This is a genomic window from Nostoc sp. DedQUE04, assembly GCF_034530995.1.
GTDB lineage: Bacteria > Cyanobacteriota > Cyanobacteriia > Cyanobacteriales > Nostocaceae > Nostoc.
This window is the reverse complement of the sequence record NZ_JAVRCA010000069.1, coordinates 1-47,249: the sequence shown is the minus strand read 5'-3', so window position 1 is coordinate 47,249 and position 47,249 is coordinate 1. Positions and strand designations below refer to the sequence as shown.

General features: G+C 40.8%; 39 protein-coding genes and 3 pseudogenes. 12 read left to right on the top strand and 30 right to left on the bottom strand.

What is annotated here, in order from left to right:
* Positions 1–83: 83 nt before the first annotated feature.
* Both RM049_RS32165 and RM049_RS32160 read left to right on the top strand, forming a co-directional pair.
* Positions 84–2,963, top strand: a complete 2,880-nt coding sequence (locus RM049_RS32165) for a GAF domain-containing protein (RefSeq protein ID WP_322707074.1) — start codon at positions 84–86, stop codon at positions 2,961–2,963.
* A gap of 41 nt (positions 2,964–3,004) precedes the next feature.
* Positions 3,005–3,976: a CHAT domain-containing protein gene (locus RM049_RS32160; RefSeq protein ID WP_322707073.1), complete on the top strand. Its 972-nt coding sequence runs from the start codon at positions 3,005–3,007 to the stop codon at positions 3,974–3,976.
* Positions 3,977–4,068: 92 nt separating this feature from the next.
* Here RM049_RS32160 and RM049_RS32155 read toward each other — a convergent pair.
* The 6 genes and pseudogenes from RM049_RS32155 to RM049_RS32130 form a co-directional block, all read right to left on the bottom strand.
* A pseudogene (locus RM049_RS32155) lies at positions 4,069–4,293 on the bottom strand (DUF1392 family protein); the annotation flags it as partial.
* A 29-nt stretch (positions 4,294–4,322) separates the two neighbouring features.
* Complete coding sequence (locus RM049_RS32150; protein WP_322707072.1) at positions 4,323–5,633, bottom strand: IS701 family transposase; 1,311 nt, start codon at positions 5,631–5,633, stop codon at positions 4,323–4,325.
* Positions 5,634–5,700: 67 nt separating this feature from the next.
* A complete protein-coding gene (locus RM049_RS32145; protein WP_322707071.1) occupies positions 5,701–6,876 on the bottom strand; it encodes a DNA cytosine methyltransferase in 1,176 nt (391 codons plus the stop codon).
* Positions 6,873–7,268, bottom strand: a complete 396-nt coding sequence (locus RM049_RS32140; protein WP_322707070.1) for an ASCH domain-containing protein — start codon at positions 7,266–7,268, stop codon at positions 6,873–6,875. The genes RM049_RS32145 and RM049_RS32140 overlap by 4 nt, the downstream gene beginning before the upstream one ends.
* 68 nt (positions 7,269–7,336) lie before the next feature.
* Positions 7,337–8,686: a replicative DNA helicase gene (locus tag RM049_RS32135; protein WP_322707068.1), complete on the bottom strand. Its 1,350-nt coding sequence runs from the start codon at positions 8,684–8,686 to the stop codon at positions 7,337–7,339.
* Positions 8,687–8,688: 2 nt separating this feature from the next.
* Positions 8,689–10,221: a hypothetical protein gene (locus RM049_RS32130; RefSeq protein ID WP_322707067.1), complete on the bottom strand. Its 1,533-nt coding sequence runs from the start codon at positions 10,219–10,221 to the stop codon at positions 8,689–8,691.
* 73 nt (positions 10,222–10,294) lie between these two features.
* On the opposite strand from RM049_RS32130, the gene RM049_RS32125 reads away from it, so the two are divergent.
* The gene (locus RM049_RS32125) at positions 10,295–11,251 is read left to right on the top strand and encodes a cytosolic protein (protein ID WP_322707066.1); all 957 of its coding nucleotides are present in this window, start codon (positions 10,295–10,297) and stop codon (positions 11,249–11,251) included.
* Between the two features lie 205 nt (positions 11,252–11,456).
* On the opposite strand, the gene RM049_RS32120 is transcribed toward RM049_RS32125, so the two are convergent.
* The 11 genes from RM049_RS32120 to RM049_RS32070 all read right to left on the bottom strand — a co-directional run bounded on the left by RM049_RS32120 (position 11,457) and on the right by RM049_RS32070 (position 17,173).
* A complete protein-coding gene (locus tag RM049_RS32120; protein WP_322707065.1) occupies positions 11,457–12,056 on the bottom strand; it encodes an alpha-ketoglutarate-dependent dioxygenase AlkB in 600 nt (199 codons plus the stop codon).
* Positions 12,057–12,061: 5 nt separating this feature from the next.
* Positions 12,062–12,742, bottom strand: coding sequence for a hypothetical protein (locus tag RM049_RS32115; protein ID WP_322707064.1), 681 nt, complete (start codon positions 12,740–12,742; stop codon positions 12,062–12,064).
* Entirely contained in the window at positions 12,739–12,942 is a 204-nt protein-coding gene (locus RM049_RS32110) for a hypothetical protein (RefSeq protein ID WP_152592652.1), read from the bottom strand. The genes RM049_RS32115 and RM049_RS32110 overlap by 4 nt, the downstream gene beginning before the upstream one ends.
* Before the next feature lie 67 nt (positions 12,943–13,009).
* Positions 13,010–13,675 (bottom strand): hypothetical protein, encoded by a 666-nt coding sequence (locus RM049_RS32105; RefSeq protein WP_322707063.1) that lies wholly within the window; start codon positions 13,673–13,675, stop codon positions 13,010–13,012.
* Complete coding sequence (locus RM049_RS32100; RefSeq protein WP_322707062.1) at positions 13,665–14,009, bottom strand: hypothetical protein; 345 nt, start codon at positions 14,007–14,009, stop codon at positions 13,665–13,667. Before RM049_RS32100 ends, RM049_RS32105 begins: the two co-directional genes overlap by 11 nt.
* Before the next feature lie 2 nt (positions 14,010–14,011).
* The gene (locus RM049_RS32095; protein WP_322707060.1) at positions 14,012–14,377 is read right to left on the bottom strand and encodes a hypothetical protein; all 366 of its coding nucleotides are present in this window, start codon (positions 14,375–14,377) and stop codon (positions 14,012–14,014) included.
* A gap of 9 nt (positions 14,378–14,386) precedes the next feature.
* On the bottom strand, positions 14,387–15,193 hold the full coding sequence (locus RM049_RS32090; RefSeq protein ID WP_322707059.1) for a KilA-N domain-containing protein: 807 nt from the start codon (positions 15,191–15,193) through the stop codon (positions 14,387–14,389).
* Between the two features lie 40 nt (positions 15,194–15,233).
* The gene (locus RM049_RS32085; RefSeq protein WP_322707058.1) at positions 15,234–15,692 is read right to left on the bottom strand and encodes a DUF1392 domain-containing protein; all 459 of its coding nucleotides are present in this window, start codon (positions 15,690–15,692) and stop codon (positions 15,234–15,236) included.
* A 41-nt stretch (positions 15,693–15,733) separates the two neighbouring features.
* Entirely contained in the window at positions 15,734–15,934 is a 201-nt protein-coding gene (locus tag RM049_RS32080) for a hypothetical protein (protein ID WP_322707057.1), read from the bottom strand.
* The gene (locus RM049_RS32075; protein WP_322707056.1) at positions 15,927–16,253 is read right to left on the bottom strand and encodes a hypothetical protein; all 327 of its coding nucleotides are present in this window, start codon (positions 16,251–16,253) and stop codon (positions 15,927–15,929) included. Before RM049_RS32075 ends, RM049_RS32080 begins: the two co-directional genes overlap by 8 nt.
* 143 nt (positions 16,254–16,396) lie before the next feature.
* Positions 16,397–17,173 carry a hypothetical protein gene (locus RM049_RS32070; protein ID WP_322707055.1) on the bottom strand — a complete coding sequence of 259 codons (777 nt, stop codon included), beginning with the start codon at positions 17,171–17,173 and terminating at the stop codon, positions 16,397–16,399.
* A gap of 214 nt (positions 17,174–17,387) precedes the next feature.
* Here RM049_RS32070 and RM049_RS32065 point away from each other — a divergent pair, with 214 nt between their 5' ends.
* The gene (locus tag RM049_RS32065) at positions 17,388–17,744 is read left to right on the top strand and encodes a helix-turn-helix domain-containing protein (protein ID WP_179075856.1); all 357 of its coding nucleotides are present in this window, start codon (positions 17,388–17,390) and stop codon (positions 17,742–17,744) included.
* 168 nt (positions 17,745–17,912) lie between these two features.
* A complete protein-coding gene (locus RM049_RS32060; protein ID WP_322707054.1) occupies positions 17,913–18,917 on the top strand; it encodes a hypothetical protein in 1,005 nt (334 codons plus the stop codon).
* Between the two features lie 141 nt (positions 18,918–19,058).
* Here RM049_RS32060 and RM049_RS39440 read toward each other — a convergent pair.
* A pseudogene (locus RM049_RS39440) lies at positions 19,059–19,208 on the bottom strand (DUF1643 domain-containing protein); the annotation flags it as partial.
* 149 nt (positions 19,209–19,357) lie between these two features.
* Between RM049_RS39440 and RM049_RS32055 the strand changes: the two are divergent.
* The 3 genes from RM049_RS32055 (at position 19,358) to RM049_RS32045 (ending at position 24,535) form a co-directional block, all read left to right on the top strand.
* Positions 19,358–22,090 carry an NHLP bacteriocin export ABC transporter permease/ATPase subunit gene (locus RM049_RS32055; protein WP_322707053.1) on the top strand — a complete coding sequence of 911 codons (2,733 nt, stop codon included), beginning with the start codon at positions 19,358–19,360 and terminating at the stop codon, positions 22,088–22,090.
* Positions 22,091–22,179: 89 nt separating this feature from the next.
* Positions 22,180–23,112: a UPF0489 family protein gene (locus RM049_RS32050; RefSeq protein WP_322707052.1), complete on the top strand. Its 933-nt coding sequence runs from the start codon at positions 22,180–22,182 to the stop codon at positions 23,110–23,112.
* Positions 23,113–23,119: 7 nt separating this feature from the next.
* A complete protein-coding gene (locus RM049_RS32045; protein ID WP_322707051.1) occupies positions 23,120–24,535 on the top strand; it encodes a SagB family peptide dehydrogenase in 1,416 nt (471 codons plus the stop codon).
* Positions 24,536–24,645: 110 nt separating this feature from the next.
* Here RM049_RS32045 and RM049_RS32040 read toward each other — a convergent pair whose 3' ends face one another.
* From RM049_RS32040 to RM049_RS31995, 10 genes and pseudogenes are all read right to left on the bottom strand, one after another.
* Entirely contained in the window at positions 24,646–26,880 is a 2,235-nt protein-coding gene (locus RM049_RS32040; RefSeq protein WP_322707050.1) for a TOMM precursor leader peptide-binding protein, read from the bottom strand.
* Positions 26,881–27,213: 333 nt separating this feature from the next.
* On the bottom strand, positions 27,214–27,501 hold the full coding sequence (locus RM049_RS32035) for a Nif11 family protein (protein ID WP_322707049.1): 288 nt from the start codon (positions 27,499–27,501) through the stop codon (positions 27,214–27,216).
* 71 nt (positions 27,502–27,572) lie between these two features.
* Positions 27,573–28,289, bottom strand: coding sequence for a hypothetical protein (locus tag RM049_RS32030; RefSeq protein ID WP_322707048.1), 717 nt, complete (start codon positions 28,287–28,289; stop codon positions 27,573–27,575).
* Positions 28,286–28,663 (bottom strand): hypothetical protein, encoded by a 378-nt coding sequence (locus RM049_RS32025; RefSeq protein ID WP_322707047.1) that lies wholly within the window; start codon positions 28,661–28,663, stop codon positions 28,286–28,288. Before RM049_RS32025 ends, RM049_RS32030 begins: the two co-directional genes overlap by 4 nt.
* A gap of 109 nt (positions 28,664–28,772) precedes the next feature.
* Complete coding sequence (locus RM049_RS32020) at positions 28,773–28,994, bottom strand: hypothetical protein (protein ID WP_322707046.1); 222 nt, start codon at positions 28,992–28,994, stop codon at positions 28,773–28,775.
* Positions 28,991–29,269 carry a Nif11 family protein gene (locus RM049_RS32015; protein WP_322707045.1) on the bottom strand — a complete coding sequence of 93 codons (279 nt, stop codon included), beginning with the start codon at positions 29,267–29,269 and terminating at the stop codon, positions 28,991–28,993. Before RM049_RS32015 ends, RM049_RS32020 begins: the two co-directional genes overlap by 4 nt.
* A 105-nt stretch (positions 29,270–29,374) precedes the next feature.
* Entirely contained in the window at positions 29,375–31,612 is a 2,238-nt protein-coding gene (locus tag RM049_RS32010) for an NHLP family bacteriocin export ABC transporter peptidase/permease/ATPase subunit (RefSeq protein WP_322707044.1), read from the bottom strand.
* Positions 31,613–31,642: 30 nt separating this feature from the next.
* Positions 31,643–33,094 carry an NHLP bacteriocin system secretion protein gene (locus tag RM049_RS32005; RefSeq protein WP_322707043.1) on the bottom strand — a complete coding sequence of 484 codons (1,452 nt, stop codon included), beginning with the start codon at positions 33,092–33,094 and terminating at the stop codon, positions 31,643–31,645.
* Between the two features lie 14 nt (positions 33,095–33,108).
* Positions 33,109–34,134, bottom strand: a complete 1,026-nt coding sequence (locus tag RM049_RS32000; RefSeq protein WP_322707042.1) for a cyclic nucleotide-binding domain-containing protein — start codon at positions 34,132–34,134, stop codon at positions 33,109–33,111.
* Positions 34,135–34,499: 365 nt separating this feature from the next.
* Positions 34,500–35,231: pseudogene (locus RM049_RS31995) on the bottom strand (transposase); the annotation flags it as partial.
* A 17-nt stretch (positions 35,232–35,248) separates the two neighbouring features.
* Here RM049_RS31995 and tnpC point away from each other — a divergent pair.
* Positions 35,249–36,721 carry an IS66 family transposase gene (gene tnpC / locus RM049_RS31990; RefSeq protein WP_322707041.1) on the top strand — a complete coding sequence of 491 codons (1,473 nt, stop codon included), beginning with the start codon at positions 35,249–35,251 and terminating at the stop codon, positions 36,719–36,721.
* Positions 36,722–37,041: 320 nt separating this feature from the next.
* On the opposite strand, the gene RM049_RS31985 is transcribed toward tnpC, so the two are convergent.
* Entirely contained in the window at positions 37,042–37,533 is a 492-nt protein-coding gene (locus tag RM049_RS31985) for a thermonuclease family protein (RefSeq protein WP_322707040.1), read from the bottom strand.
* 541 nt (positions 37,534–38,074) lie between these two features.
* Positions 38,075–38,425, bottom strand: a complete 351-nt coding sequence (locus RM049_RS31980; RefSeq protein ID WP_322707039.1) for a hypothetical protein — start codon at positions 38,423–38,425, stop codon at positions 38,075–38,077.
* Positions 38,426–38,845: 420 nt separating this feature from the next.
* On the opposite strand from RM049_RS31980, the gene RM049_RS31975 reads away from it, so the two are divergent.
* From RM049_RS31975 to RM049_RS31965, 3 genes are all read left to right on the top strand, one after another.
* Positions 38,846–43,852 (top strand): RecQ family ATP-dependent DNA helicase, encoded by a 5,007-nt coding sequence (locus tag RM049_RS31975; RefSeq protein WP_322707038.1) that lies wholly within the window; start codon positions 38,846–38,848, stop codon positions 43,850–43,852.
* 105 nt (positions 43,853–43,957) lie between these two features.
* Entirely contained in the window at positions 43,958–46,504 is a 2,547-nt protein-coding gene (locus RM049_RS31970) for a DEAD/DEAH box helicase (RefSeq protein WP_322707037.1), read from the top strand.
* The gene (locus RM049_RS31965) at positions 46,452–47,108 is read left to right on the top strand and encodes a WD40 repeat domain-containing protein (protein ID WP_322707036.1); all 657 of its coding nucleotides are present in this window, start codon (positions 46,452–46,454) and stop codon (positions 47,106–47,108) included. Before RM049_RS31970 ends, RM049_RS31965 begins: the two co-directional genes overlap by 53 nt.
* Positions 47,109–47,249: the final 141 nt, after the last annotated feature.

Below are 47,249 nucleotides of genomic sequence, written 5' to 3'. Positions count from 1 at the left end.
CCCCTCTTATTCAGAAAGTAGATTATCACATTTTGGTATTAGTGGGATAGGTTTTAGTAATTCATCACTCACAGGAAATGTGTATGCACAATTCTCAACATTTACCAGAAGATTTCAAAGCATTTGAACAGCAAATTCTCCAAGCTGAAAATCAAATAGCTAAAGCTACAACTGAACTCTTTCACTTAGAATTGATTCTCGATCGCATTTGCCATGAAATTCAAGATTCACTGGGCTTTGATTTTGTCAATATATCTCTAGTCATGCCTGCATCAAACACTATTGAAGCAGTACATGGAATTGGCATTGGTAAAAATTGGGTGAATCGAGCCAGACATTACCTTGAGGACGATCCAGAATTACGAGATATTCAAGCAGATATAGTTAAAGAATGCCACACTGAAATTATCTCGGGACAAAATGAAAGATTTGATAGTTGGATATTTGAAACATTCGACCATCATAATCTTGTCCGTATTTTTACGCCGATTATTCTGATTCGAGATGAAAGCGGCAAAACTCTAGAGAATTGGTTTGAAAAGTATGATTGGGAAGAGAATTTCGTTCCCAATCAAGTTGGGATCGAAAAGCAACATACTATTATTAGCATGAAGTCGGCACCAGGTTATGCTCCGCCTAAAGTAATTGGCTCTGTAGAAGCAGGTTATGAGAATTGTGACACCAAAATTACCCATCAACAAGCGATCGCTTTAGCTAAGCTTGTTGCTCGCAGAGCGTTAGATATTCGTAAAGCACGTCTGCGTTACGTATTAGAAACTGTTGCTGAAAATGCTAGGCACATTTTAAAAGCTGACTTCACTACACTACACTTTTTGTGGGAACCACAGAAAAACCATTATATTTACGAAGTTTGTGCAGGCTGTATTGACCATTTACTGCTCAAAGACTTTCCACCGCGCAACCCAAGTTTAAATGGGTTAGGATGGCAAGCTATTATTGAGGGTAAACCTAAATTTTTACCGGATTTACCAAAAGCAAACGAAAATTCACAGCCAAGCTCTTTTAACCCAATAGCTCTTAAAGAAGGTTCTAGAACTTATGCAGCTTTTCCGTTATTACTAAATGGTAGCAACGCAAGTATACAGGAAATAACTGCCCTCGATCGAGATGGTGGTAATCATCATCAACATAAAACTAGCCAAGGGCAACTAGAGCCTATTTGTGTAGGAGTTTTATACGTACACTTTCAGCGCGAACATCAATTTAGTCAAGGAGAGTTGCAATGGGGAGAACTGTTCGCTAGTCATGCAGTTGATGCCATTTGGCACGCAATCACCTATCAACAGATGCATGATAAAGCGCGTCAATTAGCCACTATTCATTCAGTTGCTCAATCACTCAGTCGGATACCAGAAAATGCTGATTTATTAGGACATATTGCCTGGAACACTTTAAATGTCCTTGCAGCTGATGTAGTGACTATTTATGCATATATTCAGACTGAAGATCATTTTTTACCTGAAGTTAGTTATGCAGGCCGTCTGAAAGAAGAGAAAAAAATGAAAGATACAAAGCTTGATAAGCAAGATGTACCATTTTTACTGATTGGGCATGGAGAAAATATTTATGCTTCAATAATCTCAAATGAACCTATTTTTCAAGATTCAGCTTTTAGTCAACGAGAAAAAATTCAGTCCGTAGCTGGAGTTTTACTCAGGGTAGAGCGAGACATCGTTGGAGTCATGTTCATTAATTATCGGCGGACTCATGATTTTTCGGGCGAAGAGAAACAAATTATTAATACTTTAGCTTCCTCCGCCGCAACTGCTATTAAAAATCAAAGATGGTTACAGACATTAAGCAGTATTGACCGCAAGATTATTACTACATTAGAAGAAAATGAACTGTTGAAATTGATTGTACAGCAATCAGTACAAATAACTGGAGCAGAATTAGGAACCATTCGGTTGTTAGAGCCTGTTAATAAATTACTAGTCACGAAGGTTAGCTATCCTGAAAGCATACCAACTAGTCAAGCTCCAAAATACGGCACTCTAGACAAAGGAATTACAGGTTGGGTTGCAACTCATCGTCAGCCAGCATTAGTGAATGATGTTCAGTCCGATATCCGCTATCAACCCTGCTTTACTAATGTACGTTCAGAATTATGTGTTCCTTTGTTAGATAAGGATCGTGGTATAATTGGCGTACTTAATGTAGAAGGGCGTAAACCAAAAGAATTTGACCAAGGGGATTTACGCAGGTTAGAAGTTTTAGCCGATCTCGCAGTTATTGCGATTCAAAATGCAGAAACTAAGGAACAACTTGTCAAAACAGAAGCAATAGCTACGTTAGGTGAATTAGCAGGCCCATTAGTTCATAAGATAAATAATTATGTTGGTGCTATTCGTGTATGGGCCCAGGATATCTTTGATGAAAATGATGATTGTGCTTGCAGCAAGGCATTAGAAATTATATCTTTAGCAAATAAGGTTTTAGAAGATGCTGAATGTTTGAAGATTTGGCTGCAAGAACAACGTCAACCTATTAATCTCAAACAAGCAATAATTAAAGCACTAAATCGGATGCACATAAGTTCAAATTTCAAGCAAAATTTGAACATTTCCGCTAGCTTACCTGAAGTATTTGCAGGTAAACAGCAATTGATATATGTCTTCGATAATCTGATCCAAAATGCTGTAGATGCCATCTTAATGAAAAGTGAAATAAAAGGTGAGTTATCAATTGAGGCTATAACTGACGAGGAAGGTTTTGTGAAAATCATTGTTACTGATTCTGGTGTAGGCATTGCACAAGAAAATTTAGAAAAGATTTTCCAGCCTGATTACTCAACAAAGGATGCTAGAAGAGGCATGGGTTTTGGATTATGGTGGACAAGATTTTATGTTGAGCGATTAGGAGGAAAAATATTAGTGGATAGTAGCTTTGATACAGGAACAAAGTTCTCAGTGATATTGCCAATCTACAAATCAGGTATGTAAGTTTGTAAAAGCAAGTATAGTTACCACATGAAAAAATTTAGATGAGAGATTTAAAAGTGCTTCTAGTTGAAGATCACTCAGAATGGCAGAGTATTCTTCAAGAAAAAATTCGTCGTGCTCTGCAAGATACTAATCACTTAGAGGTTAGAGTTTTGAGAACTTTTGATGAGGCTTATAAATCCCTTAACGAAAACCAATGGGATTTATTAATTACTGATATTGGTCTGGGAGATTCATTTGTATCGTCACAAAAATTGGGAATTCAATTAATCGAATTAGCTAGCGAACGACAGATACCAGCAATAGCAGTGAGCGGAACACCTCATCTAACTACTCAAAATTCTGCTGATTTAGTTACAGAGAATGGAGCCATTTTTTTTAGTAAGCAAAATTTCGATAGTAAAAAGTTTGTTGCTAAAATTCAGTCTCTTGTGCGTAATAAGGAGGATTTTAAGATGAAGATAATCTTAATTCTGGCATCAAGTCCAGTTAATGAAGCAAGGCTTCGTTTAGACAAAGAGGTACATGAAATTGATGAAGGTTTACGTCGTTCTCAGAGGTGTCATCAATTTAGATTAGACCAAAGATGGGCTGTCCGGGCTGATGATTTGCGTCGAGCTTTGCTAGATATCGAGCCACAAATTGTCCATTTTTGTGGACACGGGACTGGTGAAGACGGACTGTTGATCCAAGATGAAGATGGCAATTCAAAGCTTGTAAGTACAGAAGCTTTAAAAATATTATTTGAATTGTGTGCTAGTCATGTTGAATGTGTTCTGCTCAACGCTTGTTATTCTGAGGTACAGGCAAATGCTATTGTTGGACATATTAATTATGTAATTGGTATGAGTAAAGCTATTGGTGATAAAGCTGCAATTAAGTTTGCTACAGGATTTTATGATGCCATTGGGGCAGGTAAATCAGTTGAAACTGCTTATAAGTTTGGTTGTAATGCGATTCAATTAGAAAATATTCCAGAACACTTAACTCCTAGACTGAAAAAGAGACAATAGTTTAATAATGCCCGATCAGCGAAATTAGAATCTCCTAAACTTAGATTGTGGTTGGATGGATAGATAATACCTTGTAAAGAGCGATCGCTTGATTATTGCCCCACAAAGTATTTTTGTAAGTCAAGCAGGTACAGAATCACCAAACAAACCCTTGTAAGCTTCAGCAGCTTCATTGCTAAAACTACCAGCTTGAGTATGGCGAAGCAACGATTGAAAGCTTTGGCAGATTTAACATAGACTCGCTCTAACAAACTGACCAGTAGAGGCGGGATTTGTTGGCCCCAAGGTGGAGAAATGTACGAGCACTGTTCTAAGTTTTGGACAAGATTAGCCCTCTTGTGTCACTTTAGGCGGAGGAAAAATAGAAATCAGGGTGAGTTAGGAATATAAAAATTGGTGAGGTTAGCCTATAAACGATAGCTTGAAGCTTAGAAAAGCCTAGAGACAGTTGAGGAACATGAAAAACTGTTAACCAAGGATATATGAGGTTAAATAAGATAAAAGGTTGAATAACTAAGCGCAGATTATTCAAAATACTCTTCCAACCTTTACCATTATTCCACCAGGGGTGAGAAGCAAAAGTTGATTGAGAATCTGGGAGTGAAGAACGTAGGGATTCTGAATGAAGGCTAACCAAGAGGTAAGCACTGCATACAATCTCCCACCATCGCTCAATATCTTCATAGCGAGTAAAGCGATAATCTGCCCAGCCTAATTCATTCTTACTCTGCTTTAAGCCATATTCTACCCATGTTCTTAAACCATAGAAATTTCCAACTTCCCTTGGGGTAATGTCTGGGTATTTACTCATTACATACCAAGTAGAGTTTCCAGGTAATGTATCTGTGTCTGTGGTAATTTGCCAATATCTATGTTCTCCACGTTTTCCGTGAATTATTTCACGAGTAAATCGATTTTCACTGCTCAAGTCAGAAAAGACTCGTTTGAATCGATGCCACTTTAAATATTGGATGTGTTGTCTTGGAAGTAGCTCTACAGAATGATTTGAGCGAATTGCTACTAAATAATTTAACTCTAGTTCATCTAATACTGAGATAAAATTTGCGCCACTTTCACCATATAGACTATCAGCTAATACCAAGTTAAATTTGAAACCCATCAATTGTAGTTTTCGTATTAGCATTGCCCCAATTTGAGGCTTGGTAAGATACTTATCTCCGGGCTTTAATTTTTCACGAGGTTTGTAGACTTCAAATAGTAGTGGAAATGTCATTCCGCAAAATACACCATAAGCTGTGACTGCCACAATGCCATTCTCTACTTTTCCTAAATTGCCTATATACTGGCGTTTGACATAATCTGTGGTATTACCTTTCTTTTTATCTCCTGTTTCATCAATAATTAAAATGATTGGTCTTCCTTTTACTACCTCTAAAATTAGTTGCAATCGCAAAGCTCTTAACTGTTCTACTGACCATGATGACGTAGTTAAGAAATGATGTAGTCCTTGATAATTATCTAACCCGACAATTTTTGCTATTTCAGGTAGACTTTTCCGTTTTAAATCAGAAATACATCCTATATGTAGATATTTGAAAGCTTCAAAATTCCTAACATCTGAAAACAGGTTTTTATACCACAAGCAATATTCATCCACAAACTTGACGGTTTTTATGGGTGAACGAGGCTCTACCATGCTCTGTGTCTTCGTTCTAGGTTTTGTACATTATTATACTACCGCGATAGTGACACAAGAGGGTTAGTCACACAATCACTCCTAATAATTTGCTCTGTGCAGATATAAATAGTTGTGTTGCGAAATTGGGAGGGACAGAATAGCCGATGATTGACCCCGCCGTAGCAGTCTCCTTTGGGAACTCATACCAAGGCGGAAAACCTTGCAAAATGGCTGCACCTTCAATAGACAAGGATTTAACTATCCCATCCGGCAACCAAATATCAGCGAACTTACTACGGTTGCAGCCTTTGTGATCTGTGAAGTGCGATCGCAATATCGTATTACAAGGTAAATGTCCGGGTTTGCATTTGGACTCTGTACGTCTTCCCACTCTTTCTATTAGCAGTGGTGTTGGCGCTGGTGCATTCTCGGCTAAAAATTTCTCCAAAGCTTGCCGTTGTTTGGGCAACAGGTGTGAATCAGCCATTGTAGGGATGAGATGGGCGATCGCCTCGTACCAACCACAAGGTTTACTCTTCGTGGGTAGGGCAACCCGAAACCCCCGACTTGCAATCAGGACTAACCGCCGCCGCGCCTGGGGTAGCCCAAAGTCAGCCATGTTGACCACGCTGTAATCAACTGAGTACCCCTCTTGCTCCAAAGCATTCAGGATAATGGCAAAACTCTGACTGTTCTGATAGCGTGGGACATTTTCGAGCGTAAATACCCGTGGCTGCAACTGTCGGATGGCTTCAGCCACTGCGATCGCAGCCGTCATATCATCAGCCGTTTCAATGCCCTTACCCGCTTTCGCTGTGTGGGCTTGGCTAAAGTTGGCGCACACCGGGGAGGCATGGAGATAGTCGGGGTAACGGGGAAACCCTATGAATTCTGACTGTGCTACTTCTTGAACTGTTAGCTGAACGACTCTACAACCATACTCGCTAAAGTTGCGGTGATGAGTAAGAGCGATCACCCGACTCAATTCTGGTTTGGAGGGGTCGAACTCGACTGCGATGACTGGACGAATTCCGGCTTCGACCATCCCCGCTTCAATGCCGCCGCCACCCGCGAAAAGTACTACAGCGATCGGTGCATCATCTGGCAGAACTGGTTTTATTTTTGTGTTATCAAAATTTTTGCAGACATCTACTTTTGGTGATGACTTTTTGGATTTCGCTTTTTTGATAAAGGCGATGATATTCTCTCGTGTTGCCCTCTTTTGTTGCAGTGTCCGAATTATGGGGGCTGTTTTAGTCATGCAGCCACCTCCATGACCAAATCATCCGGCACTTCAAAAATTCCCAGTTGCCCAATGTAAGGAATTGGTGTGATTTCTCGCGGGTTCTCTAACTGCCAGTGGTATTGCTCAGGCATCCCCCAGCCAGACGCAACTTGTGAGAATCGGCAATCAACTATTGTGACAATGCCGATGACTTGACCGCGACGTAGAGAGATTAACTCTGGGATTACTACCCCCATGCTTTGACAAAATTCTTTTGCTAGCTGATACTCTTTCTTGGTACAGGTCTTGGCAGCGTGAATCTGTCGCCGCGATAATGAATAATGAATGGGCCAGCCACGGTTTTCAATATCTTTGAGAGCATAAATAATTGCCCATGCCCAAGGCTGACGAACGGATATCGCTTTCATGGTGTTTTAAAACTCCAGTAATTGAATGTATGCCTCTTTCTTACGCGATCGCTGGATCTGGCTGGAAATTACCTCGCCAAGTTCAAAAATTTCGAGGTCGATAAATCGCACAACATGGTCGCAGTGCCGAGCTTACCGTAAAGGCGGTTTTTCTCAACAATCAACTCGATAGTGCGATCGCTTGGGTCTTTTGTGTAAACAGCATCGCGGTAAAGCATAATCAATTGGTCGCAAACCTCAAAGATTTCGCCAGAATTACGCAACAGATGGCGATTGGGGCGTTTGTCAGCCGTTGTTTGATTCCCCCGATTGATTTGACAGCCTAAGAAAACAGGGATTTTGTGAGACTTTGCAATGTCCCGAATCTGGCGAGTAATCTTGCCGACTTCAAAGGCCATGTTCCCACCGGACTCCAGAGGAATCTGCTGCAAGTAATCAATAAACACAGCACCAATAGAACCACCAAATTCGGCAATAGCACGGCGCACAGCAGAAGCAATCATTGTGGTTGTAGGGGAAGAATGCTCATAGACTTTCCAAGGCAGTTCCACCATCTGTCCTATACCTTGTGCTATTTGCTCCCAATAGCATTGAGTATTGGTTTGAATCATAGAAGCATCTACGCCTGTGATTCGTGCCAGCATTCGGGCATTGAGTTGATTCTTATCCATTTCTGGAGTAACGTACAGAACTGGTTTTCCAAGTTTGGTCATGATTTCGTAAGCGTGAGAAATCATGAAGTGAGTTTTCCCCATGTGGGATTCAGCAGCCACTACAACTAAGCTGCTAGGATAAATGCCACCGGTGATATTTTCGAGGTCGTACCAACCAACTTTGTCGCCTGCCATATTCCCCATCTCCAGCTTTTGAAAAAGTTCAATGCCCATATCTTGTGCTGAGAAAACCTTGCAGCGTTCATCGCTTTGATTTTGGGTTACAGTAAAAACTTTCGCCTCAGCTTGACCAAGGACAAGTGGTAGTTCAGTTTGCGTCTCGTAACCGAGTTGGACAATTTCATTGCCCACTTTGATTAACTGCCGCCGTCGATATTTCTCCATCACTAGATCAGCCAAAGCATCAATGTTGACGGCGGACACAGTGCGGTCTACCAAAGTTGCTAGCTTATTCCTGCCACCAATGCGATTGAGCAAATTGTGGTCAGCCAACCATGCGGTGACGCTTAGTAAATCTGTCGGTTGAAACAGAGCATGAAGCGTTGTCGCAGCTTGATAAATGTATGAGTGGGCGCTGATGTAAAAGGCTTCCACTACTAAGCGATCGCTGACTCTGGTTATTGCTTCTGGGTCAAGCATAATCCCGCCCAAAATCGCTTCTTCAGCTTCGATATTTTGTGGAGGCAAGTTGTCAAGTGACCTGTCAGGGTGAAAAGAAACTACGTTGTCTTGATTAGGGTGCATAATTAGGCTCTTAGTGCTAATTTTAACTGCGCTTCAACTTCGCACAAATTCATGGAAGATGGTCTGGTGTTGCTCGGAACTTTTGGGGTGTTCACTGCGGCTTGAAGTTTTGCCTTTAGCTCCAGCATTTGTTGGCTGTGCTGATACCCATTAGATGGAACCCGAATGGATTGCTCTTGCTGACGGCGCTTATGGTCTTGTGCCAAAGCATCTTCGAGCGTGATGCTAGTGGTGTTGCTTGGTCTTTTTGCCGTCGCAGTATGCAGTTGGGGTAGGGGTTGTTTCTGTGTTTGCAATGCTTGGTGATAACGCTGCATCAGGTTCGTCCATCCCCCTTTGGTTTTTTCCCAGGTGTTCATGACTGCGATCGCATGAGTAATTTCGAGTTGTGCCGACCGTTTCGACTTAGTGGCTAACTCAGCAGCCAGGAAGTCCACGACTATCGGGTTGAAGTTTTGGTACAGGTTATTCAGCTTTCGTTCTCCACTGTGCCAAGGTAGAACCCAGCGATTCCACTTGATTTTTTCTCTGACAACCAGTGGTACAAAATCATCAGCAAAAGCAGTCGGGTCTGTGATCCACGCATCAATCAGTTCTTTCACGTTCTGGGCTGTCTTGTAGGGACAGGTTAGTTGCGGCTTATTTGATTGTTCGGATTTCTCGAACGACCCCGCCGCAATAGTTGATCCTCTTGAGGGGTTATCGGTTTGTTGCTCATACTCGGAATTTTTTGACAACGAAGTGGGGTGTTGTGGGGTTGATTCTTCTGGAGTTGGTTCTTCTAAACTTGGTTTTTCTGGAGTTGGTTTTTCAAGTTCAATTTCTTCCGTTGTTAAATCAAGTTCTTCTTTTTCACACACACTCTCTTGGGTGGGGGGCGCGGGTGGCGGCGTTGCCAGGGGCGCATTGTGTGTAATCTCTGAAGTAATCTTTGAAGTATTCTTTGTATATATAGATAGATTGTCCGAAGAAGGCATTACAGTATGTCGAAGTAAGGCATTATAGCCTGTACTATCGGGGCATTCTGTACTGGATGATTGGGGCAATATATATTGCTCTATTTGGTCATTACATATTGCACTATTGGTGCTGTCTATATTGTCCGAATTGGGCATTATGCTGGGTTTTTGATCAGCGTCATCCTGAGATTTTTTTGCTCTGCGAGTCCAAGATGAAGTAATTTTCGCAATTGGTAGCTCAAGATTGTTCATAAAAGCTGACCAACGTTGATTTAAAGTATCTTTATCCAACCAAAACTCTAAGCGTCTGGGACATCCGGTATATTTTTCTTGGAGTAATCCTCTGGCTTTAAGAAATTTTCGAGCTGTTTCTTGTTGTTTTCGAGTCAGTCCAGTTTCTTTCTCAATCTCGGCTTGAGTTTTATAAATCCAACCTTCAGGATTTTTTTGTTTACCCAGCCAGTAATACATTTGGCATAAAAACAAATTTGGTAAAACGCCACCAGTGACCTCAACTAGTTTTGGATAATAAGCAACAGAGTTGCCAAGGTCTATCAAAAAATCTGTTAATTTCATAAAACCCTCAGAATAAACTTACTAAAGTAATCTTTTTGTTGTAGAACACCCTTAAACTTTGAGATTTTCGACCATGAGTAATAAAGCACCCCAAACTGAATACGACTCTCCGTGGAAGCAAATACTACAGTTGTATTTTCAAGACTTTATGTTGTTCTTTTTTCCCCAAGCGCACAGTGAAATTGATTGGAGTAGAGGCTTTGAGTTTCTTGATCAAGAATTCCAACAGGTAGTCCGTGATGCCGAGCTAGGAAAGCGACTGGTAGATAAATTGGTGAAAATTTACCGCACTGGGGGCGAAGAATCTTGGCTGTTGATTCACGTAGAAGTGCAAAGCCAAGAAGAAACCGATTTTCCCAGACGTATGTTTGTTTACAACTATCGAATTTTCGACCGTTACAATCGTTCTGTTGCATCCTTGGCGGTACTGGGAGATGAAAACTTAAACTGGCGACCAAATCAATTTGGTTATGAATTGTTTGGCTGTACGGTTGATTTTCAGTTTCCTGTAATCAAGTTGCTAGACTATCAACAAAGGTGGAGAGAGCTAGAAGCCAGCAGTAATCCATTCGCTACAGTGGTAATGGCTCACTTGGTGGCAATGCAGACCAAGAGTGATAGGTTACAACGTAAGCAGCAGAAGCTGGCTTTAGTGCGTCGGTTGTTCGAGCAAGGGGTTGAGCGCGATGCTATTGTAAACTTGTTAGCTTTTATTGACTGGATGCTAACGCTACCATTGGATTTAGAACGAGAGTTTAAAACAGAAGTAGAACAATTGGAGGCACAAGTGCGTATGCAGTACATGACATCATTTGAGCGAATTGCCCGAATAGAAGAATTGTTAAAAGGCATAGCTTTAGGATTAAAACTCAAATTTGGAACATCTGGACAAAACTTATTATCTGAAATTGAGCTTCTTGAAGATGTTAATTTACTTAGCTCAATCTTGTCAGCAATAGAAACAGCGAATAGTGTTGACGAATTGCGCTCTTTATATGAGCCAAAAATTGATAATCAAGTAGAGAATTAAAGTTCTGCTTTGTATGTAATTTTCCAGGTTCAATTAGCATTATTTAGCTTTAATAATTTGACTGACTTGCTTATTACATCTATTTTTTAAGATGTAACTTGTCTAAAAATCTTCACAAGTAATCACTTAAACAATTGCCTCGGCGGTTGCTGATTAATAAGATTTGAGATTTGAAACACACGATAAAGCTTAAGAATTACGGTACTCATCTCTTGCCCCCTACGTGTGGGCGAAATGTGAGATTAATTCGCGTGTTAACCACTTTGTTTGTTTTGGGAACCTGATGCAGATGTGTTGATTGACAGCCTGGAAGCATCACCAGCAGACTCCCATGCTCCAGCCAAAAGTCAGTCGGCTTACCCCCGATGGGCTTGATTTGGAATTTCCTCACTGAACCCAGGCTGACAGAGGCGATCGCTGGGTTAAATCCCATCGAAGCCTCACTATCGTTGTGCCAGCCGATACTGTCTTGTCCACTCCTGTACTGATTACCGATAACGATGCGGAAGCTGTAACCAGTAGTTGCAGTGATTCTGTCGCGTAACTTAGCCAGAGCGTCTGTCCAAGGTAGTGGTTTGAGTAGTACGCTTTTAGAGTAGAGGTAATCACACCCTTCGTCACCATAAATGCACTCCAGACGCGGAACGGGCATCGTTTTACCCAACATCCTGATTTGGTTTTGCTGCCATTGCAATTCTTGACAATGTTGGTAGAGTTCGTCGGCTTCTTCCTTGTTCAGAAATTCTGGATAATAGTTGACTGGTAAAGTAGGAGCAGATTCGGGAAATAAAGTTAGCTGTTGCATAATTCTCATGAGGCGATTGCCCGAACAATTTCTTCTGCCCATTCTTGTGAAATAGCCTGTTCTGGATTTTTGTAAAACCCAGCGATCGCCGACTTGGGACGAATAATAATTTGCTGCTCTGTTGCGCGTTTGTCCCACACAAAGCACGAGATGGTGATATTATCTGTCGCCCAACGACTACCCCGTTTATCCTTACGAAAACAGAAGCGCGGCATGATGATTACAAGTGACGGCGGGTGCTGCTGTAAGAAATCCGCCCGATCATCACAGGGTTCGAGAAAGCTTGTTAATAGGAATGCGGCAACACCTACACGCGCTTTCTGGTAGGCATTCTTGATGATGGGTGCAGCGAATTCTGAGTATGGGGGATTGGTACAAATCCAATCGCAATCGGGAAATTTAGTCCATGAATCGGATAGTGTTGCATCCATTTGGTAATCAGCCGCTTTATGTAGATCAATATCGTTCGTCCACATTTGCTTGGTGTAGGGCCACACTCTGAGTAAAGAAGCGATCGCTCCATGCCCCACACACGGCTCACCAATCACACCAGACAATCTGACATGACGCAATAACTCAGTAGTAAACCACGATGGAGACTCGTAAAAGTTCAGTGGATGTCTACTAACAGTTTCTATAGATGCACTTGTATCTGGTTGTAATGTCAGGAGTTGTACAACAGTCATAAATTCTCTCCAACTTGTTTGACAACTTGAGCGCTGATTGATTCAAAATCCACTTGAAAAATGTTCATCTCAGTCAGCATCTCGCCACTGTTATAGCGGTCTACAATATGCTGCCTAATGCCTGATTCTGAAAGCCCATCGGGGATATTAATGTGAGCTTCGCTAATAATCTTTTCGGTGACTCTAACAATGACTCTCATGTTGGTTATGCCAAATATGAAAAAATGTTTAACGTGGCGATTGCTACTTGTTTAATAGCGATTGCTTTTATCTCCAAGGTGTAAAATTATTCCACTGAAACCAGCTTGAGCCAGAATCAGAGTATGCAGTGGTGCGATGGATTGCTAGCGGATTACCCCAGCAGCAGCAGGCATTGATAGCAAATGTAGGTTTATCTAAAAGTGTTCCGTCTTTTAATTCAATCTGGTAAACTTCATCCTCAGCCCAAAGTTCTAGCCATTCCCGGCTAATGTATTCGGCGTAAAACTGACTCCATCGACATGAAAACCAGCGCGATTCTGTTTCGCGGTTGTAACGCCACAGTTTAAACACCATATTCCAGTGCGCGAGGAAGTCGAGCGCCACCGGCTTGGACTGCATCAATATCTCTTTATCACCAGGAAGGAGCATCAACTCCTCACATAGTCGGGGAAGCTCCACAGTCATGCCGCCGTACTCAACGCTGTACCACTCGATTCCGCTAATACCCTGGCTTAATTGTTCTGCCCAAATTGCTTGTCTTTTATCGGCTGTGTCTTTTGATCTAGTGAGAAACATATCGAAACGCAATACTGTTTCTACTGGTGAAAGTCCGCCTTGAATTGCGTGGTTTTGTAATGCTAAGTCACATGCCGACTCCCAACCAATTGTGTTGATTTGGTCAATCTGTTGGGCAAGTGCGGCGGCTCTTGGGTCATGAAATTTAGCCATCATTTTTCACCTCTGCAATACCTGCTTCTAATGCTTCTTCTGGGGTGGTATAACTGCCACTTAGATATGGGTCTTCCGAAAACTCTTCAAAGCTACAAACTCCACCACCGTAGGTTAGAGAAAAAGAATAACGTTCTGGGTCAGTACGACAGTACCAAACTGTCACATTATGTTTACCCTTCATTGCTCCTCGGCTCATGTAAACGCTAGTTTCAAGAATCGGTCTTTTCGGTTGTTTATCTTCCCAAGAGTGATGACAGCAATCGCAATAAACTACTAAATCATCAAGAGCTTTTCTATAAATTTCTTTACTTTTGCACTTGGGGCAGTTATTCATAGTTACGTAACCTCAAAGTCTTTTATAAATTGAGGTGCAATTGCTTTTTGCAGGTTAATCATAACGACCAATCTTTCTATGTCAGCTACATTCACGCCATCCCCAAAAACTGTTTGTCTGCCTGAGTAAGTTCCATGTAGCATGAAGTATGAAAGGTATCGTCTGCCTCGTTGATTTCCCAAGTTGTCAACAGCATCCCTAATTAAATCGACTGCACACAGATCCAAGATTGTTTTGTACTGCCAATTTACTAAAGACTCAACACCTAACCATTCGGCAACAGTAGCCGAGAGGAAGTAGCCATAACCTTGATAAAACCTGTAGGCAAGGCTAATCTCTTTACCAATTTCATCAATAATTTCTTCCACTGTTTCACCTCAGTTGCGTTCATTAAACAATTGTGTAATGCTTGGCAACCACCGTAGCTGAAAGACAGTCTGATTTGAACCTTTGGCGATCGCTGAAACCATCCGCCCCCATTGCTTACCTGAGTCAGTCGGACGATATGGGATTTTCTTGTCATCTGTTCTGTACTGTAAACCTGCGTGAACTAGCCAATTGTTTACAGCTACCGCACTCATCCCAACTTTCTCGCCAATATCTGTAGGCTTGAGGTATGCGTCATCACTGACGTTAGTAATTGCGATCACACTCTTTAACTCGTCGGCTGCTGGTTTAAGTGCGGGATTAACTCTGGTGGCGGCGTTAACTGCAAGTTGAGCGGTGAGGGATTTCTCTAACCCAGCGAATTCACCCACCAACAGAGCTAACTGTGCAGCTTCATGGGATGGGACTAATGCTTTTGGTGGTTCTTGCTCTTGTACTGGCTCGACTTGGCTTGTGAGCATTACTTTCATTAAGGTTCTGTTGGCCCAAATGCGGAACTCTACAGATACCCACCGAGCTAAATCAATGGCGATTTCTGGATGAATCCAAGTGCCTTGAGAGTTAGCGCGTCCAGAGATTTCGATTACAAGTGACGATATGGGGATTCCCATATCGTGGCTAAGAGCCTGCAAATACTCGGTTGTAGACTTTAGCCTGATGTAATCAGCCAATAATTTCTTATTAGCTTTCGCCATCTGGGTTGCATTCACATAGCCCTTTGGGATACTGTATTTACCTATTTCTCCATCTTGGGGCATTTGCTGAATCTCTGAGTCGCGCCATGAGTGTGTCAACATAGTTTATTACCAGAAGTGTTGAACAAAATAGTTAATTAATTCAGGCATTCACGCGCACCAAACTTTTTTCACCAACCAACGAAAAGCGATTAAGTATAGTTGGTGTTTCAGTCAATGTTGGCGATAGCAATTCGACAAGGTAAAACCAAAACTTATCTACAAGTACAACCCCCAGAATCAGCCGTTGTTTTGTGTCATCCCCATAAGAACACAGGATTACTTTCTGCCCCAAAACGAAAGCAGGTTTTTGCACAGTGAGGGTTTCTAACTGCCTAGTCCCAATGATTTGATGTTCTGTAGCGTGGACAATTTCATCACCACACATGACTGTATAAAGCCAACACTCATATTTCCATTGCACACCAGAGCAATAGCCGAATGTTCTTGTGGTTTTCAGGTAAACTCTTTCTAATAAATTGACATCAACCGTTGGAATTGTTTTGCCCCAAGGTGGGGAAATATACCAACTATTTTTCAGGGTATTAACGTAGTCAATCATGCTTTCTCCTCGTTGATTTTAATTTCAATAAGGTCAACAACCTAAAAATCCTCGGCAATTTCCAACAAAAAGCCGCGTCCCGTGTTCTGTACTTGCACCAGTTCTTTATCCAGCAGGGTTTGAATGACTGAATCGGAGAATTGGAATTGCAAAGGGTGCAATGGAACACAGCCACCGCAAAGCTGAAGTAAACGCAGCAAGTGCTTGGCTCTAGCCTCAAAGTTATCTGTAGACTTAGCCATTGGTGCTACCTCTAGTGATGACTACCAACTGTTGTTGCAGAATCGCTATTTGACTTTGATAAAACTCAATCTCTGCGGTTATTTGCGTGAACAATTCCTGTGGAGATAACGGTTGGATTTGATTCTCTTGCAAGTACGATATTTCGTCAGAATTCTTGTTAGGCATCAGCACATAACGCCAACCATCATCAAATTGTTCAGCCAATTCTGTACCAAATGGGTAGTAGTAAAGTCCTAGAATCGTGCCTTGTTCTGTACGCTGTTCCAAAGTAAAGCGAGGGTATGCCCAGTGTTGGGGGATTGAGATTGTCGGTTTCATAGATGGATAGGTGAATGAAGGGAATGTGTTTTAGGGAAAAGGGGAAGGTGGGGCCCCCACGAAGTGGGGATAAGGGGGAAAGGAATGAAGAAATTTACCTTTTCCCCTTTCCCTTTAACCTTTTCCCAGGCGAAGCCCAAGACTTACGCTGTGACTAACTCTGCTCTCTCCAGCAGCCGTTGCAATTTATCGCCAGTTAGCTGTTCTAAGGGTTGGTCTAAAAAATATTCATCAAAAATGGATTTACCATCAGTAGACACATCCACCATCGACAGCGATCGCACAGCATCAAGCACCGAGTTAGAATACTGCTGCTGGAGTGAATAACGCCTTTTCACCCACCAGTTGCTGTTAGTGCATCCGACTTGCCCCAGTTTCACGCCCTTGTTGTTGTAAATGCCATCATCGAGAATTTCAAAACCATACTTCTGGCACTCGTTGAAGATATGCGCCATGATTTGGTTTTCGGAGGTGCATAGGGTTTCTGTTTGGGCGGGTTCGTTGAGTGTAGTGTCCTGATGATGCCAAGTAATGAAGCGATAGCATCTAGCCCATGTATTAGCGCGGAATTTTTCTACACCTTCTACCACTACTACCCAAGGTTGGGTTAGGTCATCATCATGGGTAATGCTGGCTATCAGTTCGTCGCCGCAGTAAATTTCGTGATCGTAGAAGGATATTTCTCTTGTTGTCAGTTCTTCAGGGGCTACGGCTTGGGCTTGGTTGGCGATGTAGTCGTTGAGTTCGGATTGGGCAACTTTGTGAGTTTGGGCGGATTGGTGGGTGATGATTGCGTTTACCCAGGTATCAGTCGCTCTTCTGTCGCCAGTGGGTGTTACGCCGCGTTCGGCAGCGATTCTTTTGAGACGGGGGAGATTATAGCGGGAAAGGTCTTGCTGAGTGTATTTGGGATATGTCATGATATAGATTCCTTGAATGTAAGGACAAAGGGCAATCGCGCTAAGTTTTTCCAGGACTAGTGATTGCCCTCTGTTATTTATATATTACCCACTATTAGTTGGTAATACAACAGATGGTAAGATAAGAGTTGGTTATACGATAAACATTTACAATAAATACTATTAATAGATAGACTTCTGAGAGTGGGTTAGTCTATTTATATGAATTCAAATTATGGCTGTGGAAGTAAGACTTAAAGAAATTAGAAACGCCAGAGGGTTTTCGCAAAACGAACTAGCAAGACGACTAGAGATGTCATTGACTAATGTTCAAAAAATTGAATATGGACAAGCTAAGTCAATACCTTTAGATACGCTGGATAAGTTGTGCAAAATTTTACAATGCGAAGTTGGTGAGTTACTAGTTCGTGTACCGGACGATGATGAGGAAAACTCACAACTACCCATAAGTACAATTACTCCAGCCACGGAGCAAAATAGTCCTGTAGATGAGTCTAAATCTCAAAGCAGCAAGAAAGCAAAAAAATCTGTTGGTGGTGTAGTGTTGCCATTTGAAAAAAGGTCAGCATGAAAACTAAATAGAAATTTATTTAAAAAATAATTGTCAATCCGTTAGCTACTGTACAGTTCATTGACTAGGACAAAGTAACTGCTGGTTCAACAGAGGTGATGTTAGCTAATACAGTTACATAATGGCAGAACTCAATTCCTGCTTAAACACTGGCAAATTAAAGGTGGAATGATGAACAAACCACCTCGTAGACGCAAAAAAGCCACCTCTGGCGCATCTGCCGATTCAGCTTCAGCAGCTAACTCTGCAAAGGAGGATATCTCCCAGCAAGAAGACCCAGGTTCAGCAACAATCACCGTTACTGCTGTTGAAATTCCAGAGTTGACGGAGGATGAACAGCGCGATCGCCTACATTTAGAGCGGCGTGTGGAAAAAGCAGTTTTTGAAGCTGGCAAGGCGTTGATGGAGTTACGTGATCGTCGGCTTTATCGTTCAACACACGGCACTTTTGAAGAGTATTGTAAGGATAGGTTCGGATTTCAACGCCGTCATCCTTATAGATTAATCGAAGCTTCGGCTGTGTTTGATAACCTGATGAAAATGTGTCCCAATGGGACACAAACTGAAAGTGAATCGGGTGACGGTGAAATGTGTCCCATTGGGACACAAACTGAAAATGAGCAAATGTGTCCCATTGGGACACAAATTCTACCCACAAGCGAACGTCAAGTAAGACCCTTGGTGACTTTGGAGGCGGAGGTACAGAGAAATGTATGGCAGCAGGCAGTGGAACAAGCTGGTAATAAAGTTCCATCTGCTAGGATTGTCAGCGATGTAGTGCAGCGAATCATGGAACGCACCCAAGTACCGAACACCTACCAATTAGGGGAGGTGTGCCAAATACTTGCAAAGGATAACCCCGAACTCAGAGGCAAGGGTGGCTGTTGGGGCATAATCAACAATGTGGGCCAATTCAGTTGCACCATCAAAACCTGGGATGGAGAGTATACAGTTGGGTTGCAGCACCTGAAGTCGTACAACTACTTGCCTGCCGAGTGTGAGCAGATGCGGGTGATTTGCGATCGCATCAGTAGATTACGGGAAAACGAGAACTTGGAAGAGGCAGCCCATGCTGTGCTGAAGCATCTGGGAGAACTGAAGCGACCGTATTTGACTGCTGTGGAGGAGAAGTTGTTGGGTTTGATAGAGAGAGAATATAGACTTCTAGATTAGCCTAATCTAGAAACTGAACTAGAAAAGAGTTGGTTGAGTATTACTACTTAGCCAGAAGGGATGACGTGGATGACCAGCTTTCGTTCGACCTAGACAGTAGAGAGACTGCTTGCGAGAAAATAGATTAGGCACTGCTCGATCTCAATTGAGAAAACTGCCATGTATATCCCATACTAAAATTACCAACTTGGCACGCTCTGTAGCTGTTAGAAGGTGGAAGTTATTATTTAAACCTATAGGATCGCTGGCTTCAAACATCTCACAGGGTTTTGTAGGACGGTAAGCAAATCGATTAGTTGTTCTACCCTCATATACTCCTGTTGTGTTAGGACTAAGGGTATATCATCAACTCGTTCGTTTATAATTACGGGTTCAAATGCCATAATCTCGAACTTATACCCACTTAGTTCCTTTTGGAATATCTCTTTCGGTATACTTTTTTGGCTAACTCAGAAAAAAATGGGCGAACCTGGAGTAATAATTTGAACTATAGCAATTCTGAAACTATTGTTAAAGGCAATAATCCTCTAAAGTTGGCTCGTTCTGATACTGCATGGTTGATATTATCAGGGACAATGGCTTTGTTTGCTGTCGGAACAGCAAACGGTATAGAGCAAGGAGCGCGTCGTTACTTATTCGATATCAATCCAGCAGATGTTATATTCGGAATTCCTGTAAATTTAGAAGGGAATTCTTACTCGTTGATTGCTATTGGTTACGAAGAAACTCACTTGCAAGCAGTAGATCTAACAAACTGCGGACAATACAGCCTAGAGGGGAATGAAAGTTTATCTCCAATTCCCTCTAGCCTGCGTCAATGGAGCAATCGCTTAGTTGCAGTTTTTGACGATACTGATATTGTTTTGGATGGAATTAAGCCAGAAGAAATTAGTGGCACAGCTGCAACCTTAGAACGCTTGCAGCAATTTCACAGTGATTTTTTGCGCTGTTTGCACGAACTAGAACAGCAAGAAGAAAAAACCCGTTTTCAGCAGTTTAACGCCCGTTCGCAACTTAATCAACAAGCTAGCGAACGGGCGTTAGGGGAATTGACGAGTATTTTTCGCCCTCAAGAAGCAGAATTTTTGCAAGAAGGAACAGAATTATTAATTGCTGTGGGTGCGGTAGGTCGGACGTTGGGAATTGAAATTCGTCCGCCCGCTAGATCGGAAGATCCCAAGCGGGTAAAAGATCCCCTAGAAGCGATCGCTCGCGCTTCGCGGATTCGCACAAGGCGGGTTATTTTAAGCGGTAAGTGGTGGGAGTCTGATAGCGGCCCGTTGTTAGCATACACCGCCCAAGGCGATCGCCCAGTGGCTTTATTACCTGTAGGAAGCGATCGCTATGAAGTTTTTAGTCCTCACGAACGCCGTCGCATCCCTGTCAATATTGACACAGCAAGGTTAATTTCTCCAATTGCTTATATGTTTTATCGCCCGTTTCCCGAACGGGTACTAAAAACAGTAGATATTATCAAGTTTGCTTTGCGCGGACGCGATCGAGAAATTTTGACCGTGCTAGTGTTAGGGGTTATTTCTGCTTTGCTAGGAATGCTTACCCCCCAAGCAACAGGGATTTTGATTGATAAAGCAATTCCGGATGCCAATCGGGGAATTTTATTACAAATTGGTTTGGGTTTATTAGCAGTTAGTTTTGGAAATGCAGTTTTTAATTTAGTTCAAAATATTGCGATCGCTCGAATTGAAACTGTACTAGAGGTGCAAAACCAAGCCGCAGTTTGGGATCGGTTATTAAAATTACGAGTATCTTTCTTTCGTAAATATTCGACTGGCGACTTGCAATCTCGCGTTTCGGCGATCGCCCAAATTCACAAACTTCTCAGCAGTAACATTATCGGCACAATATTTTCTAGCTTTTTTGCGCTGCTGAATTTGGGATTGTTATTTGTTTATAGCAGTCAATTAGCATTGGTAGCTTTAGCGATCGCCTTGATTAACTTCTTAGCCACAACAATTTCTAGCATTTTTTCCCGCAGAATTATTAAGCCGATGCAAGAGTTACAAGGTGAGATTTTCGGGCTAACAGTAGAACTTCTCAACGGCGTATCTAAATTGCGGGTAGCGGCCGCAGAAGAACGGGCATTTGCTTACTGGTCAAAAGGATTTAGCCAGCAACTAAAATTGATGCTCAAAAGTACAGCGATCGCCGATACAGTAACAGTTATCAATCAGATTCTACCAACTATTAGTTCGATTCTAATTTTTTCCTTGACTGTCGGGATTATCATGCATCAGTTAGAAGGAGGTGCAAAATTTTCGACTGGTACTTTTTTAGCATTTAATAGTGCTTTTGGGATATTTATTGGCGGTGCAACTAAATTGAGCAATGCGATTGTTAGCGTGTCAGAAGTTGCCGTACTTTGGGAACGCGCTCAACCGATTTTAACAGAATTGCCAGAAGTGGATTTAAATAAAAGCGATCCTGGTCGATTAGAAGGCGGTGTCAAATTCGCTCGCGTTAATTTTCGCTATCGAGAAGACGGCCTATTAACTTTAGATAAAGTATCAATTGAAGCCAAACCAGGAGAGTTTATTGCTTTAGTCGGGCCTTCTGGTAGCGGTAAATCTACAATCGTGCGTTTGCTATTGGGCTTTGAACAACCAGAAGACGGCACGATTTATTATGACGGTCAGGATCTATCGGGGTTGGATATTTCAGCGATTAGGCGGCAATTGGGAGTAGTGTTGCAAAACGGTCGCATTAATAGCGCCTCTATTTTTGAGAATATTTCTAGCGGTGCGTTAGTAACAATGGATGAAGCTTGGGAAGCAGCAAGAATGGCTGGTTTTGCTGCCGATATCGAACAAATGCCGATGGGAATGCACACAGTAATTTCTGAGGGTGGCTCGAATTTATCTGGAGGACAGCGCCAGCGTTTATTAATTGCTCGTTCTTTGGTATTAAAGCCGAGAATTTTGATTTTTGATGAGGCGACCAGTGCTTTAGATAATCGCACGCAAGCAATTGTCAGTCAAAGTTTAGAACAGTTAAAAGTAACTCGGATTGCGATCGCTCACCGCCTTAGTACGATTCGCAATGCCGATCGCATTTATGTAATTGCAGCAGGACAGGTAATGCAGCAAGGCACGTTTGATAAGTTAATGGCTCAACCTGGAATTTTTGCCGATTTGATGGCTAGGCAAGTTGCTTAATACTATTGCCAATTGTAGATTATGAAACTATCATTTCAGCTTAGACAAGGTATCTATAATTCAACAATTGGGATTCAAAAGGTATAAATATGGCTGCCATTCCCGTTTTTATCATGGAAGAACATCACGAAGCATTTTGGATTTGGCATTATGCTATTAGCCAAAATGTCATTCCTAAGTCAAAAAATATCTTGCTCCATATCGACGAACATTCAGATATGGCAACACCAAGATTTACTCGCTCTCTCAATTCTATAAATGGTAATCTTCAAGATATTTATGATTTTACTTATCACGAATTAAATATTGCTAGTTTTATTGTTCCCGCAGTTTATCAGAGAGTATTTAATCAAGTTTTTTGGCTGCGCCCAAGACTAAAAGAGCCATCCTCTGCGTTTATGTGTGTTTATGCTTGCGATCCACAAGAAACGATATTTCTAACCAAAAATGTCAATAATATTGGGACAGTTTTACTCGATCCTAAATATAAAACTGCTAAATATACTTGTTTAACAGTTAAAGATGAGTTTCCTGAAAATCAAACTGTGGTTTTGGATATCGATTTAGATTACTTTTCTTGTAATAACAAATATTTTAACGATACAGGCAGAATAGAAATTACTGAAGACCAATATCAAATTTTTCAGAGAGATAATTATCAATTTTTGCGAATAACTTATGGTAGCTCAATCAGAGCAGAGATTGAAGACGGCAAATATTATCTAGTATTTAATGAATTTCCCGAAACAGAATTATTTCCCAATATCCTGAAACTTTCTGAAGACAAAATTCTGGAGAGAATTGACCAATTAATTGAGTTTTTAGTCCAGAAAAAAGTGCAGGTGAGCATGATTGATATTTGTCGATCGCGCATTAGTGGTTATACTCCTGCCGATCAATGCCAGTTTATTGAAGATAATTTATTAAAAAGATTGGGAGAATTGTACCATTTTAATTCTGTCAGTTTAGAGCAAATTAAACCCCAACCTTTAGATGTCGGCGCAGCATTAAGCCAAATTTGATTAAAATATGCCATCAGAATTTTTAATTTCATTAAGAAAAGACATTGCTGCGATCGCGTTACCGGAAGACAGTTCTATAATTCTTCAGTTTGAGGATCGGCGACTAACATTTAAAAATCCCAAACCTGGACTGAGAAGAGCTTTAAAAACTCTAGCAACTGTTCCAACTCCACCTTCGCAACTCAAAAAGATTGTTTGTGAAAGTGACGGTTTTGAGGGATGGCAAAAATTTAATTTGTATCTCAAAAAGCTGGCGAATCTGGGATGGCTTTGCTATTCAATTGTAGTCAATGATGTGGTGATCGCTACTGCTATACCCATCAGCCTAGATTTGCAAATTTCCCCCCAACCAATAGCAGTGACAACTAAATATGTTCTCTCACGCTTTGCTTACACTCACCAAATAGCAGGAGAAACTATATTAGAATCGCCTTTATCTTTTTGCCAAATTCGGCTTGATTGGCGAGGTGCAGCTTTAATTGCACTCCTGGGCAACCCTCAGAATATTTATGAACTTTCCTCGCAAATTCCAGGTATTTCTGTAGAGATAGCCGAGCAATTTATCAGTTTGCTTTTCACCAGTCAAATGCTCTCAATAGTAGATGAAAACGGCATAATTGCTGAGAATGAAAACCTAATTCTGGCTCAATGGGAGTTTCATGATTTGTTGTTTCATAGCCGCAGCCGTGTAGGGAGACACGCGAATCCCTTTGGCGGAACCTATCGTTTTGTCGGCAAAATCGATCCGCTACCAGCCCTAAAACCTCTAATATCTAATAATTTAATCGACCTTTATAGACCTGACTTAACCACTTTGGCAGAAACAGGTATTCCTTTAACACAAGTTTTAGAAAGAAGAAAATCAATTCGTCAGTGGGGAGAGCAACCAATTACTGTAGAACAATTAGGAGAATTTCTTTATCGAGCCGCCAGAGTTAAGAATACTATTAAACATAACTTGGTAGAACTTAGCCAACGTGCCTATCCTGGTGGTGGAGGAATTTATGAATTAGAAATTTATCCAGTTATTAATCGTTGTCAAAATTTAGCATCTGGTTTATATCATTATCAACCACTATCGCACCAACTAAGCCATGTTACAGATAAAAATGAACTAATAGAAGCCTTACTAGAAAGTGCTGCTAGTGCAATGGGAGTTGAAGAAATGCCGCAAATTTTACTGGTGATTTCGGCTCGTTTTCAACGCTTAACTTGGAAGTATCAATCTATGGCTTATGCAATTATTCTCAAGCACGTAGGCGTTTTATACCAAAATTTTTACTTGGTAGCAACAGCAATGAATTTAGCACCCTGCGCGATCGGGGCTGGAAATGCTGATTTATTTGCTAAAGCAGTGGGATGCGATTATTATGCTGAAAGCTCTGTAGGTGAATTTGTTCTCGGTAGCCGTCCCGTTATATAATGTCCGGCAAATTACCCTTAATATGTCATTGCGAGTGCAACGAAGTGGAACAAAGCAATCACAAAGACTCTGCGATTGCTTCACTTCGTTCGCAATGACATTAAGTCCAGTTAGATAAACATTGGTATCGGGTTAAGTTCTTCTTCTTTTAAAGGTGCTGATAACCAACCTAACTTAACTGGGATATCGTAAAGACGACCTGGAGCGAACCTCGGCCAAAAGTGGCGCAATCCAGGGACAATAACCTTAACTACGTTTAAGCCAATATCGGGGCGAGTTTGGTCTAGAACTAGCATTTCTAGACCTAATTTTTTGACAATCTCTGCACAGATTTCTATATCTTCGCGCAAATCGCACTTGCTACCTAAATAATGATAGTCTGCATAAACTTTAGCAGGAGTGCGATCGCAAGGTACTAGATAAGGCTGATTTTCGACAGTAGCATTAGCATACCAATAGGCGATATCAGCATTTTCCAGGGCAAACTCAATTTCATTATCCAAATCCAAAGTTAAACTTTGATTTACTTCTGTTACTGCCCGTAAAATAGCAATAGTCGGATCAAAATGCGTTCCAAATCCGATTAAAATATTTTCTTTCTCTCCCTGAGTGTGGCGAGAAATTGCAGCAAAGCTGGGAATATTTAAATCGCTGGTGATATCCAGCACCCACAATTGGCGGTTGAATTTTGTTTGGTAATAATTTTGCAAGTTGAGTAAATAAGGTTCGTTGAAACTGGCTAAATCAACTTGCGGTCTTTTTACGCGGTTATACCACCACAGTGCCACGCTATCCCGTTCAACTAATTCCATAAACCCTTGCAGAATAGCTTCTTCGAGAGTATTACCCGCCGCATTACCGTTGGAATCTCCAAGGCAAAATTTATGTCCTTCGGGAAGCGAATAATCAAAATAGCAGAAAGCGGTAGGTAAATATTTTTGCGTTTGGTTAGTCAGCGACCAAACTGGTGTCCACTCAGTCTCTTGAGTTAAATCGTAAGGGTCAGTAACCTGTGCAAAACTTCCGTGCTGAGGGTTCCATTCGTGACGATTTTGATATTGTTTGTCGCTATATAAAAGGCATTTATAAGGGTGAATTGCTGCATCTCCTAGTTGAGTGAAAGTAGCTTTGATTCGATATTCCTCACCTGTAAAAATTCCCGAATAACGTTCTAAAGCTTCACAAAGAGCGCTAGCTTTAGATTGGTTGTCTGTCTTACCTTTACCTGCACTATAATTCTCTAAATTCTTCCGCAGGCGATCGTAATTGTTAAGATTATCAGTACTTTGGTAAGTAGCAAAATAAACATGAATTAAATCTTCTACTTTGTTTGATTTCACCAATTCTTTAACAACACCAGTAACCCAACTAATTTGATTACTATATTTCTCTACAGTTTGCTCTGGTCTAAGTGTACGGTGTCCGCCATCATCAGTAAAATTTTTGGGACGACTTTGTAACTCAATTGGTTTTAACTGTTGCTTTTGCCAAAACTCTCGATTGCCACAAACAGGACATTGAGGGCGTTTAATTAAAGCGTGGTTTTCAGTTGATAAAGTTTCTAAATCAAAAGTAACAATCTTACCTTCTAGCTGTGGACTTTTTTGTAATACTACCCATTTAGCAACTTCTTGAGCAGCAAGATTTAAACTTATTTGCCAGCTAGAAGGCAGTAAAGCAATTGAAGTAATTAGAGAAGTATCAATATTTTTTTGCTGTTTAATAGAAGTTTCTACGGGGCAATTTCTTTGCAATCTATGAGCGAGACATTGCCAACAACCTGTTTGTCCTGGGATAAAAATTGGCCCAATCCACGAAAATATTCCTGTAGGCTTAATTAGCAACCAAGGTTTTTGGGTTTGGCGATTAAATTCTGCTAATTCTGGTTGCAAATAATCGTCAGTTAAAACAACAGTAAAGTCTGCTTCATTACTGACATTAATATGCAGAGTGTTTAAAGCTTCGATAAATGGTGCTGATTGAATATAGCCAAAAGTTTGCACGGCAACGCGAGTAGCTTGTAATCTGCTGAAAGCGGTTTGAGTATCAACACCTAAGTAACTCCAAAAAGCTTGAACAGCATCAGGAAGGCGATCGCTTGCTTCAGTAATGTAACCTTTATCTGCTAATTTAGTTAAGATGCGATCGATCTGTGCGCGGTTGGTTGTCCATTTCAGTCTATTAGTAATTTGCTCTACAGTGTGGTTGCCATCAAGCAAAGGTGCTAAGAGTACATAAAGATTACCTGTTAAAGCAAAGCTTTGGCGCTCGCTTAATAAATAAACTTTTTTAGGCTGGACAATTTCAACTCGAAATTCTGGTTTAAATCTAGGTTTATTAAGCATCGGGTTTTAATTAGATATTTTAGAGGATGTTTGTGAAGTAGCTTCATTAGATCGATATCCACTCTATCCCCACTTCAAGAAGGGGTAATATTCTTCTTAAATTCCGCCTTGATAAGGGGATGCAAGGGAAGCGAGAAACTTTTGATATGTACAAAACTAGCTTTTAAAACATCCTCAACAGTTTATTGAGCCGCCACAGAAAAACAGGAATTTTGTCCTATTTTTATCCCTCCCGCCACGCGTTCCAATATGGCGATGCTTCGGCTATGCAGCATAACAATAACCACAAGCAGATGACCTTTTCCCTCCGATTAATGAGTGATTTAATTAATATCAGAAAGAAGCAAAACAACAACCAGTACCAGATGACCTTCTCCCTCCCGCCACCTGTTCCAATACCTCATCATCAAGTTCCCCTTCTGCTTGGTTCATAACTTCTTGATACTTTTGGATAGCTTCGGCGGCGCTAAATTCATATCCATGCTTTGCTCCAAACAAGACAAAGGCATTAGCTGCTTCTTCAATCTCCTCTTTGCCTTCTAAAACGCTAGTTGTTTCTTGTTGCAAAGCCGCATCGCTATTGATTTTGTCTAAAAATTCTGTACAAGCTGCTAGACTCATTGGTTCTCTCCCTCTAGAAGGATGATTTTTTCACTTCTCATTATAGTAAGTTTTTTATTTTGCAGGCATTTTTAGGTTCGCGGTACAAGAATATTTAAATAGGAACAAGTGAGATAAGCTTTGGCTTCAAAGGGTAGTCTGGGCTGATAGACCATTTTAATTTGACCGAAATTTCTCTCCATAACGTTTATTAGTCGATTTTCTTGGAGTGCGGCAGCATTCTCTATTATCTGGAGGAAACTTGGCGAATTTCCTTTGATTTGTGTATAACCTGGCCACTTCCTCAATGCCTCTCCTTTTTCTGGGCTGCATAACTGATGTTTGACAAGGGTTTCTAAAAATTCCTGCCAAGGCGGAGCATCTTTGGTAGTGCAGGGAGTAAAGTACTTTAATCCAATTCTGGGATATACTTGCTCGTCTACGTCAAAAGTTAGTACGAAAGGGCTAAAATTAGCAGGAGCGATCGCCATCATTTGAGCTAAACGGTCTGATTCGCCTTGCCAACCAATCTTTTCTAAATAGGGAATAGTTTGTTCTTTTGTAAATCCTGCTAACTGAAGTCTGGTAGTTTGCACGGGACGAGCAAACATCATGCCAACCATATTAATGTCAGTATTGGCAGGCATCAAATCGAAGCATTGTTCGAGTTTTCGCTCGACAGCAGGGGGTATATTTTCTTGTTTCACTAATCCCCAAACTTGAGTCAGAATTTCTTTAGCATTATCAAGTGCTTTCAGCGTTACCTGTTCAGTTATGTTGCCGCTTGTATCCTGAAACTCTTGAGTCAATTCTTTGTATAAGCCAAAAAAAAACTAGGAATAGGCAGGTATGTTAAAACGTCCTCAAGATCGAACTCTAGACCAGCTATTGAAATATCGTGTAATGGAGAAGTTGGATTTAACCACTGTTGATAGAAGTTTTGAATGCGTTGCCAAAGCGGGTGTTTAAAAATGTCTGTGCAAACAGGTAATTTCTGTTGCATATACGTAGAAAAATCTACTTGAGGATTATCATCCACTAAACGGCACTCTAAAATAAATTGAGAAAATGGCGGTAGCTTGGGAACTAACTGTTGAATTTTTTGCCAAGCTTCTGAAGAAATTAGTTCTTCAGAGGTGTATTGTTGAATTAAATCTAAATCGCTCTGTTGGCATGAGTTCATATTAACAATTTCCTTCACTAGCTTTTTTTGGTAAGGATTATTGGCGAGTAGGTGTGGTGAGTGTTATCAAGATAGAATTCAGGAGTCAGTCGTCAGAAGTCAGTATGAATTAGAGTCCGACTGGCGAATGAATAACTGGGTTTAAGATCCCCACCAAATCTACGATTTGGTGCAAAACAATCAGTCGCGGATCGCCCATCCCCGACTGATAGCGCAGCGTTAGCGAGTCTTGCCTACGGCACGCCAAGGGCGAACGAGCGTCTTGATTCTGACCGGAGGCGGAGCGTCTCCGGCTCCGCTCCTGAATTCTGACTTCTGAATTCTTCTTCAAATTCCCTCATTTGCTCTTCGCCAGCGTATCCCGCCCGCTACCTGTTCTAATGCCGCCTCATCAAGTTCCCCTTCTCCCTCAGCAGTAATTTCTTGATACTTTTGGGTAGCTTCTGCGGCACTAAATTCATATCCATGCTTTGCTCCGAGCAAGACAAAGGCATTAGCTGCTTCTTTAATCTCCTCTTTATCTTCTAAGGCGGTAATTGCTTCTTGTTGCAAAGCGGCATCGCTATTGATTTTGTCTAAAAATTCTGTACAAGCTGCTAGACTCATTGTATCTCTCCCTCTAGAAAGATGATTTTTATCGCTTCCCATTATATTTATATTTTTTATTTTTGCTTGAAGTATAAAAATATTTACACAAGTTATTGATACTTTTTATTCAGCTTTAATTAATCGAGCATAAGCGCCATCAACATCTTTCATTTCTTCGTGAGTACCTCTTTGCACTACTTTGCCTCGTTCTAAAACAATAATCTCATCGCAATCACGAATTGTACTCAAACGGTGAGCGATAATAATGCAAGTACAACCTCGCCGTCGAATGTGGCGATCGATAATTTTTTCTGTCTCTGCATCTAAAGCACTGGTTGCTTCATCCATCACTAAAATTGCCGGATTATTAACTAAAGAACGGGCAATTTCTAACCGTTGACGCTGACCTCCGCTTAAATTAGCACCTCCTTGCAATAATTTGCCATCTAAACCCCCAGGAATCGCCATTACCACATCTAAAATTGCGGCATCTTGACAGGCTTTTAGTAATTGGGAATTGGGAATTGTTTCATCCCACAGCGTCAAATTATCTCGTACTGTCCCGCTAAATAGAAAAATATCTTGTTCCACCATTGAGAGGGAATTAGCTAACACTGCACGGGGAATTTGTTGTCGAGGAATGCCATCAAATAAGATTTCTCCTTCCCAAAGTTCGTACAGTCCTGTAACAATTTTAGAAAGAGTAGATTTACCAGAACCGCTAGTTCCTACAAATGCTACTCTTTGTCCTGGTTTGAGTTGACAGCTAAAGTTTTGAATTAATGGTTCTTCTATCCGACTGTAACCAAAGGTAATGTTTTGCAGTTCGACATATCCTTGCAAGCGACAACGATCTGAAAATTTAGCATATTCAATTGGAGTTTTCTCGCGCTGTAATTCTGAGTTTAAATTTGGATCGATCGCGTTATCTAAAGCATCATCTAATCGCTTCAAATCGCCATCAATAGCTTGAATTGTACTGCCCAAACCAACTAAACTATTAACTGGTTGCTGCAATCTAGTCATTAAAGTTTGAAAAGCCACTAACATTCCAATACTGATATAGCCATCTATCACTCGTAAACCGCCGACAACTAGTAACAGCATGGAAGTTAAAGCTGTCAGTAAAGGTGGTAAAGCTTCCAAAATTAAATCGGTTTGCAGCAATTCTTGTTGCGAGTTAGTAGCTTTAGCATAATATCCTGCCCAGCGACTAAAGAAATCTGATTCTAATGCTGCTGATTTAATGGTTTCAATACTTTCTAAAGCCCCAATTTCTACGCCAGCAATTTTGCCATAATCTACACTTAAGCGCATATTTGTATCAATTCGTTTTCGCGCTACCCATTGCAAAAACCCAATATTAATTGCTACTGCTACTAAACCGATTGCTGTTAGCATCCAATCGTAAGCTAACATCACCACTGCATAAAAAACTAACATCACTGCATCTATAGTCGTTCGCGCTAACTGACCGGAAAGTATTTTCGCTACCTTATAATTAAGAGCAGCACGATTGCTAATTTCTCCCGCGAATCTCTGAGCATAAAAACTAATTGGTAAGCGGAGAACGTGCCATAAAAAATTTCCTGTCATGCTAATTGACAATCTAATTTGCAAATACCGCAGCTTTCGCGTTTGCAGAATTGTTAATATTGCTTGCAACGATACTGCAATTCCCATTCCTAACACCAAAGGCTTTAACCAATCAAAGCGATTTTCAATCAAGATGTTATCAACAAAAACTTGGCTGAGGGAAGCAATAGCTAATTCGGGAATAACTAAAAAAAATCCAGCCAGGATGCAGAAAAAAAGCTCGTCAAACGAGCCTCGCAAGCGTTTATAAAGCGCATTAATAATACTTGGTTTTCTACCGCCTTTTTTAAATTCTGCACTTGGTTCCATGAGTAAAACTACGCCTGTATAAGCTTCGTCAAACTCTTGCAGACTTACGCTGCGCGGCCCCGTAGCTGGATCGTTTAACCAAACCCGTTCTTGTCCGAAACCTTCTACCACTAAAAAGTGATTGAAGTTCCAGAAAACAATAAAAGGTGGTTTTAATTGTTGCAGTTGCTTAAATCCTTTTTTAAAGCCTTTTGCTTGTAATCCGTAGTTTCTAGCTGCTTTTAAAACATTTGATGCTTTAGAACCATCGCGGGAAACGCCACAACTAACCCGCAGTTCTGCTAAAGGAACGATGCGACCATAATAAGCTAATACTATTCCCAAAGCTGCCGCCCCGCACTCTACTGCTTCCATCTGCAACAAAGTTGGCGTTTTAAAGCGAAGATTTTGAAATTTGTCAACTTGAGAATTTGTGTTTTCTGGATCTGATTTTTTAAATCTTTTAAAGAAATTCATCGTTAATATATTTGATTAGCAAAATATAAATTATTTGATTCCAGTAAATTCTCGTAAAATCGGCAGTACAAAAGTAATTGGCGCTCTTTGTTCGATGGTGACTCGAACTGAAGCTGTAGTTCCCGAAGTAATTTTTAAATTTGGGCCTTGAGAAGATGACCATTTATAACCAGTAACAGTGCTGCGATCGTTAGTAAGATTAGCAGTTGCTTCGATCGCGCCAGTTTCACCAATCAAACTTCTAACAACTTCTGGATTGCCAATTACCGAAACAGTTCCTTCTTGAGTTACTGGTAGTGGCGAAACGCGAGTAATTTTTCCCACAATTCCCCCAAATCGCTCTCTTTGGACTGTATCGGGAGTAATCAAAATCGACATTCCAGGCTGAATTTGTTTGCCCTCTTTAATCGCAAAATAAGCGATCGCCTTAGCTGACTCCTGAGTGCTACCTATACGCAATATTCCCAATCGAGTTCCAGGTTGAACCACTTGCCCCAATGTTGTATTTAACTCCAAAATACATCCAGCTTGGGGACTTAAGATTTGACTATTATCTTTTATTTGCTGCTCTAATCTAGCAATATCTCGGTTAACTGCGGCAATTTCTTTATCCCTTTGATTTGTAGTTTCTAAATTTTCTCGATCTAAGCGTTTACTTTTAGCGTTCAGTTCTCCTAACTGAATCTGAACGTCGCTCATAGAACGAATTTGTTCTAAATAAGTGCGCTCAACTTCGCTATTGCGAGCTTCTAGTTGTTTGAGTTGAACTTGAATATCAGCAAGGTTCTGACGTGTTTGCACGTACTCTTGTTCGGCTTGCAGCAACGAATCTTTTGATAATCCCCCCGCATCTGCTAAACTTTGTCGTTGCTTGAGCCTTGTTTGCATCACTGGTACTAAAGTTTGAGCATCTCGAAGACGCTGTTCTAAACTTTGACGCTGTTGAGCGATCGCCGTTAGTTCTTTATCTCTAAGTCGCGGTGCAAGCGCACTAATATCTTGGAGACGTTGTTGCAAGCTGGTGCGATTGGCAGCAATGATATTTCTTTCTGTTTCTAGCTGTTGTTTGGATAAAACCAAGGTATCTTGAGCTTGTCTTTGCAATTGAGCTAACTGTTGACGCGCTAGCTGTAACTGTTTTTGCAAGTCAGCCGGATAAATTGTGGCGAGGAGTTGGTTTTTCTTGACACATTGTCCGCTAGCAACATTTAAAGCTTGAATTTGTCCGGCGATAGATGATTGAAACTCAACTACCTGACGAGGTTGAATAAATATACCTCGACCGTCAACGGTAATGGGAATGCGACCAACTATGCTCCAGATTACGCCGCCAATTGCTAAACCGTTCAACGCGATCAACGCCAGCCAATCTTTCGGGTTAACCACTTGCATTAACCGATCTAAGCGTTCCGGCGAGGATAGACGTTCTAAAGATTCTTGGCGGAAAATGCTCTCTTTTTTATTATTTCGATTAAAAAGCATCTGTTTTGATCTAGTTAGCGGCGGAGTTGATTAATCATCCAGTCAAAACGAGTACCTGCGATCGCTGTTCCTGCCAACATATCTAAATCGAGTTCGTCTTCAACTTCAATATCGGCAGACAACATTTCTACTGTCTCGGATGAGAGCATAGCAGTGCTACTCCTTGCTAATAAATCTAAACAGCGATTGGATAAAGTCAAGGCAATAGAACGATAAAAACGACTGGCAAATGCTCGATCTGCTTTTAACTTAGCAGTTAGGGTTTGTCTTGATATCGCTAGAATCCAGGCATTTTCTAGGGCTTTGACAGTTACCGAAGCTGTACCGCCATCAACAAACGACATATCGCCTAAAATCTCGCCTTTAACCCGTTTGGCAATCTCCTTTTCTTGGACTCCATAATTGTTATTTATTTGTAAGTAAATGCCGACTAACCCTTCTAATAAAAGATAAACGGCTGGTACTTCTCGATTTTGTTGAATTAGAACAGTATTCAATGCTGCTTTTTCGGCTCTGCCATTAGCTACCATCCAAGAGATATCGCTGTCGTTAAGAACCGCAAAGACAACCAGAACTTTCCGTAATGGTTCTCCTTCTCTGATGTTTTGTTTGCCCATCAAATTAGTTAATTTCCGCAACCGTTCTGACAGGTTAATCGATAATAAATGATAGAAACTAGCTGCAAAATCGCGATCGCTTTGCAAACGGTGTTCGATATTGTGTTTGGGTATGGTTAGTAATTGGGCAGTTTCGGTAACTGTGACCGAATATAAATCTGGGCGATCGTCTAGTAAGGAAGTTTCGCCAATTAGTTCGCCAGCTGATATCTCCATTAATTGCTGCTTGCTGTCATCTGCTTGGGTAGAAGTGGCTGTAAGATTGCCACTTAAACAGAGATAGATGAAAGGAGAAAATTTACCTGCTTTTATTAAAACTGTCCCAGGTTGATAGGTTTCGGCTTGAGCCATTGACTCTATCCACTCGAAATCGCTTGCTTGTAAATTCTGAAAATTATCAAAGCTAGAGAATATCTGAGTCATATTGATTTGGGCTGTTAATTAAAAACTCGTTTAGAAACATAATTAATAAGGTTGTACGCTCAGAGAAGGCTTAAACGTTGTTAGTTGGAAAAATCATCTATAGCAACAAGTAATTATTTGTCAATAAATAGTATTTTTGTACTATTAATTCAACTTATGTATGTGTTGCCACTTTTGTTGTGTAATTTGTATCGTTCGGTTGATGAATTACAATCAAAGTGTTCAAAACAAAGTCTTACTTTAAGCTTTCCCTAAGCAGTAGCTTTTCTAACACAAAAACTGCCAAAACGAATCTTCGCGTCAGATTTCTCACCAACGTCCATCTGTGAGAGGTTAGAATGATTGCACTTTTGTCAAGAGGGTGCGGGAAAAGGAGATAAATCCAGTATGGAGAGTGGTTTTCGCAGGGCTTTAACTACTCCTAAATCTTGATTTTCTTTGGCAGCAAAGTACTTAATAGGGTCATCCGCCTTACCTTTGTCATAGGCGACACTAAAATGGTACAAGCCACGAAAAATCATTTCCAAAGAAATGCGGTCAAATGGTAAAGCTAATTCATCAGCTATCGCATCTCCCAAATCAACTAATACTGCATAAAATAGCCAAGTAGCCCACACCTGTAATTTGACACCATTAATAGAACCAGTCCACAAATAAGACAGCCCCAATAAACGTTTAACTGAGTAAAAAGCTTCTTCAACTCTCCATCTTCTTCGATATAAATCTGCCACGACATAAGGAGGTAATATCGCCGGGTCGAGAACAGAAGTAATATAAGAATAACTAGTTTTACCAACCTTGATTTCAATTAAGCGTAAAGTTAAAACTGGTGTGCCACGATGAACAGTTCCAAGTTGAATCAATCGGCCTTTAAGAGAATGGTCATAGCTAAAAATCTTTAAGTATTTAATAGATGCTTTGGCTTTTAAACGAGTAATAAAATTAACTTCTTGGTTAATAAGTTGTTGCAAAAATTGGAAATGGTAAAAACCTCTGTCAAGTAAAATTAGAGTTCTGGCAGGTAGTAAATTCAGTAATGAGGCTTCAAAATTTGGTAAGGATTCAGGTGGCAGAGTATTGACAAAGGGGACAGTTGAGGTAGAGTATCACAAATATGAACCAAAACCTGCCTCAAGATTTAGACCGAGAAAGCTTGAACCAGTTGTCGAAGGAAGAACTGGTAGAGATAATTATTGAGCAGAGCAAGGTAATACGTGAGTTACAGAAAATCATTCTAGAACTACAGCAAGAAATAGAGCGTTTAAAAGTCAGTAGAGATTTAGACAGTTCTAATTCGTCGAAACCACCGTCTGGAGACATCCATAAAAAGAGCGAAAACAAAAAGGTATCCCCACAAGAGGAATCAAATCAGCCAAAAAAGAAACCAGGCGGGCAACCAGGACATCAGGGCAAAACCCGTAAGGGTTTTGGGAGAGTAGATCGCTATGAAATCTTACGTCCAGAGGATTGTGTTTACTGTGGTCAAAAAGCATTTGCGTCTGTGGCAGTAAAAGTAGAGAAACACGCGATAGCGCAACTAGTGGAACGACCCATAGAAATAGTGGAGTATCAACGCCAAACCTGCGTGTGTGAGTGTTGTGGCAATTTACAAACAGCCGCCTGGCCACAAGACATGATTCCAGGACAAGATTTAGGAACGTCGTTACAGGCATTTTTAGGATGGGTAAATAATTATGCACATATGCCCTATGAGAAACAACAAGAAATGTTGTGGGAACTGGGGCAAATCGATATTGGGCTGGGGACGTTAGTTGTAACTAATGAACGAATACAACAAGCAATTGAACCGAGCATTATTGAATTAAGTAGTTGGGTAAAACAGACACAACCTAACGTTCATATAGATGAAACACCTTGGCCAGTTAAAGGGATTAAAGAATGGTTGTGGGTAGTTGCTAACTCTGAGTTCTGTCTGTTTACTGCTGCTGACACTCGTTCCAGAGCCGAACTAGAAGCCATTTTAGGAACTGAATATACCGGGGTAATCAGCAGCGACGATTTTAGTGTGTACAATGGCTATCCAGTTTTTGCCCAACAGAAATGTTTGGCTCATCTACGCCGTCACTTCAAAAAATTAATTCAACTTCCCGGTCTTCACAACCAAGCCATCGGCGAAGCTTTTGTTGACTTAATTGATGAAGCTTTTAAGAATTATGCTCAATGGTTTGAGACTCTTGAGTGCGCCAGTTACAACGATTGGGTCAATCAATTCAAATCCAGGTTGCATTCCTCAATTGCTCAATGGATTGATAAGGCAGGAGCTACCGCAGGTCAACTTTTACGCTCTTTACGCGATAAAGCTCATCAATGGTGGTACTTCCTGGAACATCCTGAAGTTCCCCCGGATAATAATCAGGCCGAACGATCGCTGCGTTTAGCTGTGACAAAACGTAAGGTTAGTGGTGGCTCCCGTTCAATGGAGCGGTTTCAACACACCGCTAATTTATTGACAGTGGTACAGACTTGTCGCCGCCAAGGTCGGTCTGTGATTGATTTTTTTGTGCAAGCTCTAATTGCTGATTCTAATAATTCTCACTCTCGCCCTTCTTTACTTCCGCAATATTAGACCTGAATCCTTACACTAATTCTTATCATGCATCTGGAATTTATTACAGATTGCAAAGTTTTTCATGAATACTTGAGGGGGTAAGAGGTGGTTGCCGACGGCAACCACCTCTTACCCCCTCATAATGATTATCATTATTGTTAAAATGTGGGCTTTTGATTTTTATTGAGTAATTTATTTCTTGGAAGTCCCTAATGTAGAAAATGTAACAAACTTAATATATGAGCGATACATCTTATGGATTTGTCCTTGACCTAGTTCAGCAAATATTTATTGTTAACCAATCGATCTGTACACTTATAACACACCTAGAAAAAATGTCACTTCATTTGTCTCCATATTCCAACCTTTGATGCCTTTGCTAATCTTTGGGCATTCTCGAAAGCTATTTGATTCGGGCATTCCACGCCACCTTGCTGCGTTCTAGCCAAGCCGCTTTTGAGCAGTTCTTCTTGAAAGCTAATCTCAGCCTCACCTTGACCGTAAACCATTACTTCTGCAACAGTGCGCCCCTGCTCATTTTTCCCCACCGGAATGACCATCACTTGATTTTCGTTAGTTGCAACGAGCGACCGCAGTTTTTCTCTTGCTTCGTTACCTAACTCTGACGCTTCAATGCCACACAGCCAAACTTGCATTTGGTTGCCATCGGTTTGGCGGAGGGTCATGGTTTGGGCATCTGTTACATCTATAAATGTCCATTCTTCAGTTAGAGCAATGGATGAGTTTTTCTCAGAGGTGATAAGCCAAATAGTAGTACTAAAGAGGGCAATGGCAGCAAAGATGATTCCAGTTTTCTGTAATGAGTTCATGTTGCTGAGGATACGTGATGCAAGAAACCACAATCTTAACCGCACCGAGGTTAAATCTAGAATAAAAGAAACTTCTAAGTATTTTGGCAAATTGGCATCTAAAGTATTTCAGTTGCAGTTTTAATAAACATAACAAGACGCAAAGACAAACAGAAGATTGTGTGAACAACACAGCCGAAATTCCTACTTCTGTTGTCGGAGTGCAGCCAGTTGTAAGAGTACTGTGGTCGCTACACCATTAATGCAGTGCTTGGTAGGGCAAAAGGCAACTGGCTAGTAATATCACTAGCACGAATAAAACTTGAACAAGGCGATGGGTAAAGATATTTACTATGACTGTGTTGTGCTTTCCGGCTTTGGGTTGCTGTTTGCCTCGCTAAAGCCCAGAGGCAGTGCAAAAACATTTTGCTGGGTAGTAGGTACAAGTATTGACATCCTCCCACTACTGCATTCGGTACTCCGAATCAGTGGTGGGAGGATGTCAAGAGCGCACCAAAGATAGGATAATACCAAGGGTTGACACCGAGAGTTGCCAGTTCGCTCACACGCTATCATCCAGAAAGCCGCACTCAGGGCAATCCCAATGCACCCTTGAGGTGTAATCCCGGTCAAATTCATATCCGCACTGGGGACACTTGCCAGTAAACATTGGGTGAGTGTCGAGCAGTTCTAACTGTTCCTCTGGTGTCCATCTCTGGCGGGGCTGCACAACCAACTCGCCATTGTAATAAGTGGCCCCCTCCGGCTCCCACAGTTCTACTGGTTCGGCGTTGGGGTCTTCTCGAAAATCTATGCAAGTGTTACCGTTAACCCCCGCCGGATGTACGGCACAGATGATGTGGGGGTCATGGGAATAGAACTGGCAGTGAACGCACTCTGGAAGTTTTGGCATAGTACCAGTGTACTGCTTTGAAGCAAGCGATCGCTAACCTCTGGGCATTCTTAAAAGCTATTTGATTCGGGCATTCCACCCCACCTTGCTGCGTTCTAGCCAAGTCGCTTTTGAGCAATTCTTCTTGAAAACTAATATCAGCCTCACTATAGCAGCTCCTTTTGTTAGAAAAGCACGTGTGGAGGGAAAACTTAAAGCAAGACTTTGTGAAAACATTGGCTCTAATTCGTTAGCCGAAACGCTACAAATTGCAGGGCTATGCAACAGGAGTAGCAATACATTCGTGAGTTACTTAATAGTAGTTTTGTACTACTTAATTAATAAATAAATGCTCTAAAATCTTCTGAAAAAGTTAGGGTACGCTAAGTTAACAATTTTTGATAATTGAAAGTGCGGTTGGGCAATTTTATTAAGGGTTATATGGAAGACTTATCTATTATTGAATCATTTTATACTTATTTAGATTTAGAAGTTAACAATGAAAATCAGATATTTCGTATAGGATTAGTATCTCCTAATTTAACAAAGGACTTTTCGGAAGAATCTTTAAACCAAGCTTACGAAGAAATAAGGAAGCTAAAAAATAGTAATTTAGCAGTATGCGGTCATAACTTCCGCCGCTTTGATTACCCTTATCTAATTGAGCAAGAACCTCAATTATCTTCTTGGCATATAATTGACACTTTAGAACTATCAATACTCGCTTTCCCCCTACAGCATTCGCATAAGCTAAATAAAGACTATAAGCAAAGTGAATATTCAAGTAATAATCCTCTAGAAGACGCACAGGCAACTCGATTATTACTTGGTCAACAATTAGAAGCACTATTTAAAAAGCCGGATGAAGTACAACAGGTATATATTTGGCTCCTAACTTGTGGTTGCGATGATGCAGACCTTGCATATCAACAATTTTTCAGCGATCGCCTTGGTTTGAAGATTGAACAACCTACCATAGAAATGCTGCCACAGACAATGCTAAAAGGAATAAATCAATCCTATTTGCAGCAGATATGGTCTAGTCCACAAACTTATGATTTTGAGACAAGATTATGCGTGGCGGGATTACTGGCTTGGAACTATGAGTGCAATGTCAATGAATCGAAGCAGGTTTTTTGTGATTGGCTCAGACATTTAAATGGTTTCCAAGCTGTACTTGAGAATTTGCGCCCTTTAAGTACAGATGAATTTGCTATTAGCTCTTACTTGGAATATTTTGAAATTCCCAGTTTTCGACCTTTGCAAGAAGAAGCTGTGCAAGCAATTATTAATAATGAGCGTCCGCTTGTTCTCATGCCTACTGGTGGTGGCAAGTCCTTATGCTATCAACTGCCAGCTTTCATGTTCCACGAAAGGCACAAAGCGCTGACTGTCGTGATTTCGCCGCTACAAGCATTAATGGCGGATCAGGTAGCAGATTTAGAACAAGCTGGGTTTTTCTTCGCCACCTTCATTAATGGTAATCTCTCAGCAGCAGAACGCCGCCAACGGCTTGAAGAACTGCGTTTTGGTTCCAAAGGTCTGCTGTATATCAGTCCAGAGCAATTGCGGTCAATGAGTATTCGGGCATTGTTAGAACAACGCCCTCCGGTTCTGTGGGTGATTGATGAAGCTCACTGTGTTAGCCAATGGGGTCACGATTTTCGTCCTGATTATCGTTACATCCCGAAATTTATTTATGAATTATATCAAGAGCGCCAGCTTACAATGCCTTTGTTAGCTTTGATGACAGCAACAGCAACAGTTGCTGTTATTGAAGATATTAAAGAGCTATTTGCCCAACACAAACTAAATATTAATCGTACAATTGATGGGGCAACAACAAGAGATAATCTAACTTTTAATGTGATTCCGGTAGCAGGGAATAAAGAGCAAGTTTTGTTGAATCAAGTAAAAGAAGCTCTTAAACTAGGTGGTAGTACCCTGATTTACACTACTACACGTAAAGATGCCCAAAAGCTAGCAGAAATTCTTAAACAAAGTCACATTGAAGCTAAATATTATCATGGGAAACTTGCAAAAGAACAAAAACAACAAGTTTTGCAAGAGTTCAAATCAGGTAAATTAAATGTAGTTACTGCAACTTGTGCCTTTGGCATGGGCATCAACCGTAAAGATGTACGCGCTGTGATTCACCATTGCATGAGCGCCAATTTAGAAGGTTACATCCAAGAGGCTGGACGGGCAGGACGTGATGGAGAGCCATCAATTTGTACTTTACTCTTCGATCCAAAAGATGCTGATACAGTTTTTAGATTGCAAAGTTTGAACCAACTGAGCGAACAAGATTTAAAAAATGTCTTGATCTCGACCAGATATATCCGCGATCTTACTTTTGGCAGCGCTAGAGATGATTGGTTTTGGGTGACAACCAATGAAATTTATCAAATGGGCGACTTTGATGAGGAGTTTGGAGAAGAATCAGAGCAGCAAAATACTAAAATAAAAGCAGGGTTGCATTACTTAGAAAAATTTGGTTTATTAGAACGAGCCGAGAACTTTTCAAGCTTTATCGAATTTGAATTAAGGCATAATACCTTTGCTGAGTCTATAGAGCAGTTTGAGAAATACAGCCGGATGAAGGATTTATCCCGGTTTGAAGCGGACAACTTTGAGCGGCTGATTCAAGCAATGCACATTGCGAAAGCTTATTGTAATAGCAACGATCAACCGTTTCCTCTCGACCGCCTCAGTGATGAAGCTGGAATTAGCTTACATGACTTGACTGCTAGAATCCGTGAACTGCAAAAGGCTGAAGTCTGTTCTTTTGAAATACCCATTACACTTGTGATTACTAAGGGTGTAAGAGGAGATGCCCGTAATAATCATGAACGCATTCGCCAGTTAGAAGACCAATTACTCCAAGTGCTTAATGAGTTGTTTGGTAATGAAAATGAAATACAAATAAATCTGCGTGGGCTTGCTTCTCGAATTGACCCAGACAATAGTAAAAAAATCAAAGCATCCAGCATCATAGATATTTTGGAAGGTTGGGTTGCTCAAAAATGGCTAAAGTTAAGTAGAATTTCTAGCGATGTGGTTCGCTTAGGAGAAATGGGAGTTGCAGAGCATTTACCTCAGCATAAAATTCTCACAACTACAGTATTGGAAGTTTTATATCAAGCATTGGGAGATACAACAGGGGCAAGATTACCTCTAAAATACGAATTAGGTAAACTTGCTAAAGGAGTTACCCAAAAAATTCAACTTGATTGGAATAACGAAAAGTTAGAAGTTATTCTTTTGTGGCTGCACCAGAGAAAAATCATTCGATTAAGTGATGGGCTAAATCTCTTTCAACAGTCGTTGAAAATCCGTGTAATAAAAAATGCAAGTGTTTCCACAGTAAAACGCCATTACCATGAAGTTGAAGCTCACTATGCTGAACAAACTCGTCGCACTCATTACATGGTGCAATATGGAAAACTAAAGTCAGTAGAACAACGTCACCAATTCGTTAGTGATTACTTTGGCACAAATCAAGAAGAATTCGTTTCAAAGTACCAATTTTTGGCACAAGAGATTACCAGACCGATTCTTCCAGAAGATTACAACCGTATTCTAGAACCGCTTAACTCTGGCCAAAAACAAATCGTTCTAGCTCCAGACGCAGCAATGGCAGTGATAGCAGGCCCTGGCTCTGGTAAAACAAGAACTATTGTTCACCGGATTGCTTATCTTGTAAAGGTTAAGCGAGTTGAGCCGAAGCGTATTCTTGTTTTAGCTTACAACCGTAATGCAGTTAGAGAATTACGGTTGCGGTTGCGTAATTTGATTGGCGAACAAGCATCACGAATTCGGGTGTTTACTTTCCACGGTTTAGCCTTATCACTTTTGGGACGGACGGTAGGTGAATACAGAGGAACTCAGACAATAAATTTTGATCGGCTTTTGGTTGAAGCTTGCGAATTAATTGAAAAAGGCGAAGAATTTGAAGATGCAGATGAAGATACTCAGGCACGACGAATTCAATTATTAGGAAAATTAGAATATATATTTGTTGATGAATACCAAGATATTAGCGAACAAGAATATCGCTTAATTAAGTTAATTGCGGGGTTAAATGAGTCAGAAGATGCAAGTCACTCAGTACAAATAAATCTTTGTGTCATTGGAGATGACGACCAGAATATTTATGAGTTTAGACATACCGATCCAAAATATATCCTTCAATTTGAGGAAGAGTATAAAGCAAAACGCCTCTTACTGATTGAAAACTATCGTTCTACAGAGTCAATTATTCAAGCTGCCAACAAGTTAATTAACAATAATAAAAAGCGGTGCAAAATTATACCTGAAGAACAGGTAAGAATTGATAACTACCGTAGTGGATATCAAGGTTTAGCAGTTGAAGCTTATAGTTTTAATAATATTAACTCGCAAGCACTTTGGATACAGCAGCGCATTCAGTCATGGATCAAACAGGGAATACGTCACAATGAAATTGCTATCCTTGCTCGTCATTGGGATAACTTAGTTCCCACTAGATTACTTTTAGAAAGAGTAAGAATTACAACTTATTCTTTAAAAACAGATGGATTTCAACTTATTAAAAATTTAGTAACCTGTAAGCTCATCGAAGAATTAAAGCGCCAGAATCAGAAAATTCTTCTACCAGAAGAATCCGTACAAGCTTGGTTTCTCAGTCTTTTTGCTCAATGGGAACGTAGTTCGCAAGAACATACAGTCAAAGTCTTGCTCAAGATTGCCCATGACATTGACCAAGAACGAGGATTTGATTCTGGAGAATTAGCTCTTCCCATTAGTGTAGCTGATGTTCTTACTACTTTATTTGAATTCAATGAAAGTCCAGAAGTAATATTAAATGATCGAGCGGTTCTAGTTACAAGTTGTCATGGTGCAAAGGGGCTAGAGTTTAGAAAAATTATTCAGTTAGTAGACGGTTTTGGAATTTCTTCAAATGAAACTGAATCAGAACGGCGATTATTTTATGTGGGAATGACTCGTGCTAAGGAAGAATTAGTTCTATGTTCCACACGACAAAGTTTATTTGTGATGGAATCAGGTGTAAATACAAAATCTTTAAGCCCTGCGACAACCTCTCTGCCACGGCAGATGTTCTATTCCGACCTGAGTCCAGGAGATGTTTATTTAGGACATCATTCTACTAAAAATAGCCAACATATCATAACTCATCTTCAAGAAGGTACTCCACTCAAATTCCAGAGCAACAGATACAATAACGGTTGGGATATCTTTACAACACAAGGGCAAATGATTGGAGCTTTGTCAAAAAAAGCGAATGCTGAATTAGCTTACAAAGGATTCAAGCCTGGACAATTTCAGTTTCAGGCAAGTGAAGTTATAGTCAGAAGTATATATCGTCATTTAAGAAGAGATGAAGTCAATGGAAATATAACAGAAGATTGGTTCGTTGTAATTCCGCAAATTCGCGTATGCCGATAATAAATTGGATAGGCAACGCAAGCAACGAAAATGCCAGAGTAAATTCATTAAGTTTATACTGACATTCAGTAACAAATAATTTACTGCTAGCAGAAACATAAATTTGTGACTGATAACAAACCAACCGATTACGCCGCAATTATCCGTGCCGCTAACCAAACTGTTCCAGAACCCCCTGAATGGCTAAGTGCAGGTAGATATGTTTACTCACCGGAGTATGGAGTTGGGGAGGTAATGGCATTATTGGGCAGACGGTTGATTGTCAAGTTTGTTGAAGAGGTTAAGCCAACTCAATTTGGAGATTGGGAGCAAGCTCTAGTTTTGGGATCAATTAAAGCAAGTAACGCCAACTTAGTTTCTTCCACATCATTTCTTGAAGAGAACAACGCCGCAGTTACAACAATTGGGGAGCAGATTCAACAAATCCCCCAGGTAGTATTTCAGTCTGTAGCACAAGAACTGATTACAAGCATTAGGGCGATAGATATTAAAAATGCTAACCAAGGGATAACTTACCCCTTACCGGGCGATTTACCAACTGCTTTACGTTTAGCGTTACAGAATAACGGTATCACCCAGATTTATTCTCACCAGTTAGAAGCTCTAACAAAGTTACGTGCTGGGTTTGACTTGAGTATCACTACGCCTACAGCAAGCGGGAAGACGCTGTGCTACAACCTGGCTATCCTGGAATCGTGTATTAAGCAACCGCAAACAACAGCATTATATATTTTTCCACTTAAGGCGTTGGCCCTAGATCAAATGCGAAAGTTGCAGTCGCTTGTCAAGGCAATGCCTAACACTCGTCTTAAACTCGCATTGATGACAGGAGATACACCAGCTACTGAACGGCAGCGTTTTTTTATCCCCAACCCTCCAAACATCTTGGCAGTCAGCCCCGACTTATTGCATTACTATCTTTATAATGTGCGCCGTCGGGATGATGCAGAAGGATGGCGACAGTTTTTAAGACAGTTGCGCTACTGTGTAATTGATGAAAGCCATACCTATACTGGGGCTTTTGGGGCACACTTTGCTAATCTCATGCGGCGGCTAAGGTTAGCAGTTGATGCAGTTGGTGGTAATTCCCAAAGACTGCAATTTATTTGTTCTAGTGCCACGATCGGAAATCCTCAAGATATGGCATTGCGGTTTAGCGGCAGAACCCATCAAACTCAAAGATTACACCTGATTGAGGATAGTGGCGCTCCCTATAAAGGACGTACCTTATTATCTCTGGCTCCAAACAATGCAGCTAATGTTGAAGCTACTAAAATAGTGATTTCTTGGTTGCAGCATAACTTGAGTGGAATTGTCTTTTGTAACTCTCGTGCAGCTGTCAAAGGTTTACTTGGGTTAATCCAACGAGAAACACAACGCATTGGATTAGGTTATTTAACCTCAAAGGTAGCAGTTTTCTACAGTTCGTTAACAGGCGATCGCCGTAGCGAGATTATTCAAAAGCTCCAAGGTGGACAAATCAAGGTAATTATTTCAACTTCTTCCCTAGAAGCAGGAATTGATTTACCCGAACTAGACTGTTGTTTGATTCGGGGGTTTCCAGGTAGCCTAATGTCATTTTGGCAACGAGTTGGTCGAGCCGGACGCAAACAGCATGGGCTAGTGATTTATCTGCCATTAGGACAAAACCCGATTGATGTATACTACGCTCGACATAACCAAAAGTTACTATCAGGAGAAGTTGAATCTGCTGCATTTAACCCTGACTATCCAACAATTCTAGGTAAACATTTAGAATGTGGCTGCATTGAAAGTAGTTTAACTTTAGGAGAACTGAATACTCGTTTTGGAAAAACAGCCGGGGCAGTGGCAGATTCTCTTTTACAACAAAACAAAATTTTCTTAAGTGGTAACGGAAAACTCTGGGGAAGAGGTTATCCTCATAAAGAAATTAATATCAGAAGCAGCGCTCAAAGGTCAATTTCTCTAATTAATAAACATACGGGCGAAATTTTAGAAAGTATGTCGCTACCGTTAGCCCATCGAGAAGTATTTCCCGAAGCCATATATATGGTGCAAGATGAAAGTGGGCAATTAATAGCATACCGTAGCGAAAACCTAAATTCTGACAAAGGAGAAGCAATACTAACATTTTTAGGAAAAGATACAGATTTATTTACTGAAGCGGAGTCAGAATTAGATATTCAACCACTTTCTACCTTGGCGGAATCTAAAATTATCCCTACTAATATCAAAGATGCTCGTTTACGTTTAACTCTTGTCTGGGGAGAAATTACGAATTCTGTAATTGGTTATAGATTGATGAAGCGTACCTACGGAATGACCTGCAAAAACCAACGTTGTGCTAATTATAAAAAACCACTTGAAGGAAAAAGCTGTTCATTGTGTAAGCAGGCGCTGAGTGCAGCAGAAGTGACAAAACTTCAAAAAGAAATCGCATTTTCAGAGGCATACGTCACAAAATACCAAGCGCCTTGCGTACTAGTAGAGTTAAATGAGCCGTTACAGAAAGCGCTGCAAATAACTGTCAATAAATACAAACAAGAAATTATGACCAACAATGGAGGTGAGGTTCCAGAACTTTATCAATCATTGTGGAGTAGCACTGCTTTTCCTTATGCTAAAGGGCGACAGTGGGCATACCCAACCAGTAGAAACCGTTGCGATTAGTTCAGATGGTAGATTGATTGCTAGTGGCAGTGACGATCGCACAATCAAGCTTTGGGATTTACACACGCTTAAGTTGCTTGATACCATTACTGCACATTCAGGATTTGTGAGTAAAGTTGCATTTAGCCCTGATATGCAAACCCTTGTAAGTGCTGGAGGTGGCGATGATAATACAATTAGGCTGATTGATTTACAAACCAAAAAAACACGCCATATTCTCAAAGGACACAAAACCGGAGTTGATGCTATTGCCATTACTTCAGATAGCAAAAAGCTTATTAGTGGTAGTTTTGGTCAGCTAGTTTCTCGAAATCGTGCAATTAGTACCTTGAAGTTATGGAATCTTCAAAGTGGAAAACTGCTGCATGAGTTTGCTGATAATTTTAGTTCAGTTGAATCTCTTGCCATCAGCCCCGATGGAAAAATTCTGATTTGCGGCAATTATGATGGCAGTATTAAACTGTGGAGCTTAGAGAGTTTAAAGCCGTTGCATACCTTTCAAGATGGTTCGAGTTCTGTTTTAAGGCTTGCTCTGAGCCGGGATGGTAAAACCCTTGCTAGTAGCAATGAGGATAGCATTATACATATTTGGCAATTTAAATAACTGCATTGTTTAACTACAATCTAAAACTTAAGAAAAGTGTCAAATCTGAATTCCTGTCTTCCGGTCTAGTTTTTTAAAGCAATCGCATGGTGGCGGATATGATCTTCAATAAAACTGGCGATGAAATTAAACTAAGCCTTT

Excerpts from the sequence above, each read along its gene's own strand:
- tnpC (WP_322707041.1), top strand. The coding sequence starts at position 35,249 with ATGAACCAAAACCTGCCTCAAGATTTAGACCGAGAAAGCTTGAACCAG.
- RM049_RS32000 (WP_322707042.1), bottom strand. The coding sequence starts at position 34,134 with ATGACTCAGATATTCTCTAGCTTTGATAATTTTCAGAATTTACAAGCA.
- RM049_RS32010 (WP_322707044.1), bottom strand. The coding sequence starts at position 31,612 with ATGAATTTCTTTAAAAGATTTAAAAAATCAGATCCAGAAAACACAAAT.
- RM049_RS32080 (WP_322707057.1), bottom strand. The coding sequence starts at position 15,934 with ATGGCTAAGTCTACAGATAACTTTGAGGCTAGAGCCAAGCACTTGCTG.
- RM049_RS32085 (WP_322707058.1), bottom strand. The coding sequence starts at position 15,692 with ATGATTGACTACGTTAATACCCTGAAAAATAGTTGGTATATTTCCCCA.
- RM049_RS32130 (WP_322707067.1), bottom strand. The coding sequence starts at position 10,221 with ATGAAATTAACAGATTTTTTGATAGACCTTGGCAACTCTGTTGCTTAT.
- RM049_RS32160 (WP_322707073.1), top strand. The coding sequence starts at position 3,005 with ATGAGAGATTTAAAAGTGCTTCTAGTTGAAGATCACTCAGAATGGCAG.
- RM049_RS32120 (WP_322707065.1), bottom strand. The coding sequence starts at position 12,056 with ATGCAACAGCTAACTTTATTTCCCGAATCTGCTCCTACTTTACCAGTC.
- RM049_RS32065 (WP_179075856.1), top strand. The coding sequence starts at position 17,388 with ATGGCTGTGGAAGTAAGACTTAAAGAAATTAGAAACGCCAGAGGGTTT.
- RM049_RS32015 (WP_322707045.1), bottom strand. The coding sequence starts at position 29,269 with ATGAGTCTAGCAGCTTGTACAGAATTTTTAGACAAAATCAATAGCGAT.
- RM049_RS32140 (WP_322707070.1), bottom strand. The coding sequence starts at position 7,268 with ATGAAAGCGATATCCGTTCGTCAGCCTTGGGCATGGGCAATTATTTAT.
- RM049_RS32005 (WP_322707043.1), bottom strand. The coding sequence starts at position 33,094 with ATGCTTTTTAATCGAAATAATAAAAAAGAGAGCATTTTCCGCCAAGAA.
- RM049_RS32165 (WP_322707074.1), top strand. The coding sequence starts at position 84 with ATGCACAATTCTCAACATTTACCAGAAGATTTCAAAGCATTTGAACAG.
- RM049_RS32045 (WP_322707051.1), top strand. The coding sequence starts at position 23,120 with ATGCCATCAGAATTTTTAATTTCATTAAGAAAAGACATTGCTGCGATC.
- RM049_RS32100 (WP_322707062.1), bottom strand. The coding sequence starts at position 14,009 with ATGAATAACTGCCCCAAGTGCAAAAGTAAAGAAATTTATAGAAAAGCT.
- RM049_RS32075 (WP_322707056.1), bottom strand. The coding sequence starts at position 16,253 with ATGAAACCGACAATCTCAATCCCCCAACACTGGGCATACCCTCGCTTT.
- RM049_RS32025 (WP_322707047.1), bottom strand. The coding sequence starts at position 28,663 with ATGAACTCATGCCAACAGAGCGATTTAGATTTAATTCAACAATACACC.
- RM049_RS31985 (WP_322707040.1), bottom strand. The coding sequence starts at position 37,533 with ATGAACTCATTACAGAAAACTGGAATCATCTTTGCTGCCATTGCCCTC.
- RM049_RS31980 (WP_322707039.1), bottom strand. The coding sequence starts at position 38,425 with ATGCCAAAACTTCCAGAGTGCGTTCACTGCCAGTTCTATTCCCATGAC.
- RM049_RS32150 (WP_322707072.1), bottom strand. The coding sequence starts at position 5,633 with ATGGTAGAGCCTCGTTCACCCATAAAAACCGTCAAGTTTGTGGATGAA.
- RM049_RS31965 (WP_322707036.1), top strand. The coding sequence starts at position 46,452 with ATGCTAAAGGGCGACAGTGGGCATACCCAACCAGTAGAAACCGTTGCG.
- RM049_RS32125 (WP_322707066.1), top strand. The coding sequence starts at position 10,295 with ATGAGTAATAAAGCACCCCAAACTGAATACGACTCTCCGTGGAAGCAA.
- RM049_RS32115 (WP_322707064.1), bottom strand. The coding sequence starts at position 12,742 with ATGACTGTTGTACAACTCCTGACATTACAACCAGATACAAGTGCATCT.
- RM049_RS32070 (WP_322707055.1), bottom strand. The coding sequence starts at position 17,173 with ATGACATATCCCAAATACACTCAGCAAGACCTTTCCCGCTATAATCTC.
- RM049_RS32035 (WP_322707049.1), bottom strand. The coding sequence starts at position 27,501 with ATGAGTCTAGCAGCTTGTACAGAATTTTTAGACAAAATCAATAGCGAT.
- RM049_RS32050 (WP_322707052.1), top strand. The coding sequence starts at position 22,180 with ATGGCTGCCATTCCCGTTTTTATCATGGAAGAACATCACGAAGCATTT.
- RM049_RS31975 (WP_322707038.1), top strand. The coding sequence starts at position 38,846 with ATGGAAGACTTATCTATTATTGAATCATTTTATACTTATTTAGATTTA.
- RM049_RS32110 (WP_152592652.1), bottom strand. The coding sequence starts at position 12,942 with ATGAGAGTCATTGTTAGAGTCACCGAAAAGATTATTAGCGAAGCTCAC.
- RM049_RS32040 (WP_322707050.1), bottom strand. The coding sequence starts at position 26,880 with ATGCTTAATAAACCTAGATTTAAACCAGAATTTCGAGTTGAAATTGTC.
- RM049_RS32060 (WP_322707054.1), top strand. The coding sequence starts at position 17,913 with ATGATGAACAAACCACCTCGTAGACGCAAAAAAGCCACCTCTGGCGCA.
- RM049_RS32090 (WP_322707059.1), bottom strand. The coding sequence starts at position 15,193 with ATGTTGACACACTCATGGCGCGACTCAGAGATTCAGCAAATGCCCCAA.
- RM049_RS32135 (WP_322707068.1), bottom strand. The coding sequence starts at position 8,686 with ATGCACCCTAATCAAGACAACGTAGTTTCTTTTCACCCTGACAGGTCA.
- RM049_RS32105 (WP_322707063.1), bottom strand. The coding sequence starts at position 13,675 with ATGATGGCTAAATTTCATGACCCAAGAGCCGCCGCACTTGCCCAACAG.
- RM049_RS32145 (WP_322707071.1), bottom strand. The coding sequence starts at position 6,876 with ATGACTAAAACAGCCCCCATAATTCGGACACTGCAACAAAAGAGGGCA.